A 57,671-nucleotide genomic window follows, 5' to 3' on the forward strand; every position below is an offset into this window, starting at 1 on the left:
AGGTCTTCAATGCAGCCCGAGGTTGAAATTCTGTCCGGCTTGGAGCGCCGAGTCGATGTGGTCGTTTCGGTGGCCGACGTAGAAAAACAAGTCCAGGCCCAGCTCAAGCGTGTGGCTCGTACGGCCAAGGTACAGGGCTTCCGTCCCGGTAAAGCGCCTTTGTCCGTCGTCGAACGCAGCCACGGCCCTGGAATTCGTTATGACGCCATCAACGAAGAAATCGGCAAATCCCTGGATAAAGTCATCCAGGACTCCAATTTGCGTGTAGCCGGTACCCCTAATCTGGAAGCCAAAGAAGGCGAGTCCGCTGAAGGCACCATGGCCTTTACCGCTACCTTCGAAGTCTACCCAGAAGTGGCCGTGCCTGATCTGTCCAAACTGGAAATCAAGCGTGCTACGACACCCGTTACCGACGAAGATATCCAGCGCACCGTAGACGTGCTGCGCAAGCAACGCGCCAACTACGAATCCAGCGCTGACCGTGAAGCCCAGGAAGATGACCGCATCACTCTGGACTTTGTGGGCACTATCGATGGCGTCGCTTTTGAAGGCGGTAGCGCTGAAGGCTTCCAGTACCTGCAAGGTCGTGGCCGCATGCTGCCCGAGTTCGAAACGGCCGTTGCTGGCATGAAAGCTGGCGAAACCAAAACATTCCCCCTGGAATTCCCTGCTGACTACAACGGCAAGGAAGTGGCTGGCAAGACAGCCGAATTCAAGATCACCGTGACAGACGTGGCCCAGCCCGTTCTGCCCGAAATGGATGCTGAATTCGCCAAGTCCCTGGGTCAGGCTGAAGGTGATGTAGCCGCTTTGCTGGCTGACATCCGTGCCAACATCGAGCGCGAAATCAAGGCTCGTGTGCACGCTCGCAACAAATCCGCCGTGATGGACGCTTTGCTGTCCGCCAGCGAATTTGAAGTGCCCAAGGCTTTGGTCGACAACGACGTGCAAGGTCGCATCGCTTCGGCTCGCGCTGAACTGAAAGACCGTGGCGTGCCTGATGCAGACAAGATGCCTATCCCTGCCGAAGCATTCCAGGAAGAGTCCACCCGCCGCGTGCGTCTGGGTCTGCTGGTCTCCGAGCTGGTCAAGGCTGCTGAACTGCAAGCCAAGCCCGAGCAGGTTCGTGCCCGCATCGAAGAATTTGCCCAGAACTACGAACAGCCCGCCCAAGTGGTGGCCTACTACTTGTCCGATCGCCAGCGTCGCGCCGAGATTGAGGCAGTTGTACTCGAAGACAACGTCGTCGAGCATGTACTGTCCCAGGCCAAGGTGTCCGACGAGGAGGTGGCGTTCGACCAAATCATGGGAACCAACTAATGTCGTCAACCTTTGTCGACTTCTACGCCTCAATGCATGGGGGGCAATCCGTTGCCCCTACGGGTTTGGGCTACGTGCCTATCGTGATCGAGCAGTCCGGTCGTGGAGAGCGGTCTTACGACATCTACTCCCGCCTGCTGCGCGAGCGCATTATCTTTCTGGTGGGCCCGGTTCATGACAACTCGGCCAACCTGATCGTGGCCCAACTGCTGTTCCTGGAGTCGGAAAATCCTGAAAAGGATATTTCGCTCTACATCAACTCGCCCGGTGGTTCGGTCTATGCAGGCCTGGCCATCTACGACACGATGCAGTTCGTCAAGCCGGAAGTCTCGACATTGTGTACCGGCATGGCTGCCAGCATGGGTGCTTTCTTGTTGTCTTCGGGCGTCAAGGGCAAGCGCCTTGCCTTGCCTAACTCGCGCATCATGATTCATCAGCCTTCGGGCGGTGCGCGTGGACAGGCTTCCGATATCCAGATTCAGGCCAAGGAAATCCTTAGCCTGCGTGAGCGCCTGAACAAGATCCTGGCCGAAAATTGCGGCCAGTCTATCGAGCGTATCGAGCTGGATACCGAGCGTGACAACTTCATGGCAGCGGAAGATGCTGTGGCCTATGGCCTGATCGACAAGGTGATGAACACTCGTGACGAGTAATCATCTGTCCCCACAGGGATCGATCTGAAGCAGTAATATGGCTGTTCGGGGGCGGGACTTGTTCCCGTCCTTTTACCATCCTGAAGTGAAATTTAAATTTATGTCCGAAAAGAAATCGGCCGACGAGAAAGTTCTGCATTGCTCGTTTTGCAATAAAAGCCAGCATGAGGTCAAAAAACTGATCGCTGGACCTTCGTCCGTGTTTATCTGCGACGAATGTATTGATCTGTGTACCGATATCATTCGTGACGAAGCGGCGGGCGCCACTCCTGATGGTGAACGTAAAGATTTGCCCACCCCCCAGGAAATCAAAGAGTTTCTGGACGGGTATGTTATTGGCCAGGAGACGCCCAAGCGCACCTTGGCCGTAGCGGTGTACAACCACTACAAACGAATTCGTAGCGGCAAAGCAGGCCGTGACGATGTGGAACTGTCCAAAAGTAATATTTTGCTGATCGGGCCTACGGGTTCGGGCAAAACGCTGCTGGCTCAAACCTTGGCCCGCATGCTGGATGTACCTTTTGTGATGGCCGATGCCACCACCCTGACCGAAGCCGGTTATGTGGGTGAAGACGTCGAGAACATCGTTCAAAAACTGCTGCAAAACTGCGATTACGATGTGGAAAAAGCGCAGCGCGCCATTATCTACATCGACGAAATCGACAAGATTTCCCGCAAGTCCGACAACCCTTCCATTACCCGTGACGTGTCGGGCGAGGGCGTGCAACAGGCACTGCTCAAGTTGATCGAAGGTACTGTTGCCTCTGTGCCTCCGCAAGGCGGTCGTAAACACCCCAATCAGGACTTTGTGCAGGTGGATACCACCAATGTGCTGTTCATCGTGGGTGGTGCTTTTGATGGCCTGGAAAAGGTCATCCGCGACCGTACTGAAAAATCCGGTATTGGTTTTTCCGCTTCGGTTAAAGCCAAGTCCGAACGCGGTGTGGGCGAGTTGTTCGCTGAAGCTGAACCCGAGGATCTGATCAAATTTGGTCTGATCCCCGAGCTGGTCGGCCGTCTGCCTGTGGTCGCCACCCTGGAAGAGCTGCGCGAAGACGCACTGGTTCGCATTTTGACCGAGCCGCGCAATGCCTTGGTCAAGCAGTTCCAGAAGCTGCTGAGCATGGAAGGCGTAGAGCTGGAAGTTCAGCCCGAAGCCCTGCGTGCCGTGGCCCAGCGCGCCATCAAGCGTCGTACAGGTGCTCGTGGTCTGCGTAGTATTGTCGAGCAAGCCTTGCTGGATACCATGTACGAGCTGCCCTCGCGCAAGGACGTCAGTAAAGTTGTGTTGACCGAGGACGCTATCGTTGGAAAGAGTAAACCCGAATTGATTTTGGGTCGCCCTTTGTCCGATAGTGAAGCCAGTGACACTGAGTCGCCCTTGAAGAACGCAGTAGCTTAGAGATATCTCCTTGTTTGTGCTCTGTCTGGCCCTGGCTGGAAGAGCGCAGGCAAGACAGGGCGACAGGCGAAGGCAAAGAGAAAGGAGTGGGTATCCATGATCACCACTAAGCATAGAAGCTTGTCTCTCTTTAACTCGGCAAAGTTCTGTTTTAATGTTCGTTCGGCCTACTTGAAATATCAAAATTCGCCACAATCTGAGCTACAACAGGTTAAACCGTGAAAGGGAAGCCCAGGCTTCCCTTTTGCGTCTAAGGACATTTATAGGAAATGACTATGTCTGCGAGCCAGATTCTTTCTACGGAACCTATTGAGCTGCCGCTGCTTCCTTTGCGCGATGTAGTGGTGTTCCCTCACATGGTGATTCCGCTTTTTGTTGGTCGGCCTCGCTCGATTAAAGCCCTTGAGTTGGCTATGGAGTCCGGCAACAACATTATGCTGGTGGCGCAAAAGTCCGCAGGCAAGGACGATCCTGCCCCTGAGGATCTCTACGAAATTGCGTGTGCGGCCAGTATTTTGCAGATGCTCAAACTGCCGGACGGCACCGTTAAAGTGCTGGTCGAAGGTTTGCAGCGTGCGCGGATTACGCAAGTTCAGGACGCCGAAACCCACTTTATGGCTTCGGTCGTTGAAGTGCCTGGCGATGCCGGTGATGCCGCTGAAACAGAAGCCCTGCGCCGTGCGGTGCTGGGTCAGTTCGAGCAGTACGTCAAACTGAATAAAAAAATCCCTCAGGAAATTCTGACTTCCCTGACCGGGATTGATGATGCTGGCCGTCTGGCCGACACCATTGCAGCCCACTTGCCCCTGAAGCTGGAGCAAAAGCAGGGCATGCTGGAAACGCCCAAGGCTCTGGAGCGTCTGGAAAGCCTGCTGTCGCAACTGGAAGGCGAAATTGACATCTTGCAGGTCGAGAAGCGCATTCGCGGCCGTGTGAAAAAGCAGATGGAAAAAAGCCAGCGCGACTACTACCTGAACGAGCAGGTCAAGGCGATTCAGAAAGAGCTGGGCGAAGGTGAAGACGGTGCGGATGTTGAAGAACTGGAAAAACGCATCGAACAGGCCCAGTTGAGCAAGGAAGCGCTCAAGAAAGCCGAGTCGGAGATGAAGAAGCTCAAGCTGATGTCGCCGATGTCAGCCGAAGCAACCGTGGTGCGCAACTATATCGAAACGCTGGTTGGCCTGCCTTGGCGCAAAAAGAGCCGTATCAATAATTCCTTGAGCAATGCCGAGGAAGTATTGGATGCGGATCACTTTGGTCTGGAAAAGGTCAAAGAGCGCATTGTGGAATACCTGGCTGTTCAGCAACGTGTCGACAAACTGAAGGCTCCAATTCTGTGTCTGGTTGGCCCTCCCGGCGTGGGTAAAACCTCGTTGGGTCAGTCCATCGCCAAGGCAACGAACCGCAAGTTCATTCGCATGGCTTTGGGTGGCGTGCGTGACGAGGCCGAGATTCGCGGTCACCGTCGTACCTACATCGGCTCCATGCCCGGCAAGGTTGTTCAGAACATGAGCAAGGTGGGTGTACGTAACCCGCTGTTCCTGCTGGACGAGATCGACAAGATGGGTGCGGATTTTCGTGGTGATCCTTCTTCGGCACTGCTGGAGGTTCTGGACCCCGAACAAAACCACACCTTCCAGGATCACTACCTGGAAGTGGACTACGACTTGTCCGACGTGATGTTCGTGGCAACCAGTAACACCTTGAACATTCCACCGGCCTTGCTGGACCGTATGGAAGTGATTCGTCTGTCTGGCTACACCGAAGACGAGAAGGTACGCATTGCTTTCGATTACCTCTTGCCCAAGTTGATGAAGAACAACGGCGTGCGCGACGGTGAACTGGAAGTGACGGAAGATGCCGTACGCGACATCGTGCGTTACTACACACGTGAAGCGGGTGTGCGTTCCCTGGAGCGTGAAATCAGCAAGATCTGCCGCAAGGTTGTTCGCAAGCTGCTGGTGGCCAATCCACAAGCCGGTACGCGCGCGGCTCGCAACAAGACGCTGACTCAGGAAACCCTGGTCGTGAACGCTGCGAATCTGAACGATTACCTGGGCGTGCGTCGTTTCTCCTTCGGCTTGGCTGAAAAAGAGAACAAGGTTGGCCTGGTTACCGGTCTGGCCTGGACTGAGGTGGGCGGTGAACTGCTGACCATCGAAGTAGCCGACATGCCCGGTAAAGGCAATGTGCTGCGCACGGGCTCGATCGGCGACGTGATGAAAGAGTCGGTCGAGGCTGCTCGCACGGTAGTACGTTCGCGTGCTCAGAAGTGGGGCATTGCCAATAGTGTGTTTGAAAAGCGCGACCTGCACGTGCACTTTCCTGAAGGCGCTACGCCCAAGGATGGTCCATCGGCCGGTATCGCCATCACCACGGCTATAGTGTCCAGCTTGACCGGTATTCCGGTTCGTGCGGATGTGGCCATGACGGGTGAAATCACCTTGCGCGGCGAAGTTCTGCCTATCGGTGGCTTGAAAGAGAAGCTGTTGGCAGCGCAACGCGGTGGTATCAAAACCGTGATGATTCCAGAGGAAAACGTCAAAGACCTGGCCGATATTCCAGATAACGTGAAGAACACGCTGGAGATCATTCCGGTGCGTTGGATTGATCGCGTATTGGAGGTGGCTCTGCAAGACGCTGTAACGCCTCTGAGCGACGAAGAAGTAGCTCGCCTGGCTGCTGAAGCCTTGGCAGCCACTCGTGCCGCTGGTACGGGTTCTGAGTCCTTCAAGCACTAAGCATCTAGCAGTAGCAGTCAAGATGTGAAGCAGGCTACCTTGGGTTCAAGGTAGCCTGTTTGCATTTGGGGCGGATTGATAATCTGTTGGCAGGCAGTCATATCGACTGCAATGAGAGAGCCAGTTTTTTGCCGGGCTGAAGGTGCTCGTAGTGGTGGGTGGCGAGCTCAAGCCTGTTCAGCTTTTGCCATATCGGGACAGGCACGGGCCATAAACTACAACCACGCTCTAGCTGAGACCGACACCATAGATTTGGTGGCAATCATAATCATCGTGGCTGTGGCTGTTGTTGGTGCGATGGTGCTGCTGCCGTGAGTCTGTGTCGGTCTGTAGGGGAGCGTGTCCTTCGAGCAATAAAAAACCCCATGCACCAAACGGTATATGGGGTTTTTCTCCTATCAGGTGTACCACACCTGTAAAACAGGCCTGGCAGCCCAGAGAGGCAAGACTTAATGCAGCGGGCTGGTACGAATCAGACCAACTGCAATGCCTTCCAGCGACAAGGAATCCGGGTCGGTAACGACGATAGGTTCAAAGTCAGGGTTCTCGGGCAAGAGGACCACTTGATTGCTGGAGCGCGACAGGCGTTTGACGGTGACATCGTCGCCAATGCGTACCACTACAATTTGGCCGTTACGAGCTTCAGTGGCTTTCTTGACGGCCAGCAGATCGCCATCAAAAATACCGGCATCTTTCATGCTCAGGCCGCGCACGCGCAGCAGGTAGTCGGGGGTTTGGGAGAACAGGGTAGGGGCTACGCCAATTTCGCGCTCGATATGCTCGGTAGCCAGAATAGGGCTACCGGCGGCGACGCGACCAATAATAGGCAACAAGAGGGCGTCAGCCAGATTAGCCAGCGCATTGCTGGGAGCCGCGTTTTCACGCGTATCTGTTCCCAGCAAGCGTATGCCACGTGAGGCACCGGCAGTCAGCTCGATAGCGCCTTTGCGGGCGAGCGCTTTCAAATGATCTTCGGCTGCATTGGCGGATTTAAAGCCCAGGACCTGAGCAATTTCTGCTCGTGTGGGCGGAAATCCCGTCCGCTCGATCTCGGAGCGGATGATGTCCAGCACTTGTTGCTGGCGTGCAGTGAGCTTGACGGTCATAGTATTGTCTGCTGAATATATATACAGTAAAGATTGTGCGTTACAGTTTGCGTTTTGGCAAGCAGCACAGGCCGTAAAGGCTTAATTTTTGGCTATCTGGGCCTGACTTGGGCTGCTTGTGGCCAATCCTGGCGGTCTTGTGTGTACAGCACATGGGGGACCAGTTTGTGGCCCTCAGGTACACCAGGATGGTCAAAGGTGCCGGGCTGGAGTGTCATGCCCAAACGCTGCATGACGGTTTGTGAAGGCAGATTGAGCTGGGCGGTATAGGCCACAATCTGTTCCAGGCCCAAGGTCTCAAATCCAAAGTCCAGGCAGGCTCGGGCCGCTTCAGTGGCATAGCCTTTGCCCCAGTACTCGGGTAGCAGGCGCCAGAGGACTTCGACGCAGGGTTGAAAGTACAGCTCTGTGGTTGGGCGGTTCAAGCCCACCATGCCAATGAAGGCAGCGTTTTCTTTCAGCTCTACGGCCCAAGGGCCCCAACCATGTTCTTCGATCAGGCTTTGGCTGCGATGAGCGATGGCGTCGCTTTGAGCCCGGTCCAGGGTGGCCGGGTAAAAGCGCAACGCTTCCGGGTCGCCATTCAAGCGGGCAAAGGGTTCCAGATCGGTGGCTTTCCAGGGGCGCAAAATCAGGCGCTCGGTGCTTAGGGAAACAGGGTGGTTCATAGGGGGCTTTAAAGGGCTGGAACGACAACGCCCTTCCGAAGAAGGGCGTTAGAGGCTTGAATCAACGGTTCGTTTACTTCAAGACTTGGGCGATGGCCTTGACGACAAAGTCGATATTTTGGCTGTTCAGTGCAGCGACGCAGATGCGGCCACTGCTGACAGCGTAAATACCATGCTCTGCACGCAGGCGCTCTACTTGCTCGGCAGTCAGGCCGGAGTAGGAGAACATGCCACGCTGCTGCAGCACGAAGTCAAAGTTCTGGGCCACGCCTTGCTCTTTCAGCTTGGCAACCAGTTGGGCACGCATTTCGCGGATGCGATCACGCATGCTGGCCAACTCGGTAGCCCAGGTCTGGAACAGCTCGGGCGAGTTCAGGACGGTTGCCACTACCTTGCCACCGTGTGTGGGTGGGTTGGAGTAGTTGGTGCGAATGACGCGCTTGACCTGGCTCAGTACACGGGAGGTTTCGTCTTTGCTGGATGTCACCAGGGTCAGAGCACCGACGCGCTCGCCGTACAGCGAGAAGGACTTGGAGAACGAGGAGCTGATGAACATGGACAGCCCCAGCTTGGCAAACAACCGCACCACGCTGGCATCTTCTTCCAGACCGGCACCAAAGCCTTGGTAGGCGATGTCCAGGAAAGGAACCAGTTGGCGTTCTTTGATCAGTTCAGCGATCTGTGTCCATTGTTCGGTGCTGGGATCAACGCCAGTGGGGTTGTGGCAGCAAGCATGCAGAACCACGATGGACTGGGCGGGCATGGCGCGCAGCGAAGCGATCATGCCGTCAAAGTTCAGGCCGTGAGTAGCGGCATCGTAGTAGGTGTAGGTATTGACCTTGAAGCCTGCGCGCTCGAACAGGGCGCGGTGGTTTTCCCAGCTAGGGTCGCTGATGTAGACCTCGGACTGGGGCAGCAGTTGCTGCAGGAAGTCGGCACCGATTTTCAGTGCGCCAGTACCACCCAGGGATTGCACGGTCAGGGCACGGCCTTCGGCAATAATGGGGGAGTCGGCACCCAAGAGCAGGGTTTGAGCACCCAGGTTGTAGGTATTGATCCCTTCAATAGGCAGGTAGCTGCGCGCAGCCGCTTTGCCCATCATGGCTTCTTCCGCTTTTTGAACGGCCTGCAAAATCGGGATACGCCCTTGATCGTCGTAGTAAACACCGACTCCCAGATTTACTTTGCCGCTGCGTTCATCGGCATTGTATTGTTCGTTCAAACCCAAGATGGGGTCGCGTGGAGCCAGTTCGACGGTTTCGAAGAGCGATGTCATGGTGATATGGGGGCGTTAGTGCAGAAAGGTAGAAAAACGAAGCATTAATGTGATAATACGGGCTTACCCTAAAGTGTGTCTAGCATGAAATTTGAGCCTGCCTTTCAAGAATTTCCGGGGAGTTCCTTCAAACTTTTCCAACCGTATTTGCCAGCGGGCGACCAGCCAGCGGCAATTGACCAGTTGGTTGAGGGGATTGATGACGGCTTGATGTACCAAACCCTGCTGGGGGTGACGGGCTCGGGCAAGACCTACACGATGGCGAACATTATTGCTCGCACCGGGCGTCCGGCGATTGTCCTGGCGCCCAATAAAACCCTGGCGGCGCAGTTGTATGCGGAGATGCGCGAGTTCTTCCCGCGCAATGCCGTGGAGTACTTCGTTTCCTACTACGACTACTACCAGCCAGAGGCCTATGTGCCTTCGCGTGATCTGTTTATTGAAAAGGATTCCTCCATCAATGAACACATCGAGCAGATGCGTCTGTCGGCCACTAAAAGCCTGCTGGAGCGTCCGGACACCATTATTGTGGGCACCGTGTCCTGCATCTACGGTATCGGTAATCCGGGTGACTACCATGCGATGGTACTGACTCTGCGCAAGGGCGACCGTATCGCCCGGCAGGAGCTGCTGGCGCGTCTAGTGGCCATGCAGTACGAACGTAATGACCTGGATTTCCAGCGCGGGATATTCCGTGCTCGTGGTGAAGTGGTCGATATCTTCCCGGCGGAAAACGCGGAGCTGGCTTTGCGGGTCAGCCTGTTTGATGACGAGATTGAAGAGCTGGAGTTGTTCGATCCGCTGACGGGCAAGGTTGTGCAGAAGCTGAACCGCTTTACCGTGTTCCCCAGCTCGCATTATGTGACGCCACGCGAAACCGTGTTGCGGGCGATTGAAACGATCAAGCTGGAACTGCGTGAGCGCCTGGAGTTTCTGACCCGGGAAGGGCACTTGGTCGAGGCACAACGCCTGGAGCAGCGCACCCGTTTTGATCTGGAAATGCTGCAAGAGCTGGGTTTTTGCAAAGGCATTGAGAACTACTCCCGACATCTGTCTGGTGCGGCACCGGGCGATCCACCCCCCACATTGATTGATTACCTGCCACGTAACTCCCTGATGTTTATTGACGAAAGCCACGTCACCATCGGGCAGTTAGGAGCCATGTATCGTGGTGACCGCTCACGAAAAGAAACCCTGGTGCAGTTTGGTTTCCGCTTGCCCTCGGCGATGGATAACCGGCCTTTGAAGCTGGAAGAGTTCGAGCGCCGTATGCCTCAAACCGTTTTCGTGTCGGCCACCCCCGCCGCGTACGAACAAGAGCATGCGGACAATGTGGTCGAGCAGGTGGTGCGACCTACTGGTCTGGTTGACCCGGAAATTGAGGTTCGTCCCGCTACGACACAGGTGGACGATTTGCTGGGTGAAATCAAGCTGCGTACGGCTCAGCAAGATCGTGTGCTGGTCACTACCTTGACCAAGCGCATGTCTGAAGACCTGACGGATTATTTATCAGAGAACGGCATTCGCGTGCGCTACCTGCACTCGGATATTGATACCGTAGAGCGAGCCGAAATTATTCGCGATCTACGCTTGGGCGTATTTGATGTGCTGGTCGGTATTAACTTGCTGCGCGAAGGGTTGGACTTGCCAGAAGTTTCACTGGTGGCGATTCTGGATGCTGATAAGGAAGGCTTTTTGCGCTCCGAGCGCAGTCTGATTCAAACCATAGGCCGGGCGGCCCGTAACCTGAACGGTAAAGCAATTCTGTATGCGGACAGGATGACGGATTCCATGCATCGCGCGATTGAGGAGACCGAGCGTCGTCGAGCCAAGCAGATGGCCTTCAACGAGGAGCATGGCATTACACCGCGTGGCGTGAACAAGGCGGTTCGTGAGTTGATTGATGGTGTTGTCGCCTCGGACCCAACTGCCAGCTTGCGCGAAGATGTGCCGGAGGAGTTGATCCGGGACGAGAAGGCGGCGGCACGCGAGATCAAGCGTCTGGAAAAAGAGATGATGGACCACGCTCGCAACCTGGAGTTCGAGCAAGCCGCTGCCGCGCGCGACAAGCTGCAAAGGCTCAAGGCCAAACTGCTGATGGCTTGATGACTCTTGGTTCTTGGTTGTTGCTTATATGCAACTATGTCTGGACGAAAGCATGGAAAAAACACGGTTCCGCTACCGGCTTTCATCACTCGGGTGTATTGCTTGATTTATCTCATCACGAGAATGCGGTCTATCCGCTAAGCAAAGGGTGCTGCGCCTTTGGTTTATTCCAGACTTCAAATAGCTGCGTACTGTTCTTATTTGCAGCCCCCAAACGATACGGATTTGCTGTTTTCAAGGCCGTTTTCGGGGCCTGTTTTGACCCCTGTTCTGTCTTGCCTTATTTGGGGTTTTCCCGCAGACTTTGTCGCATTATGAGTAAGGTTCTGTTTGTCTGTACAGGGAATATTTGCCGCTCCCCCAGCGCCGAAGGTGTCTTGCGCCAACTGGTCGACCAAGCCAGTTTGTCCGAGGCTATTTTGGTGGATTCAGCCGCCACACATGGCTTTCATGTGGGCGAGCATCCTGACACACGCGCACAGATAGCCGCTCGTAAACGCGGTTATGACATCTCTACCTATCAGGCCCGACAGGTCCAGCGCGAAGACTTTCGCAACTTCGACCTTATCTTGAGCATGGACTGGGAAAACCACGCTGCCTTGCAGCAAATGTGTCCTCCCATGTACCGCCACAAGCTCATGCTACTGATGCGCTTTGCCACTGATTATGAAGCGGCTACCGTGCCCGATCCGTATTACGGTGGGCAGGATGGCTTTAACAAGGTGATGGACTATATCGAGGATGCCTGCCAGGGCGTGTTCGAGCTGGTTCGCAAGCGCGTGCCTAATTATCGCGCTGCCTGAGTGGCTAAATAGCACTTCAGTATAAGTGTAAATTCACGCATTCAAGCACGGTAGTTTCCCCTGTATTTGCTATACTGGACCAAATTGGTCGGATTTGCTTTTGGCAATCCGGCCGCTTTCGCCTTTGGCAAGGAAACTATCATGCGTTTGACGACAAAAGGGCGTTTCGCCGTAACCGCGATGATCGATCTTGCGCTGCGCCAGCAAAGTGGACCGGTGACGCTCGCAGGCATCAGCCAGCGACAGGGTATCTCGCTCTCCTATCTTGAACAGTTATTTGGCAAGTTGCGTCGCCATGAACTGGTCGATAGCGTGCGTGGCCCAGGGGGTGGCTATACGCTTGCGCGTCTGGCCCGCCACATCACCGTTGCTGACATTGTGTTTGCGGTCGATGAGCCCGTTGATGCCACCCAGTGCGGTGGCAAGGGTAATTGCAAGCAGGGCACAAATGGGCAGAAGGGCGAGTGCATGACTCACGAGCTTTGGGCAACGCTTAGTCGTAAAATGGTCGATTATCTGGATTCTGTCTCCTTGCAGGACTTGGTTGACCAGCAGCGTCTGCGACAGCTCAAGTTGGCCGCTCAAGAAGCCGGTCAACCAGAAGAATGTACTTTGTAGTTGGCTCGCGCCACGACTGACCCGGAGTTTTGTATGAAGCGCGCTCAGCGTATCTATATGGATTATGCCGCCACCACGCCGGTTGACCCGCGTGTGGCCGACAGCATGATTCCCTGGTTGACGGAACGATTTGGTAATCCGGCCTCCAGCAGTCACCCCTATGGGTGGGATGCTGAAGAAGCGGTGGATCAGGCGCGTCGTCAGGTTGCCTCGCTGATTGGTGCAGAACCGCGCGAAATCGTCTGGACCTCGGGGGCAACGGAAGCCATCAATCTGGCTTTGAAAGGCGCTGCGCAGTTTTATCAGTCCAAGGGCCGCCATATTATTACCGTCCGTACGGAACACAAGGCAGTGCTGGATACCTGTCTGGCCTTGCAGGACGAGGGGTTTGAAGTCACCTTTCTGGATGTCCTGCCCAGTGGTCTGGTCGACCCCAAGGCCTTTGAACAAGCTATTCGTCCCGACACCATCCTGGCCTCGGTCATGCTGGTCAATAACGAAATTGGCGTAGTTCAGGACGTGCAGGCCTTGGGTGCCATTTGCCGTGAGCACAAGGTGCTGTTCCATGTGGACGCTGCACAGGCGACTGGCAAGGTCGCGATCAACTTGCAGGAATGGCCGGTGGATTTGATGTCCATGTCGGCGCACAAGACGTATGGTCCCAAGGGGATCGGTGCCTTGTATATCCGTCGTAAACCGGCCGTCCGCCTGAAAGCGCAGATCCACGGTGGTGGTCACGAGCGTGGTTTTCGTTCCGGTACGCTGGCAACGCATCAGATCGTGGGCATGGGTTGTGCCTTCGAGTTGGCAGCTCAGGAAATGGACCAAGACAATCAGCGCATCACCGCGCTGCGTGATCGTCTCTGGGCGGGTTTGCAGTCCATTCCTGATCTGTTCCTGAATGGCACGCTGGATCAGCGCGTTCCTCATAACCTGAATATCAGCGTGGACCACATTGAAGGTGAAGCCTTGATGATGGCGCTGACGGATCTGGCGGTGTCCAGTGGTTCGGCCTGTACCTCGGCCAGCCTGGAGCCTTCCTATGTACTGACTGCACTGGGTCGTAGCGATCAGTTGGCTCACAGCTCCCTGCGTTTGAGTCTGGGCCGTTTCACGACGGAACAAGATATTGATGACACGGTTGCCGCCATCCGTCGTGTGGTTGAACAATTGCGGGCTATTTCTCCTTTGTGGAGCGAGTCCGCTTCGGAGCCGTTCGCGCAATGATATATAGTGACGCTGTCATGGAGCATTTCCTGCACCCGCGTCATGTGGGTGTCATGAACAGCAGTGATGCTGACGTAGGCACAGGCGAAGCCGGTAGCCATGAAACCGGTGCTTTGATTCGCATCCAGCTTAAAGTATCCCCACAAGGCCAGATTCAGGAAAGCTGTTTCAAGGCCTATGGCTGTGGCTGTACAATCGCCGCCGCCTCCTTTGCGACACAGTGGTTGCAAGATCGCAATCTGGAGCAAGCGGCCCAGTTCTCGTCTGTGGATGTGCAACAAGCGCTGGAATTGCCGCCGGTCAAAGTGCATTGTGCCTTGTTGGCCCAGGAAGCGGTCCAGGCCGCGCTTGCCTCGGCACAGAACAAAGGCGCATTTTAGTTGTCCAAACCTGAAGGCTGTGAGTCTTCTTCAGGTTTATAGAAAGGAAAGGATTATGTCTATTTCTCTTACTCAGCCCGCCGCAGAACATATCCAGCGTCATTTGAAAAAACGCGGGGGTGGTTTGGGGCTACGTTTGGGCGTACGCCTGACGGGGTGCTCGGGTCTGGCCTACAAGCTGGATTTTGTTGATGAGCCAGTGGAGGGCGATCAACTGTTTGAAGAGCACGGCGTTAAACTGTTTGTGGATCCAAAAAGCCTGCCCTTTATTGATGGCACGCGTCTGGATTATGGCCGCGATGGCCTCAATGAAGGTTTCAAGTTCATCAATCCAAACGAGAAAGCCTCCTGCGGGTGTGGCGAATCGTTTACCGTGTAGGAACTCATGTCATTACGTTTCGGTTTGGCGGCCAATCAATTGCACCATGATTCGGCAGATGCGGCTTTGTTTCAGTGGTTGCGGCGCTCGGCCAGCGGTATTCGCGAATTGGAAATTGAGCTCTATACGGTAGGTCGTACCTGTAACGCGATCGAGCGTTCCGGCCTGCTGGAAGGCTACGGTGGCCTGGTCCGCTATCCGTATGGCCGTGACGGCGGTTTGATGAAGCTGGTTGCGCGGGTTACGCAAAACCCGGACGGTACACCGCCATTTGACGGCGCCATTTACCTGATTGACCCGGTGGACCCTTCCTCCATTTTTCCTGAAGCACTGGCGCTCAAGCGTCAATGCATCACTCATGGACGTCCTTTCATTTCGACCCTGATGGGTGCGATCGAATGGATTGAGGTGGAGCGTGTCAGCCGTGGCTTGTGGCCTGACTCTAGCTGCAAACGTATTTTTGACTTCCCTAATCAAACCTTGGCCATGATTGCGCACGATGCGCTCAAGGACAAGATGATTGAATTTGCCGACAAGCATTTTGATTTGCTGTCGCGTTTTGGTCAGCGAGTAGGGACGGGCACGACCAGTCGTTTGCTAAATGAGCTGGCCTGGTCCAAAGGCTGGCCTAGAGATACGCCCTGGATTCAGTCTTATCTAAGCGGTCCTTTGGGTGGTGATGCGCAAATTGCCGAGCTGGTGCTGGAAAACCGTTGCCAGCGTGTGATCTTCTTTGAGGACCCGCACGTTGCACGTCAGCACGAGGCCGATATCCAATTGCTGGAGCGTGCCGTGCGTGTGGTGGCAGACAAGGCTTCGTGCTTCTCCTCGCCTGAAGTGGCTCATAAATGGGCGCAGGCGGTGATGCGCTTGCCGGTGGATTGATTCACGGGATTGATCCAGCAGGCATACAGACACTGGCGGGATTGAATCAAGAAGACCGTTGGCGCAGGCGCAAGATCAAGCCAGTAGAGTCGAATCATCCGTACCGCTACTGCAAAGTGACATTGGCTCTCTGTAATGGCAATAAAAAAGGACGCTCAAGAGCGTCCTTTTTTTGTCCCTACCACGTGTGATTAGTCCTCGCGACGCAGGTGCGGGAACAGGATCACGTCACGGATAGCAGGGCTATCGGTCAGCAACATGACCAGACGGTCGATACCGATACCGCAGCCGCCTGTAGGAGGCATACCGTATTCCAGAGCACGGATGTAGTCCGCATCGTAGAACATGGCTTCTTCATCACCAGCATCCTTGGCCTGAACCTGTGCCTGGAAGCGAGCGGCCTGGTCTTCGGGGTCGTTCAACTCCGAGAAACCGTTGGCAATTTCGCGACCGGTAATGAACAGTTCAAAGCGCTCGGTAATGCCTTCTTGCGTGTCCGAAGCGCGTGCCAGAGGCGACACTTCTACGGGGTAGTCCACGATGAAGGTGGGGTGCCAGAGTTTGGATTCGGCAGTTTCTTCAAACAAGGCCAGTTGCAAGGCGCCACGGCCTGCATCACGCAATGGGGGCGAATTGACGTCTACCTTCAGGCGGGCCAGTTCGGTGCGCAGGAACTGGATATCATCCAGTTGCTCCTGGGTGTAGGACGGGGCGTACTTCATGATGGCGCCGGTAATGGTCAGGCGATCAAAAGGCAGGCTCAGATCCAGCTCACGTTCCTGGTATTGAAGGGTAGCGGTGCCACGGGCACTGATTGCTGCTTCGCGAATCAGGTTTTCGGTGAAGTCCATCAGCCACTGGTAATCCGTGTAGGCCGCGTAGAACTCCATCATGGTGAATTCGGGGTTGTGACGAGGGCTGACGCCTTCGTTACGGAAGTTGCGGTTGATCTCGAACACGCGCTCGAAACCACCAACGACCAAGCGCTTCAGGTATAGCTCAGGCGCAATACGCAGGTACATTTCCATGTCCAGCGCATTGTGGTGAGTGACGAAGGGTTTGGCCGATGCGCCGCCCGGAATCGGGTGCAGCATGGGGGTTTCCACTTCCAGGAAGTCGGCCTGGGCCATGTGCTGACGCAGGCTGCTCATGACCTTGCTGCGTGCCAGGAAAGTCTGGCGGGTGTCTTCACCCATGATCAGGTCGACATAGCGCTGGCGGTACTTCAATTCCTGGTCAGCCAGACCATGGAACTTGTCAGGCAAGGGACGCAGAGACTTGGCCAGCAGACGCACGCTGGTGGCGTGTACGGACAGCTCGCCCTTATTGGTTTTGAAGACAGTGCCTTCCACGGCCAGGATATCGCCGATATCCCAGCCCTTGAATTCCGCATAGTTCTCTTCGCCCAGCGCGGCTTTGTCCAGGTAGATCTGGATGCGGCCCGAGGTGTCTTGCAGCGTGGCAAAACTGGCTTTGCCCATGACACGCTTGAGCATCATGCGGCCAGCCACTTTCACGACCTTGCTGGTCGCGGCCAGGGCTTCTTTGTCCTGCTCGCCGTATTGGCTGTGCAGCTCGGCGGCGTGGGCATCAGGACGGAAATCGTTCGGGTAGGCGATGCCGTTTTCGCGCAGGCGATCCAGTTTGGAACGACGCTCGGCGATCAGGCGGTTTTCGTCTACGACGGGTGCGGAAGTGTCTAGCGGTTCAGTCATTGTGTCAGTACTTATTCGTAGTGGCGGATGTCATCCAGGACGTGCTGGCCAAAAGCGGGGCTGTCGAGGTGGCGCAAAATTCGCTGGGCGGTGTCGTCCGGGCTGCTTAGCTGACCTTGCTGATGCAGGTCGATAAAGCGGTTCAGGTTCGGGAACTGGTCGCGGGACTGGCTACGGATATGGCCTTGCATATCGGTATCCACCACGCCAGGGGCCAGAGAGCAAACGGCCAGCTCGGGGTTTTCCAGCTTCAGGGTTTGCGTATAGAAGTCCAGCGCTGCTTTGCTGGTGCCATACACAGACCAGCCCGAGACGGGCTTGCGGCCTGCACCTGAGGAGATATTGAGCACCTGTCGCCGTGCATCCTGGGGGGCGCCTTGTAAAAAGGCGGCGGTCAGGCTCATGACACTGGCGACATTCAATTGCAGTGCCTGTGTAATGGCCTGGGCATCGAGCAGGTGGCTGGCCTGCCCAACGGGATCAACAGTGCCTGCATTATTAATGAGGACGTAGCGTTGAGCCTGTGTCTGGCTGATCAAGGCTTGCAGAGCCCTGGCAGCCTCTTGTGCGCCTTCCGCGCTGGCCAGATCCACTTGCAGATGATGATGAGCCCCTTGGGGCGCATCCAGTTGCAGTTCGCTGCGGGCCAGAGTGATCAACTGATGGCCAGCGGCCAGTGCCTGACGGGCCAGGGACAAGCCCAGGCCGCGCGAGGCACCGCTTAGAACAGTCAGCGTGGAAGTGTGCATATTAAATACCTTGTTTCAGGCTGGCCTGAATGAAGGGGTCCAGATCGCCATCCAGAATTTTCTGGGTATTGGAGCTTTCGTAGTTGGTACGCAAGTCCTTGATGCGGCTTTGGTCCAGCACGTAGGAACGGATCTGGTGACCCCAACCCACATCGCTCTTGGAATCTTCCAGCTTCTGCTGTTCGGCCATGCGGTTACGCATTTCCAGCTCGTACAGACGCGATTTCAGCATTTGCATGGCTTCGGCACGGTTGCGGTGCTGGGAACGATCATTCTGACACTGCACCACAATGCCGCTGGGTTCGTGCGTAATACGAACGGCCGAGTCGGTTTTGTTAATGTGCTGACCACCGGCACCACTGGCGCGGTAGGTGTCGATACGCAAGTCGGCCGGATTGATTTCCACTTCAAAGGAATCATCAATTTCCGGGTAGACGAACACGCTGGTGAACGAGGTGTGACGGCCGTTGGACGAGTCGAAAGGGCTTTTGCGAACCAGACGATGCACGCCGGTTTCAGTGCGCAAAAAGCCGTAGGCGTAATCGCCTTCAATCTTGATGGTGGCCGATTTGATACCGGCAACGTCGCCGTCGGACTGTTCCAGGATTTCAGCCTTGAAGCCTTTGTGTTCGGCATAGCGCACATACATGCGCAGCAGCATGGAGGCCCAGTCCTGGGCTTCGGTACCACCCGCACCAGCCTGAATATCCATAAAGCAATTCAGGGGATCGGCCGGGTTGGAGAACATGCGGCGGAATTCCAGCTCTTCGATGCGGCTGGCCATGGCGGCACAATCTTCTTCGATGGCGGCGATGGTGTCATCGTCTTCGTCCATCGCGGCAAGCTCGAACAGGTCCTGCGAATCTTTCAGGCCCGTGTGCAAGGCGTCCAGCACATGCACCACGTTTTCCAGACTTTTCTTCTCGCGACCCAGATCCTGAGCGTGCTGGGGGTTGTCCCAGACGTTAGGGTCTTCCAGCTCGGCATTGACTACGTGTAAACGATGCGCTTTGTCATCGTAGTCAAAGATACCTCCGTAAGGCATTTTCCCGCTCCGAATAATCGGCAAGGCGGGCTTCCAGTTGATTAAGTCGTTCCGATTCCATGATTCAGCGGCTTTCCTATGTTTGGGGTGCCATCTGCGTCAACCAGTAAGGCAGCGCGCGGCAAACTTCCGATTTTACCCTTATCGGAGGTCTATGGCACGCATTGGCCGCTCAGGAACCGGACATTGTGCAGGCTTGTGTGCGATAGGCGGGCGCAGAACGGTAGGCAGGCCGGTTTGAGGTGGCCGCAAGGGCGGCGACGGGTTCCTCGGAAAGTTCGCTATCCAGGCTGAAATGGGCGACCACCTGAGCGAGCAGGGTGGTTTGTTCTAGCTGCTCCTGGGCGGTATGGGCGCTGTGTTCGACCAATTGACGGTTGGATTGACCTTGCTGGTCCAGTCGCGTCATGACCTGGTTCACGTATTCGATATGGCTTGCCTGGTCTTGGGAGGCCTGGGCAATGTCCGCCACAATGCCGCGCATTTCATTGACCTTGTGTTGTGTACTGGCCATGACTTGCGCCATGCTGCGGGCGGCAGCCGAGCTTTGCTCGGTTTGCTCGACCGAACTGGAAATAAGCGTGGCGATCTGGTGCAGGGCATCGGTAGAACGCAGGGCCAGATTGCGTACCTCGGCAGCGACCACGGCAAACCCATGGCCATGCACCCCGGCGCGGGCGGCTTCCACGGCGGCATTCAGGGCCAGGATATTGGTCTGGAAGGAAATGCTGCGGATCAACTTGGTGATCTCGCTCATTTTGTGTGAGCTGTCGGCAATCGCATTGATGGTGTCCAGCAGGCTGTGCACGGCCTGATTGCCTTGGGCCACTTGGCTGGACGTGTCCTGCGCCAGATGATCAGCCGTTTGAGCCTGCTCCGCGTTCTGACGCACGGTATCGGCCAGTTGATTCATGGCCTTGACGGTCTGATTCAGTTCGGTGGACTGGTCCAGAATCTGTTCGCTCAGGTTCTGGCTGCCCAGCACAATCGCGTGGGAACCATGCCGAATCAAGCCGGTTTGTTCCCGGATTTGATGCACCACCGTTTGCACGCCCTGGCCTATGCCGTTCAGGGCGGTTAACAAGGTGCCGAACTCGTCGTGACGGCGTACCGTCAGTTGCGCATTGAGCTTGCCTTGAGCCAGTTCCTTGGCCAGCTTGGCACCTTGGTCCAGTGGCTGCTTGATAGAGCGATACAGCAAACGTAGGGCCACGGTACTGGTCATGAAGAACAAGGCCAGGGCAGCCAGAGCCAGCCCAAAAGCACGATCGCTGCTGCGGCCAGCCTGCGCTAAAGAGCTGTCCAGGCGCTGGCTGAACTGATGCTCGAACTGATCCAGGGTCGTGGAAATCTGGGTTGAGGCTTGAATGTATTGCTGGCTGAATACCAGCACTTTCGCCATCAAGGCATTGGGCAAGGCAATGCGGATAGCGCCGTTGCTATCTTCAAACTGACCGCTGGCGGTTTGAATGGCTTCGGTCTGGACCAGGCTCAGTGCCAGGGTCTGTTCGTAGGCTGAACGCAACAAGTCCTGCTCAGCCGGTTCCAGCTCCAAATCCTTGAAGCGGTCCAGCATGGCTTGCGCAATGCCGTCTTGATCAGTCTGGGTGCCGGTGAAAACCGCCAGGAGATGGCGGAAACTATCCTGGAATTCGACTTGCTCGCTGGACACGAAGGCGATGGCCTGACGGCTGAGCAATTCGCTGATGCGCTTGAAGTCCTTGCTAAGCGCCGTGGTTTGATGGCGCTGCGCTTCCAGGTGTTTGCGTTGTTCGATGCTGCGGCTTAAGTGCTGCAAGGCAATAAGCATCAGGACTAAAAACAGGCTCAGGATCGCAAAATAGGCAATGAAGCCAGTTTTGAGCGTAAGTAGTTTTTTCAAGGCGACTCCCACAAAGTGCGGAGTGCGCCCGAGCGCTGATGGCTCTTGTCGCACCCCTGTCAGGCGCGCCTATCTTTGCATCTAATTGTGACAGGGGTGTGGCGATAGGTCTTAACGGCGCTGTGGGCTGCGACGAGGAGCAGGGTTTGGCGCGCCAACACGTTTGGGCAGGTGGCGGAAAATGATGCGGCCTTTGCTCAGATCGTAGGGCGACATTTCCAGGGTGACGCTGTCGCCAGCCAGAATGCGGATATGGTGCTTGCGCATTTTGCCGCCGGTGTAGGCGATAACGGCGTGACCGTTGTCCAGCGTGACACGAAAGCGTGAGTCAGGCAGGATTTCGGTAACGGAACCTTGCATTTCAAGCAGCTCTTCTTTGGCCATAGATCGGGACTCCTTTAAAAATAATAATTCCCGTCTGGCCCAGCAGGGCGGGACGGGGACAGGCTTGGCAACAGGGCAGATCGACAAACCGGACAAGCGGCGTCAGGAATCCAGCCTTGCATTAGGCCCATAAAAATCGAGATGAAACTGGGTCTGTCAGGCGCGGATGCATCCAGACAGGGTCGGGTTGATCAAGTTGAAAACACGCCCGCCGTTCGTAAGGGGATCTAGCCGGGGCAGATAGGGACTGCCTACCTGAAAAACGGGCAAAAACACGAATACTTGTCGAGAACGTAGACTTGCATAACAGCGCGCGGGGCGAGCCCATGCGGTTAAGAGTGCTGGTTGTGGTGCCAAGTAATGCACTTGGGGCGCTTGAGCGGGTCAAGCTTTATTCCCAAAAGTGGGGGTGTTTCAAGGTCGATTTACCCTGGATAGCTGCATCTGGTGTTGTCAAAGCCAGACGAGCGTGGATGGGATGGGCTAATAAATTCAATCAGCGCCATGACGTGACAATTGTATGATTATAAATAATATTTATGGATTGGTCAAAGATTGACCAGCCCAAGTGCTTGGAAGTGGTCTGGGAAAGCCATAGAGGGCAGGGCGTTCTTGGCTATATACTAGGCCAATCGTAACGGCGCAGTGTTGACCTGATGAAGGATCACATGCGCCGTTTCCGTTTTTTAGGACATGCTTGTGAGCACTCAGAAACTGACCCCCGGCACAACCGCTTTACTGGTGTTACCCACGATCCTGTGGGCAAGTAATGCGATTGTAGGGCGCCTGATTCATGATCAGGTTCCGCCTATTACCCTGAACTTTTTCCGTTGGCTGGTGGCCTTTACCATCTTGCTGTTTGTGGGGCGGCAGGTTCTACGGCGCGGCAGCAATCTGTGGCCGCAGTGGAAGCGGTATTCGATTCTGGGTTTGCTGGGCATAGGGATCTATAACGCGCTGCAGTATCTGGCCTTGCAAAGTTCATCCCCTATTAACGTGACGCTGGTCAACGCCAGCCTGCCGTTCTGGATGCTGGTGATCGGGCGCTTGTTCTTCAAATCCACCGTTAACGGGCGTCAGTTGATAGGTGGTCTGATGTCTTTGCTGGGTGTGATTCTGGTGCTGACCCGTGCGGATTGGCACGAGCTGATCGCTTTCCGGTTTGTGGCGGGCGACGTCTATATGGTGATCGCCACTATTGCCTGGGCGGTGTATAGCTGGATGCTGAGCACGCGCCGTCACGAAGGCGCCATTGCCGAAACCTGGGCCACCGTGGTGATGGCACAGGTCTTTTTCGGCTTGATCTGGTCGGGTGCCTTTGCCGCGATGGAATGGAAATTCACCGATTGGCATATTGACTGGTCCTGGGCTTTGCTGCTGGCCATTTTGTATGTCGGTACAGGCCCGGCCCTGGTCGCCTTGCGTTGCTGGGGCGTGGCTGTCCAGCGAGTGGGCGCGGCAACAGCGGGTTTTTTTGTGAATCTGATGCCGGTATTCGCCGCCTTGATGTCTGTCTTTATTTTGGGCGATACCCCAAAACCCTATCACGCGGCTGCTTTCTTGCTGATTGTGGGCGGGATTTACGTGTCGTCGCGTAAAAGCTGAATGCCAAGAAGCTGTGGGTGTCTTGCGACACCCCGGATGCAAATTAGTCGATAGACCGCTGGGTTTGTTCAGTAGGGCGCTAAACTGCCGCTTATGGTCTGATTTGCATCTAAAAGAAACAAAATGAATTTATCCATTACGCGCTTTTTGTGGCCCCGACGTGGTCGTGGAACTGGTCGTTCGGCGGGCCCCCAGTCCGGGCCTTTTGCACAGTCCGTGTGGGGCACCATGTTAGCTGCCGAGTTCAGCTCACAAGGACAGATTCAGGCCTGCAGCCCGCTGTTAAGCCAGTTGTTGGGCAGGTCGGCGGACGAGGTAGTGGGCCAGGATTATGCCCAGGTCTTTCTGGGTGAAGAGGAATCCTCGCGTTTGTGGGGACAGTGGGCCAGTCAACAAGGCGGGAATGCGCGACTGTGCGTTCGCGCCCATGATGGTCGGGACCATTGGTTGCAAGCTACCTTTTCACCCCTGGTGAAACGCGCTGGACAGGACCGGATTCTGATGTTGGCAACGGATGTCAGCTCTCAGGCCGCCGTGGAAAGCAAACGGGCCAGTGTATTGACGGCCATTGAGCGTTCCACGGCTGTCATCGAGTTTGATTTGAGCGGCAAAGTGTTGAATGCCAATTCGAATTTTCTGACCGTGATGGGCTATGAGTTGGACGATGTCATCGGCCAGCACCATAGCCAGTTCTGCTTCCCGGAGCAGACCCGCTCCCCGGAGTATCAGCAATTGTGGCGCACCCTGAATCTGGGGCATTTTGTGTCGGACCAGTTTCGACGGCGTACCCGTGATGGACGTCAGGTCTGGCTGCGGGCCAGCTATAACCCCTTGTACGATGCTCAAGGCCATTTATACGGTGTGGTGAAATTTGCTACCGATGTGACGGCGCAAGTTGAACGCAATCATGCTGAGTCACGAGCTGCGCAGTTAGCGATGGATATTGCTCAGGATACTGACGCGGGGGCGCATGAAGGGGAAACCACCATGCAGCACACAGTAGGGGCGGTGCGGGGTATTGAACAGCACCTGGAGCAAGCCGGGCAGGAGATTGATGCCTTGAATGAGCAGTCTGCCAAGATTGGAGCCATGGTGCATTCAATTCAGGATATTGCGTTTCAAACCAATATTCTGGCACTGAATGCGGCGATTGAAGCGGCACGGGCGGGTTCGCAAGGTAAAGGCTTTGCTGTGGTCGCTTCCGAGGTCCGCAGTCTGGCCGGACGTACGCACCAGTTCACCGTGGATATTGCCGCTCTGATGCAGCAGAACCAGGAATTGGCTCAGCGGGCGGCCACGCAAATGCAGGGTAGCCTGGGTTATGTCAGCAATAGCCTGGAGTTGAGTGAAACGGCAGGCGGTTTGATGACCCGTATCCGGGAAGATGCGCGCCGTGTGGTCAAGGCGATCAGCCAGTTTCGCGATAGTGCCTCTGCGTGAGGCCTGCTTGTATCCATAGAAAAGGGGCGCCCGGTAGAGCGCCCCTTTCTGTATTGTCAGGCTTGTGTTCAAGCCTTCAAGCGTGGTAATCGATTATTGCTTGCCATCGCCCATGCGACGGAAAATCGTCGCCACCAAAGGACCGGAAATATTGTGCCAGACGCTGAAAATAGCGCTGGGCACAGCAGCCAGAGGGGAGAAGTGCGCGCTAGCCAGCGCCACACCCAGCCCGGAGTTTTGCATGCCGACTTCAATCGCCAGGGTTTTGCGTTGTGCCAAAGGCATGCCGCTTAAGCGGGCCAGAATATAGCCCAAGGCGTAGCCCAGCGTGTTGTGGATGACGACAACGGAGAAAACCAACAAGCCGCTGGTCGCAATCTTGGCCTGATTACCGGCAACGACGGCAGCCACAATTGCCACAATCGCTACTACGGAAACCAAGGGCAGAGCGGCCACACCGGCTTTGATCTTTTCGCCCAGCAGGGACTGCACGATAATGCCCAGGGCGATAGGCAGAATTACCACCTGAACAATGGACCAGAACATGGCCGAGGCACTGACCTCCAGCCATTGACTGGCCAGAAAGTAAATCAGGGCGGGGGTGACGATGGGGGCCAGCAAGGTCGTTACCGAGGTAATGGCAACGGACAGGGCCAGGTCGCCACGGGCCAGAAAGGTCATCACATTAGAGGAAGTGCCACCGGGGCAGCAACCGACCAGAATCACGCCAATAGCCAATTCGGGAGGCAGCGAGAAGGCGTAGGTCAGGAACCAGGCCAGACCCGGCATGATGATGAATTGTCCCAGCACACCAATGGCGACACGGCCAGGGCGTACAAACACTTCAGCAAAGTCCTGGCGCGACAAAGTCAGCCCCATACCGAACATGATGATGCCCAGAAGTGGAACAATATAAGCGCCTAACCAGCGATAGTGGTCAGGGAAGTAAAAAGCCAGAACGGCAAACAGTAGAACCCAGATGGCAAAGGTATTGCCAACAAAACGGCTCAGGCGGGCGATAGCCTGCATGATGAAATATCCTTCAAGGAGCACGGCTGGCCGGTAGGCCGGCGCGGTGCGGATTAGTCTGTTACGGGGAGCAGCATGTGTCGGGCCGGTTTGTCACGGCCGTCTATCGCAGACCTGCTTAAGGGCTGGCGACACGACTTTCCGAAGGGGTGGGATAAAGCGCTGGCAACACGGGGCCGTACGGGAAGATCTGGGTAAGGTCTGGTGTACAGGCTGGGGTGAGCGAAACGGACAACAGGGCAGCGCCTGTTTTTTATCCTGGAAGGCCGAGCTCGGGCGTATTGTAGACCTTGGTCGTCGTGGTATTTTGATTAGCTGCCTTGCAAATGTGTGTATTAGGAGATCGTGGGTGAATACAGCGGGATCACGTCTGGGGGCTTATGCCTGTTTGGCCTTGTCCATGACTTTAGTAGGAAGCTATATCGCGCTGACGCGGCCCTTGGTAACGGCATTGCCGGTGTTTTTATTGGCATGGCTGCGCTTTGGTATTGGTGGGGTGGCCATGTTGCGCTGGCTGCGCAAACCCGCCAACGAGCCTGCGCTGGATCTGCGTACCCGTGGTCTGATCTTTCTGGAGTCCTTCCTGGGCAACTTCATGTTCACCCTGTGCATGGTGACTGGGATCAGCATGACCAGTGCCGTGTCAGCCGGGGTGATTCTGTCTGCCATTCCCGGCATGGTGGCCTTGTTCAGTTGGTATTTTCTGAAAGAAAGCATAGGGCCACGCACCTGGGCGTCCCTGGCCCTGGGGGTGGGCGGGATTGCCTTGCTGGCTCTGGTGCAAGCGGACGATCACGGTGTGGAGCAATTGGACCCCGCCAAAATGTGGCTGGGTAATGCGCTGATTTTTTGTGCGGTCCTGTGCGAGTCTGCGTATGCAGTCATTGGCAAGCGTTTGACTGCCGTGTTGAGCCCCAAGCGCATCAGCGCGATTATCAATCTGTGCAGTCTGGCCCTGATTACGCCATTAGGTTTGTACGCGGCCTGGGATTTTGATTTCACGGCACCGGCTGGCTGGATCTGGCCTTTGCTGGTTTTTTATTCATTGGCAGCCAGTGTCTGGACGGTGTGGCTGTGGATGACCGGAGTGAGATTTGTGCCCGCCTCGCAGGCAGCCGTTTTTATGGTCTTGATGCCTTTAGGCACGGCGGCGGTGGGTGTGCTGGTATTAGGTGAAAGCTTTACCACCGTGCATGTGTATGCCTTCATCCTGGCTTTGGCAGGCTTGGTGCTGGCGACGTTGCCGACGCGGGTAAAGTCTTGAACGTCTTGCCCAAGGACACAAGCAAGGCGGTTTGCATCAAGAAACAGTCGCGGTCGTAAAAAAACCGCTGCATAAGCAGCGGTTCCGGAGGTGGGATGCCGGTGGCGGCGATAGGGCTTAATCCTGTCCCTGCGCAAACTCAATAATGAATTGCACGCTGACGTTCCCGTTCCACTCGTTCTGATCCAGGCGATAGGCCGCTTCGATATTTTCAGGCAGCAAGGTGTCGCGGTTGAACCAGATCGCGTCGAAGTATTCGCCGTTACGCTCCAGGCTTAATTTCAGGTGCTTGTTCTTGAGTAGTCGCTGCTGACGCACGAAGAAGTTGTCACGGAACACGGGGGCCGGGAAACCTGCTCCCCAGACCTGTTTTTGCAACAGTCCGGCCACATTGATGTTGATGTGCTCAGGCTCCAGCGACCCGTCAGTTTCGATGATGGGGTCAAAGTGATAGCGCCCCGTCAGCTCCTGAACGGCTTCTTCAAAAGCCTGTACAAAGACCTCGTAATTGTCCTCTTCGATGGTCAGGCCCGCTGCCATCGCGTGGCCACCAAATTTCAGAATCAGACCGGGATAGCGTTTGGACACCAAATCCAGCGCATCGCGCAGGTGTACATCGGGGATGGAGCGGCCCGAGCCTTTGATTTCACCCTCATCACCTTGGGCAAAGGCCAGGGTGGGGCGCCAGTATGTTTCTTTCAGGCGTGAGGCCACCAAACCGACCACGCCTTGGTGCCATTCCGGGTGATACACGCACACCGTGGCGCTGGTATCCGGTTCGGCCAGTTCGGCAGCACGCAGGGCTTCTTCGCGCATGGATTGCTCAATCGAGCGGCGATCCTGGTTCATGTCTTCCAGTTCGCGAGCCAAATTCGCGGCCTCGTCCTCGTCGTCCGTGATCAGGCAGCGTATGCCCAAAGCCATATCCGCCAGTCGACCCGCGGCGTTGATGCGTGGGCCCAAAGCAAAACCCAGATCAAAGGCACTGGCCTGACGGGGATCGCGGCCAGCAACCTGGAACAGAGCGCGCAGTCCGGCCTGCATCTGGCCTTTGCGCATGCGCTCCAGCCCTTGGGTGACGATCAGGCGATTATTGGCATCCAGGCTGACTACGTCGGCCACGGTACCCAGGGCCACCAGATCAGCCAACTCGTTCAAGCGTGGGCCTGCATTGGCTTCGTAAACACCACGTTGTCGCAGCTCGGCCCGCAAGGCCAGCATCAGGTAGAAAATAACGCCGACCCCGGCCAGGTTTTTGGAGGGGAATTCACAGCCGGGCTGGTTGGGATTCACAATGGCCAGGGCTTCAGGCAGCTCGTCGCCGGGCAAGTGGTGATCGGTCACCAGCACTTTCATGCCCGCCATATGGGCGGCTTCCACACCATCAATACTGGCAATACCGTTATCCACGGTAATCAACAGATCAGGCTTGCCGGATGGGTGCTGCTCGGCCAGTTCCACGACGGCCGGGGACAGGCCATAGCCGGTTTCAAAACGGTTCGGGACCAGAAAGTCCACGACTGCGCCCATACTGCGCAGTGCACGCAGACCTACGGCACAGGCGGTAGCGCCGTCACAGTCGTAGTCCGCAATGATCAGCATGCGATCGCGGCGGGCAATGGCATCGGCCAGCAATACAGCCGCTTCCCGTGCCTGGGTCAAGAGATTGGGGGGGATCATATTGCGCCAGGCCGGATCGATCTGGGCAACATCAGTCACACCGCGCGAGGCCAGCAAGCGGGCCATTAAATCGTGAATTCCGGCCTGCTTCAGGGCGTGGCTGGCGGCTTCTTGTTCGGGACGGTTTTTCAGGATAGGGGTGACCACCACTGACTCCAGTTAGAGGTTTGTTTGAGCAGAGACAGGGGCCAGATGCGGCGCGGAATGGGACCAACGTGAGCGTAGCGGTCCAGTCCGGTCAGTACCAAGTCTGGCATAGGCCCTGCGGCCAGGGGGGCGAGCACAGTACGATCCAGCTCGGCCAATTGTTGCAACCAAAGGCCCCAGTCTTGTCGTATCAGGCTGTCTTGCAAATCATCAATAATGCGTAGTTCGGCAGGCTCCGGGCCTAACTGATTACAGGCGGCTCCACCAAACAGCCATAAGCTGTTCACATTGGGCAGGCCAGCCTGTAGACGTTCCTGGTTATCAGGCAGCGCAAAGCTCAGCATTTGAAACTCATTAATCAGACGACGCCAGGGGCGGGTTTGCACATCCTGGGTCCACCAATTATTCAAATTGCTTTGGCTGACCAGTTCTGTGGAGGCCGCTTGCATCGTAAAATCAGCCGGTGGGGTGACGCGCCACAATTCTGGGCTGACATAGTCAAACTGAAAGCCCGTGTCATCCAGATAAGGACGAATGGCGTCCAGCAAGGCCAGGCTGTAGGACTCGGACAAGGCGAGCTGCTCGGCAGGTATCAGCATGGCACCCTCACGCGAGGGGGCAATATGCACCAGCTCTGCCAGCCAGACGGCTTCGTCCGGTGTCACCGAGTGGATTTGTTTCAACTGGCGTAGCCGCAAAGGGGCCAGACCTGCGCTAAGATGCTGGGCTTGGTGCGCCGTAAAGCGATGGGCGTGCAAAAGCCAGGATTGTGCTGGCGTACACAGGTCCTCGGACGGGTCACGTACCGACAGAGTGCCTTTGCCCTGAGTCAGCAAGCTAATCAGGTTTGGGGCCGTCTGGGGCAAGTGTTTAATGAGTTCGCGCGCGATGGCCGGTTCCGGCAGCGCACCGTTGATTACGATCTGCATGACAGCGATTGTAGTGTTTTCTTTGAGGCGATAGCAGCTCGCATGGGATACGAATTTTGGATAGGGGCGCGGTATGCCGGTCTGGCCAAGGGCCGCAAACGGCGCGGGGGACGAAAAGACCGTTTCGTCTCCTTTATTGCGGGCAGCTCCATGGCGGGGATTGCCCTGGGGGTTGCCGCGCTGATTGTGGTGTTGTCCGTCATGAACGGTTTTCAGACCCAGGTGCGTGATCGCATGCTGTCGGTCTTGCCGCATATTGAGCTGATTGTGCGTAATGCAGACCATCAGCAAGTTTTGAATGAATGGAAAACGCTGGCTCAAAAAGCGCAGACCAATCCGGCGGTGGTGGGCTCGGCTCCCTATGTGGCCGGGCAGGGCATGCTGGTGCGCAGTAACCAGTTGATGGGGGTACAGGTACGCGGCATTGAGCCCGACCAGGAAACCAAAGTGTCCGAGCTGGCCCAGCAAATGGTGATGGGTCGACTGGAAAACCTGCGTCCTGGCACCTTCGGCATTGTGTTGGGTGAGCAGTTGGCAAATCAACTGCGCGTCAGCACCGGCGATACGATCATGCTGATGGCTCCGCAAGGCTCGATCTCGCCCGCAGGCTTTTCGCCGCGCATGCGCCAGTTCACGGTAACGGGCGTGTTTTCCTCTGGGTATTACGAATACGATGCCAGCCTGGCTTTTGTAAACGTGGAAGATGCCTCCAAGATTTTCCGTGACAGCGGTAATAGTGGTGTGCGTCTGCGTATCAAAGATATGCAGCAAGCTCCCTTGGTAGGCCAAGAGCTGGCGAACAAGATGCCGCGTAATGTACTGGTGTCGGACTGGACCGCCAATAACCGCACCTGGTTTGCTGCTGTGCAAACTGAAAAGCGCATGATGTTCCTGATCCTGGCGCTGATTGTGGCGGTAGCCGCCTTCAACCTGCTGTCTTCCCTGGTAATGGCCGTGAAAGACAAGCAATCGGACATTGCGATTTTGCGTACCATCGGTGCCACCCCTAGCGAGATTGCCCGTATTTTCCTGGTGCAAGGCTCCTTGATCGGCGTGGTGGGCACCTTGTTGGGCGTGGGTTTAGGCACCTTGATTGCCTACAATATCGACGTCATCGTGCCCTTTATTGAGAACCTGATGGGCCGTAAATTCCTGCCTCAGCAGATTTACTTCATCAGCGATCTGCCTTCCAACCCGCAGGTTTACGACATTGTGTTGATCGCTATCGTTTCCCTGGTGCTGTCCTTCCTGGCCACGCTGTATCCAAGCTGGCGTGCTTCCAAGCTTCAACCCGCACAGGTGCTGCGTCATGACTGATCTTATCGCTCCCACTGTGTTGCGTGCGCGCGATGTCAGCGTGCAGTACGAGGAAGGCGGCAACACCATTCAGGTGCTCTCCGGGGTGAATCTGGAAGTGTGCCGTGGCGAAATGGTGACCATTATTGGTGCATCTGGTTCGGGTAAAAGTACCTTGCTGCATGCCTTGGGGCTGTTGGACAAACCCAATACGGGCAGCATCGAGGTCAATGGCACACAGACCGAGAGCCTGAATGAAGGCGAACGCAGTCAACTGCGCAATAAGGTTCTGGGCTTTGTGTACCAGTTTCACCATTTATTGCCTGAATTTGATGCGCTGGATAATGTGGCCATGCCCTTGATCGTGCGTCGCATGAAGCGTAACGAGGCGCGTGAACAGGCTCAGCAGATTCTGGAGCAAGTGGGCTTGTCGCAGCGTGTGCATCACTATCCGGGGCAGTTGTCGGGCGGCGAGCGTCAACGTGTTGCACTGGCCCGTGCCTTGGTCACTCGGCCAGCTTGCGTGCTGGCGGATGAGCCCACCGGTAATCTGGACCGCTACACAGCAGAAGGCATGTTTGAACTTCTGAGCCGGGTCAATGAAGAGTTCGGCACCGCTTTTGTGATCGTTACGCACGATCAGGCCTTGGCCGCCTTGGCGCATCGCCAATTGGTAATGGACAAGGGCTACCTGACTCAGGAAATCAAGGCGGATCGCCGGTCTTGATCGCTAGCAGGGACGTGGTCTTTCGCGCCGCGTCCCGTTCCTTGTCGGCTTGGCCTGGTTCCGGTGGAGAGTCTCGCTATGCTTATCGATACGCACTGTCATCTGGATGCTCCCGAATTTGCTCAAGACCGTGAGCACGTGATTGAGCGTGCCCGCTTGGCCGGTGTGTGCTCGATTGTGGTGCCGTCCGTGGGGGTATTCGACTTTCAGGCGGCGCGGGAGACAGCGCTGGCTGCGCCCGGCGGAGTCTATGCGCTGGGCATTCATCCTTTATTTACCCCCAAAGCAGGTGCTGAAGACCTGAAGGCTCTGGAACAAGAGATCCAGCTACGTCTGGATGATCCACGTTTTGTCGCTGTGGGCGAGATTGGTCTGGATTATTTCGTCCCTGAACTGAAAACCGAAGAAGCCAGCCGCCATCAGGAATGGCTGTACGAGGCTCAATTGGCCTTGGCGCAGCGCTATGGCTTGCCCGTGCTTTTGCATGTGCGCCGTTCGCAAGATCGGGTGCTGAAGTATTTGCGGCAGTTTCCGGGTGTGGGCGGAATCGCCCATGCTTTTAACGGTAGTGAACAGCAAGCGCAGATGTTCGTGCGCCAAGGCTGTGCGCTGGGTTTTGGTGGAGCCATGACGTTTGGCCGTGCCAAGCAGATTCGCCGTCTGGCACAGGATATGAGTCTGGCCGATATTGTGCTGGAAACCGATGCGCCGGATTTGGCACCGTCCTGGCTGGTAGAGCCGGGGACCCCGTTGGCGTCGGTTCGCAATGAACCGGCTGAAGTAAAAGGAATAGCAGCGAGCTTGGCGGAGTTGCGAGGGATGGAGGTGGCGCAGGTCATTGCCCAGACCGGTGCGACCGCTCGTCGGGTCTTGCCGCGTCTGGATGCGTTTCTGCTTGCTCAGGGGTTTTAGCTTCATTGTCAGGTTTTTTTGAGTCTGTTGAAGCTTGGCTCTTGTTGCCTCTACGAGTTCAGCATGCTTGCCCTTAGGTACAAGCCGAGGTGAGCAAAGCCAGCTTGGACTAGCTGCTTGAAATTGCCCGACCCCCTACGCTAGAGATTTGCGTGGAGGCTGCGATGGCAGGGCAGAGCCGATGATAGGGCGTGCATGTCTAGCCGCCTTTGTGGCTGCAGCAACATTGACCCATTTCCTGGCACCGTCTTATCTAAACCTGTCTATATGGTTTTGGCTGGGGGGCGTTTTGCTCTCCTTTCTGCTGGCGCTTCGTGTCCCTCTGAGCTATGTGCTGGTCTTTGCCTGCTTGGGGGCAAGTTATAGCGTCTGGCACATACAGGACAGGCTGAGCCAGGCGGTGCCCGCCGGTGATACCAATAAAGTCAGCCGCGTAGAGCTGGAGATTCAGTCCCTGGTGCAGATGGGTCCTGCCTACCGGCAGTTTCAGGCGCGAGTCTTAAGCTCGCAGCCGCCCGGCTTGCCCGAGCAAATTCTGGTGCGCTGGAATGCTAACCAGCGCCACTCCTTGTATCGTGAGCCTGCTGTGCAACGCTTTCCGGAGCTGATGCCCGGGCAGCGTTGGCGCATGTCCTTATTAGTCCGGCCCCCTCAAGGGGCCCGGAATCCCCATGGTTTTGACGCAGAGCGTCATGCCATCACACAGGGCTGGCGAGCCGTGGGGAGTGTGCGTGGTCAGCCCCAACAGTTGGACTTTGATCCGGCCCATTCCTGGGCCACCTGGACCGAGCGCCTGCGCCATTATTTGCGCAGTATCTTGATGCCTTACGTACAGGAACGGCGCTGGGGTGGGGTGATGCTGGCTTTGTCCTTGGGCGATCAAGCCAGTATCGCAGCGCCGGATTGGCTTGTTTTTAATCGCAGCGGCCTGACGCATCTGGTGTCCATCAGTGGGACTCACGTTACGTTTCTGGCGGTCTTGCTGGCCGGTTTAGTGTCATGGTGCTGGCGGCGTATTCGTTGGCGACGCTGGGTCTTAGCCGAGCAGATTCCAGCCCAGATCGCTGCTACCTGGGTGGGGATTGCCGGGGCGGGTGCTTATTGCGTGATTGCCGGGTGGGGCATTCCCGCTCAACGTACTTTTTTGATGTTGCTGGTGGTAGGGCTATGCCGCATCTGTGGTTTGCACTTGGGTGCCAGTCGGACTTTACTGATCGCAGCGCTGGTCGTGGTGTTGCATGACCCTTGGGCGGGGCTGACAACGGGTTTTTATCTGTCTTTTGCTGCCGTGTCCGTGTTGTTCGCCTTTACGCATTTGATGGGGCAGATACCGCAGGCAGGTTCCGTGTGGCAGCGCTGGGGGCGGCGGATTTGGTTTGCGACTCAGCTACAAGTGCTGATTACGCTGGCCTTGCTGCCCGCCTTGGCCCCGCTTTTCCACGAAATATCTCTGGCTTCATTGCCCGCCAATGCCTACGCCATCACCCTGATCGGCTCTGTGGTGACGCCATTAGTCCTGGTTCTGTTGATTTTGGCTGCACTCCAGGCTCCGTCAGAGTGGTGTGAACGTGTTGCCCAGTTCGCTCATGCGGTTCTGGATGCCACTATGCAGCCCACCGTCTGGCTGGCAGAGCGCAGTTTAGCCAGCGTGCCCGTGCTTGCTCAGCATTGGGCTTGGACCGTGCTGGCTTTGCTGGGCGTGTTGTTGATGCTTTTGCCCAAAGGCTTCGTGACTCGCCTAAGTGGCTTCTCACTGCTGATACCCGCACTGGCCCTGCGTCCCCCTTTGTTGCAGGAAGGGGACTGGGATTTGTATGCCCTGGATATCGGGCAGGGCAGTGCCGTGGTGTTGCGTACTCGCAGTCAGGTCTTGCTGTTTGATGTGGGTAATCGTTATGGCCCGGATTCGGATGAGGGCAAGCGCAGTATTGCTCCCTGGTTGAAAGCCAAGGGAATCGGGCATGTGGATACTTTGGTGCTGTCTCATGCCGATATGGACCATGTGGGCGGGACTCGCAGTGTCTTGCAGGCCGTCCCTGTGGGTCGCTCGTACAGCAGCTTTGATCTGGACGCGCATTTGAGCCGTGAAGAGCGTCTGTTAGGAGTCGCGTCTGGCTCCACTACGCGTCCGGATGAGGCGCTGCGTTGTGAGGAGGGGGTGAGTTGGGAGGTGGACGGCGTACGTTTTCGTTTTTGGTGGCCGCCAGCAGACGAGGCCCGATTCCAAGCCGCTTATGGCAGCGAGGAAGATAAAAACGCCATTAGCTGTGTGCTGGAGGTGCAGGGTGCGCGGCATAGCGCATTGCTTCTGGGGGATGCGGGTGTGGCGCAGGAGCAGGCCATTGTGGCCGCCGGTTTGAGGCCTGTCGATGTGGTCGTGGTGGGGCATCATGGCTCCCGCACGTCGTCCGGGGCTCATTTTGTGAAACACATTCAGGCCGGATTGGCGATTGCTCAATTGGGTTGGTGGAACCGTTTTGGCCATCCGCATGCTGTGGTTCAGGCACGGTGGGAGCGTGCTGGTGCTTTATTTCTACGCACAGACCAATGGGGCGCACTGACGCTTGAGTCGCGCCCCTGGGCTCTGTATTACTTTGGGGAGCGTGATCGTCATGCCCGCTATTGGCAGTCGCCAGCGCCACCCTGACAGCAGGACAGAAACGGCACAGTAAAGCCCCCCGGCTGGGCTACAATGCTCCTTTATTTGTCAAATTCTGGTCTGAGCGTTCATGACAACTGATCTTCAGGAACCGCGCCTTAATTGGGTTATGTGTGCCAGTGCTTCGGGCACGCACCGCATGGCGTACTGGGAGTGGGGCGATCCTAATAACGACCAGGTCTTGATGTGCGTGCATGGTTTGACGCGTACAGGTCGGGATTTTGATCCCTTGGCTCAGCGCTTGTCCAAACGCTACCGTGTTGTGGCCCCCGATATTGTCGGGCGCGGCCGCTCAGACTGGTTGATTGACCCTGCGGCTTACGCCATCCCCCAGTACGTTGCCGATATGCTGGTGCTGATTGCCCGCTTGAAACCTGCGCGCTTGGATTGGGTAGGAACGTCGATGGGCGGACTGATTGCTTTAGGGCTGCACGGCGCACAAGCAATGTCAGCCATATTGCGTCCCACGCGTCCCGGCCCGGGTTTGGCCCCAGCACCCATGCAGTTGCCTTTGGGTCGTGTCGTGCTGAACGACGTAGGCCCGGCTTTGGATATGACGGGTTTGCAGCGCATTAGCGAATACGTCGGCCAGTCCGTGTTGTTTGACACCTTCGAGCAGGCCGTAGAGTACGTACGTTCTGTATCCGCCTCGTTTGGAGAGCATTCCGATCAAGAGTGGGCTGATATGTCTCGCCATGTGTTTGTCGAGCATGAAGGCAAATGGCGTCGTCATTACGATTTGCGCTTGTCGCAGGCTTTTGCTCAGCAAGCAGATGTAGATCTGGAGGCGGCTCAGGCTTTGCTGTGGGGAGCTTACGAAGGCTTGCCAGACAAGGTCCTGATTGTGCGCGGGCAGGAGTCTGACCTCTTGCGGGCGGATATCGTCCAGGAAATGTTGCAGCGCAATCCCAATTCGCAGTTGGTGACCATTCCCAAGGTGGGCCATGCGCCCATGCTGCGCAATGCTGAACAAATCGACCACATCGACTATTTTCTAGCTGGATAGCCCCCTATGAGTGTTCAGGCCCGTTTGCCCGTTGATTTGCATTGCCACTCCATTTATTCAGATGGTGTGCTCAGCCCCGCGGAACTCGCCGCGCGTGCGCATGCTAACGGCGTGCAACTGTGGGCCCTGACAGATCATGACGAAATTGGCGGCTTGAAACTGGCCCGACAACATGCCCAGGACTTGGGCATGCGGTTTGTGGACGGGGTGGAAGTCTCGGTAACCTGGGCCAATAAAACGATTCATATTGTGGGCCTGGGTGTGGACCCGGATCATGCGGCTTTGCAGCAGGCTTTGCATGATGTGCGGGCAGGTCGTGAGCAACGTGCCCGTTTGATGGGCGAGCGCCTGGCCGAGTTGGGTTTCCCGGATGCCTACGAAGGGGCCGTTCCGTTTGCTGCCAACCCTGAACTGATCAGCCGAACCCACTTTGCGCGCTTTCTGGTGCAGAAAGGGTATTGCGCGGATATGAATGAAGCCTTTCGCCGTTATCTGGCAGATGGCAAGCCCGCCGCCGTGACTACTGTCTGGGCTAGCCTGGAAGAAGCGGTGGGCTGGATACGGCAGGCTGGCGGTAAAGCGATCATTGCTCACCCTGGCCGTTATGAACTGGATGACACCCGCAGCCATGCCCTCTACACCCAGTTTCTGGAATTGGGCGGTGTCGGTATTGAAGTGCTGACAGGCAGTCATTCCCCGCAGGAATACAGCGTGTATGCCCAAGTGGCGCGCAGCTATGGTTTTGAAGTGTCCTGTGGTTCGGATTTTCACGGTCCCAGCGAAGGGCGGGTGGATTTAGGCGGTTTGCCCCCTTTGCCCTCGGGATTGAAACCCGTTTGGCAGGAGTGGCTCTAGCAGGAGCCTTGAAATTATGAATAAAGCCTTTGTGAAAGAGTCCGATCAGGACGATGACGACGAGCTGGAGTCCCCCGACAGCGCTTTGCCCAGCGGCACCAAGAATTACATGACGGTGCTGGGCTACCGCCGTTTGCGTGGCGAGCTTAGCCATTTAATGAACAAAGAACGGCCCGAGGTCGTACAAATCGTCTCGTGGGCTGCCTCCAATGGCGACCGTTCCGAGAATGGTGATTATCTGTACGGTAAAAAGCGCCTGCGGGAAATTGACCGTCGTATCCGTTTTCTGACCAAGCGCCTGGAAATTGCCGAAGTGGTCGACCCGGGCTTGCAGCCCAATCCCGATCAGGTCTTTTTTGGCGCAACCGTTGTCTATAGCGACAGCCAGGGCGAGGAGTTCACCATCACCATCGTGGGTGTAGATGAGGCCGAGCCGTTGCAAGGCCGTATAAGCTGGATTTCCCCTGTGGCCCGAGCCCTGATCAAGGCGCGTGAGGGCGACACGGTAGTTCTGCGTACGCCAGCGGGCAAGGAAGAACTGGATATTCTGGAAGTTTCTTACCCTGAGCCTGCGCCCGCCCCAGATCTGGACGGAGACAGCCCGATTTGAACGCCATACCAGGTCCGTATTGGAGATTACGGGGCGCTAATCGCTCCGGCCCCTCAAGACGTCTTGCCGAACTTGCCGGTTTGAGTGCGTCTTCTGACCTGCTTGAGCTGTCTTTGTTTGAACTGAGTTTTCCCTTTTTGTGCACGCCATTTACCGATGTGACCTCTTGTGTCGCTTCCGGTTAAAATGGCGTGTTTTCTATTTCCCCCACCTTTTTTGCCCCTCCCGTATCGTGAGCCAAATCCTGTACTTCCCCGGTTCGTCCGTGCTCTCCGCATTTCGTCGTGAGCGTTTGCTAGAGCGTGTCGAGCAGCGTCAACTGCCTGTTGCCGACATTCTTGCCTTGCACGAATACTACGTCTGGACTGATGAGTCCGGCCTGGATGCCAGTGCGCGTCAGCACCTCAGCGATCTGCTGGACGATGGTCTGCCTGCGCTGGACCCTCAGCCGCCTAAAGGCGCCTTGGTTCTGCGTGTGGTGCCTCGTCTGGGTACCGTGTCCCCTTGGGCCAGTAAAGCAACTGATATCGCTCACAACTGTGGCTTGAATGCGGTCCGCCGTATCGAGCGCGGTGTGCGTTACATCATTACCCCCAAGCGTGGTCTGCTGGGTAACAAAGAGCTGGATCAGGCTCAGTTGGAGCAACTGGCTGCCTTGTTGCACGACCGCATGACAGAAACGGTAGTGGGCCTGGACTTTAATGGTCAGGACTTGTTTACGCAGTTGGACGGCAAGCCTATCCAGACCGTGGATATTCTGGGTGGTGGTGTCGCAACCTTGCAGCAGGCCAACGAAGAAATGGGTCTGGCGCTGTCCGAAGACGAAATTGAATACCTGATGGAGGCGTTCACCCGTCTGGGTCGTAACCCTCACGACGTAGAACTGATGATGTTCGCGCAAGCCAATAGCGAACATTGCCGTCACAAGATTTTTAATGCACAGTGGGTGATCGACGGCGAAAACCAGGGCAAAACACTGTTTGGCATGATTCGTGAAACTCACGCGGCTCAGCCTGAAAACACCGTGGTGGCGTATGCGGATAACGCCGCCATCATGACGGGTGGCCCTGCCACCTTGTTCCACGCCGGTATCAACGATCAGGCTAACGAGCCTGTATACCAGCGCCACGAAGCGCTGGTTCACACCTTGATGAAAGTGGAAACCCACAATCACCCCACGGCAATTGCGCCGTTCCCTGGTGCATCTACCGGTGCTGGTGGCGAGATTCGTGACGAAGGTGCAACTGGCCGTGGCTCCAAGCCCAAAGCAGGCTTGACCGGCTTTACCGTTTCCAACCTGTGCTTCCCCGAGCAGATGGAACCTTGGGAAAAAGATTCCCACGGTATCCCCGACCGTATCGCCAGCCCGCTGGACATCATGATTGAAGGCCCGATTGGTGGTGCGGCCTTCAATAACGAATTTGGTCGTCCCAATCTGCTGGGTTACTTCCGTACCTTTGAACAAACGGCTGGCGATCAGCGCTGGGGCTACCACAAGCCCATCATGATTGCCGGTGGTCTGGGTTCGATTGATGATCGCCTGACCCATAAAGATCCGCTGCCCGTCGGCGCCTTGCTGATTCAGTTGGGTGGTCCAGGCATGCGTATTGGTATGGGCGGTGGAGCTGCTTCCAGCATGGGCGTTGGTGCCAACCGTGCTGAACTGGACTTTGACTCCGTGCAGCGTGGCAACCCGGAGATGGAACGCCGTGCCCAAGAGGTTATTGACCGTTGCTGGCAGCAGGGCGAGAACAACCCTGTTATTGCTATCCACGACGTGGGGGCGGGTGGTTTGTCCAACGCTTTCCCGGAATTGGTGAACGATGCCGAGCGTGGCGCTATTTTTGAACTGACACGAGTTCCTCTGGAGGAGTCGGGTCTGTCGCCTGCTGAAATCTGGTCGAATGAATCCCAGGAGCGTTACGTCCTGGCTATTCTGCCCAAGGATTTGCCGCGTTTTGAGCGTATCGCTCAGCGCGAACGCTGCCCCTTTGCGGTTGTCGGTGTCGCTACTGAAGAACGTCAATTGCGCGTGACCTTCGGTGAAGGCCTGCCAGGCGTAGATGAAGTACATACCCCCAAGAGCATCGAGGAGCGTCCTGTCGACGTCCCTATGGATGTGATTCTGGGTAAAGCCCCACGCATGGAACGTGACGTCAAGCGCCTGGAAGGCGTTGCCGAGCCACTGGATCTGACCCTTATCCCTCTGGCCGAAGCCATGCACCGGGTGCTTCGTCACCCCACCGTGGCCAATAAAACCTTCTTGATCAGCATTGGCGATCGTAGCGTGGGTGGTCTGTGCAGCCGCGATCAGATGGTTGGTCCTTGGCAAGTCCCCGTGGCCGACTGCGCGGTGACCCTGGCCGATTTTGAAGGCGTACGTGGTGAAGCCATGTCCATGGGCGAGCGTAGCCCTAGCGCCATGATCGATGCCGCCGCCTCGGGCCGTATGGCTGTGGCCGAAGCGCTGACCAACCTGGTTGCCAGCGATGTGCGCGATCTGAAAGACGTCAAACTGTCCGCCAACTGGATGGCCGCTTGCGGCGTAGACGGCCAGGACGCCGCCTTGTTCGACACCGTTCAGGCTGTTAGCCAGTGGTGCCAGAGCCTGGGTCTGTCCATTCCCGTGGGCAAGGATTCCTTGTCCATGCGTACAAGCTGGGAACAGGACGGTGAATCCCGTCAGGTGATTTCCCCCGTTTCTCTGGTTGTGACTGCTTTTGCTCAAGTGGCTGACGTACGTCGCACCTTGACTCCCCAACTGAAGACCACTCAGGGCGACACGGCCTTGGTCTTGATCGATCTGGGGCAGGGCAAACAACGCATGGGCGCTTCGGTACTGGCTCATGCTTTCAATCAGGTCGGTCAGTCCGTCCCCGATATGCAAGATGCAGAAGCCATGTTGGCTTTTGTGAAAGTCATTCGCCAATTGGCCGATCAGGAACTGATCCTGGCCTACCACGACCGTTCCGACGGTGGCTTGGCCGCGACTGTGGCCGAAATGGCCTTCGCCGGTCACACAGGCGTGTCCGTGAATCTGGATATGTTGACCATTGATCCGCATGCAGCGGATTGGGGTGACTTCAAGATTCGTGCCGAACAAGTGTCTGTCCAACGTGACGAAATCACCTTGCGCGCCTTGTTTAACGAAGAAGCCGGTGCGGTTATTCAGGTGCCTCTGGCCAAGCGTGATCAGGTCATGCAAACCCTGCGTGAAGCAGGCCTGTCTGCTTACTCCCACGTTATTGGCAGCCTGAACAAGACCGATCAGGTTGAGTTCTACCGCGATGGTGCGTGCATCTACCAAGCTCCTCGTGTCGAATTGGCACAACAGTGGAGCGAAGTAAGTCGCCGTATCATGGAGCGCCGCGACAACCCCGCTTGCGCACAGGCAGAGTTTGATCGTTGGGAAGACGTACAGGACCCTGGCATTTCCCCTCGTGTCATCTTCAATCCACAAGAAGACATCGCCGCTCCGTTCATCGCCACTGGCAAACGCCCGCGCGTTGCTATCTTGCGCGAACAGGGTTGCAACAGCCAGGTTGAAATGGCCTGGGCTTTTGATACCGCCGGTTTCGAGGCCGTGGACGTACACATGACCGACTTGCTGTCTGGCCGCGCATCGCTGGAAGGCATGCAGGGCATGGTGGCTGTGGGTGGTTTCAGCTACGGTGACGTGCTGGGCGCGGGTGAAGGCTGGGCCAAGACCATCCGTTTCAACAGCCAGTTGTCGGATCAGTTTGCAGCCTTCTTTGGTCGCAGTGACACCTTCGGTCTGGGTATTTGTAATGGTTGTCAGATGATGGCGGCCCTGGCTCCCATGATTCCCGGTGCCGAATTCTGGCCACGCTTTACCCGTAACCAGTCGGAAAAATACGAGGCTCGCTTCTCCAGCGTGGAAATCGCCGCTTCGCCATCCTTGTTCTTCAAGGGCATGGAAGGCACGCGCCTGCCAGTGGCCGTGGCTCACGGTGAAGGCTTTGCCAACTTCCAGCGTCAGGGCGATGCGTCCAAGGTTGCTGCTGCGGTTCACTTTGTGGATCACCGTGGTCAGCGCACCGAGCAGTACCCGCTGAATCCCAACGGCAGCCCTTACGGTTTGACTGGTGTAACCACGGCAGATGGCCGCTTCACCATCATGATGCCTCACCCGGAACGTGTGACGCGCAACGTCATGATGTCCTGGACGCCCGAGCAGTGGGGCGCGGCTGATCAGGGAGCTGATCAGATGGCAAATGGTGGATTTACTCCCTGGATGCGGATGTTTCGCAACGCTCGGGTCTGGATTGCGTAATTGCTTACGCGTATAATCGATTTTTGGACGGAGTAATAAAAGCATGCGTCTCATCAAGAAAGCACTGACCTTCGACGATGTGTTGTTGGTTCCCGCTTACTCCGAGGTTCTGCCTCGTGATACATCCTTGCTCACCCGCTTCACGCGGGACATCACCCTGAATATCCCGCTGGTTTCGGCTGCCATGGACACCGTGACCGAAGCGCGCCTGGCCATTGCCATGGCGCAGGAAGGCGGTATCGGGATCATTCACAAAAACATGACGGCGGATGCCCAGGCACGTGAAGTTGCACGTGTGAAGCGCCACGAGTTCGGTATTGTGATTGACCCGGTCACGGTTACGCCCACCATGAAGGTGCGCGATGCCATCAATCTGCAGCGTCAGCACGGTATTTCCGGCTTGCCTGTGGTTGAAGCCGGCAAACTGGTGGGTATTGTCACCAACCGCGACTTGCGCTTTGAAGACCGCCTGGATCTGCCTTTGCGTGATGTGATGACGCCTCAAGAGCGTCTGATCACCATGAATGAAGGCGCCACGCTGGACGAAGCTCAGGCTCTGATGCACCGCCACCGCCTGGAGCGTGTGCTGATCGTTAACGATCAGTTCCAGTTGCGTGGTCTGGCAACGGTTAAAGATATTGTCAAAAACACCGAGCACCCGCTGGCCAGCAAGGACAGCCAGGGTCAGTTGCGCGTCGGCGCGGCGGTTGGTGTGGGTGACGGTACTGAAGAACGTGTCGAGAAACTGGCTGCGGCTGGTGTGGACGTGGTGGTGGTGGACACCGCTCACGGTCACTCTCGCGGCGTTATCGAACGCGTTCGTTGGGTCAAGAAAAACTTCCCGCGCATTCAGGTTATCGGTGGCAACATTGCTACTGCTGATGCTGCGCGTGCTCTGGTCGAGGCCGGTGCAGATTGTGTCAAGGTCGGTATTGGCCCTGGCTCTATTTGTACGACTCGTATCGTGGCCGGTGTGGGTGTTCCTCAGATCACGGCGATTGCTGATGTTGCCAAGGCTCTTGAAGGTACTGGCGTACCTTTGATCGCTGACGGTGGTATCCGCTTCTCCGGCGACGTCTCCAAAGCCTTGGCTGCGGGCGCTTCTGCTTGCATGATGGGCGGTATGTTTGCCGGTACGGAAGAGTCTCCTGGTGAAGTTGTGCTGTTCCAAGGTCGTTCGTACAAGTCCTACCGCGGTATGGGTAGCTTGGGCGCGATGGTGGATGGTTCGGCTGACCGCTACTTCCAGGACCCTTCGAACAATGCTGACAAGCTGGTTCCTGAAGGTATTGAAGGTCGTGTGCCTTACAAGGGCAGTGTTATTGCCATTATTTACCAACTGGTGGGTGGTGTTCGCGCTTCCATGGGTTACTGCGGTTGCAAGTCTATTGAGGAATTGCACGCCAATGCAGAGTTCGTGGAAATTACGTCCGCTGGTGTACGTGAGTCTCACGTGCATGATGTGCAGATCACCAAGGAAGCGCCTAATTATCGCGCTGACTGATCTTAGCTAGTCTCTTGCATGCCAGAAACCGCCAGCCTTTGGGTTGGCGGTTTTTTTTGTGCTCTTGTCTTTGTATTCGGGAAGGCTGTGTCTCAGAAGAGATGCCTCTTAGGGCCTGGGTTCAGGGCGCGGGGCGGACTACTTGCTGGTGCTGCGCACCGGTGCCCTGGTCGGTGTCTTGATCCGGGCGCGCTCTGAACTCACCCGGTGATTGGTCCCCCGGACCAATCACAAGCGTCGGGTTCAAACAGCAGAGCGCTTGCACCCCGGATCAAGACACCGCCTGCGGCAAGCAGTCTGACTCGCCCCGCGCCCCGAACCCAGGCCCTAAGAGGCTCAGATCGAGAAGGACATGACAGTGCTCCTTCCCTGTTCGACTTATTGAGGGGATGGCGTGAGAGGAGCATCAATTTCATCAAGGAAATGCTCGATGGCAATGATGGAGAAGGGGGGAGTGAAAGGAGTGGCGGGCGCGGGAGGGGTATTGTTGTTGTTGCGTGGTTATGCCTCATTGCAGGAGGGGTGGCTGTTAGCGGTAAATAGTCCGGGGAATGAGGTCGTAAGCGGTATCGAGCAATAAAAAGCGCCCTTTTTGGTAAAAGGGCGGCTTTACTTGCAGGAATGCGTGGTGCGCCTATCCTAGGATTGCAAGTCGGCAAGTCGGCAAGTCGGCAAGTCGGCAAGTCGGCAAGTCGGCAAGTCGGCCAATCAGCTAGCCATCTCGATAATTGCCTAGTTATTCAAACCGTTAGTTTGCTGCTGGTGACTTCCCAAGTAATTGACGTCTGGATGGGGAGTTAATACTCCTGATTTTTATTCTGCAACTGCAGGTTTGGTTTTGAACAACCATCGCTGTGGCGGCCATTGAGCCAGAATTACACCCGTCAGAGTCAGTAAGCCGCCGCTGACATGGTGTGCTCCCAGTGTTTCGCCCAGCAGAGGGATAGCTAGCATGGCCGTCATGAAGGGCAGGATGTTCAAGAACAGGCTGCATCGAGCAGGTCCCAGCCGTGTGATGCCTTGTATCCAGCAGTAGGGCAGCAAGACGGATGCCAGAATGCCTGCGTACAGAATCAAGGGAACAGTCTGTTCATTCAATTGGGTTTGTTCGGCGGGCAGCCAGAAAAACACAGGCAGTAAAGTGATTAGTGCTCCCCAAGCCTGAAGGTAGGTCGATTGCCAGGCGGGTACGGTGATGTGCCATTTTTTCAAGAAGACGCTGTAGAAGGCGTAGCTCAAAGCAGCCGTCAGCATCAATAAATCACCCGAGCGTACGCCTTGGCTTAGCAGTTGCAGGGGATGGCCGCCGCTAATTAACCAGACGGTGCCAAATAAGGCGATCAGTGCACCGGGCAACATGCCGCGAGCCCCCGTTTCGGGTAGTAGAAGGCGAGTCGTCATCAAGGTTAGCAAGGGTGTCAGAGCCGTAATCACCGCCATGTTTGTTGCGCTGGTGCTGGCTGCCGCCCAGTAGGACAGGCATTGATAAAACGCCATGCTCAGAAATCCCAGAAAAAGCAGTTTGGGCAGTTGAGGCCGAATTGAGTGCCAGTGACGCCAGACAGGGCGGGCTGCAAACAAGCTCATGATGGCTAGTGCCAGTACGACTCGGTAAAAACTCATGGCGGGGGCGGCGATCAGGCCGTGCGCCATTTTGGAAACAATCACGTTGCCGGACCATAAAAGCATGGTCACCAGTGGATAGGCATAGTTGCGCATAGGAAGCATCCGTTCAAAAGGAAGACGTATGCTCGCTGTAGACCGTTCTGCCTGTCTTTCGCTAAACTGACTTGCTTTAGCGCAAATGGGACAGCTTGTGGTCGACCCTCTTATTCATATGCCTGTCGAGCTGGCCAAAATGCCTATTAGTGGTTTGGCGGCAGACTATCCAGATGGCCATCTTATTGAAGAGCACCAGCACGTGCGCGCTCAGTTTTTGTATGCCGTGCAAGGTGTGATGGTGATTGATGCGCAAGAAGGGCGCTGGGTGGTTCCTCCCAGCCGGGGTGTCTGGCTGCAGCCCGGACGTTCTCATACGGTACGCATGCGCGGCCAGGTCAAAATGCGTACGATTTTTGTGGATGAGTATGCTGCTCCGGGTCTACCTACGCGTAATTGTGTACTGGATGTCAGCCCCTTGTTGCGGGAATTGATTCTGGAAGCCAGCCGGATTCCTTTGGTGTATTCGCTGGACAGCCGCGATGGCCGTTTGATGCGTCTATTGCTGGATGAACTGCGTGAATTGCCTGTGTTGCCGTTTCATCTTCCTTGGCCAGAGGAGCCACGTTTGCTCTTGGTATGCCGACAATTAGAAGCCTGCCCAGATGATGCTAGGGATGTGGATGCCTGGGCCAAACAACTGGCGATGAGCGTTAAAACTTTTCATCGACTGTTTCGTCGCCATACCGGCATCAGCTTCGGGCAATGGCGTCAGTTTGCGCGTTTACTGGGTTCTTTGGAGGGTTTGGCGGCGGGTGAGCCTGTTGTGCAAGTCGCGCTACAGCATGGTTATGCCAGCCAAAGCGCGTATGCCGCCGTATTCCGGCGGCATTTTGGGGTGACTCCCAGGGAGTTTTATCGCTCTAAAGACAGTGTGGCTCAAGCGGACTAGTCCGCCAGTTCCAGCAGCAATCGGGCCAGCATATCGGGGTGAGTCATCAAGGCACCATGTCCGCTTTCCAGCTCGCGGAACTCCCAGTCTTTTTGTTGCCGTGCCCACTCACGCGACGTATCCACCCCCCTGAAGGTCGGTTGCGTGCAGGAGATATAGGAGCAGGGGCGGCCATTACCGATGACGGGGTTTTGCAAGCGCAAAGAAGAACGGTAGACGCTAAGCGGCTGGGGCGTTAAGCGGTTGCCTACAAAGTGCAGGTCTTCCGTTGCATGCAAGCCCAGAGCGCTAAGAGGGGGAGGGGGGACGGCAGGGATTGTACTTTTCCCGGCGGAGGCCACCATGCTGTCGATGATCTTTTCAGGCAGGGTGTCAAATGTGCTGGTGCCGCTGGGCAGAATAAAGGCGTCCAGATAAATCAGTTGCCGAATGCAGCGCGGCAGTACATCGGCCACCCCGCTGATAACCAGCCCACCGAAGCTATGACCCACCAAAACCACGTTGGAAAGCTCCTCCCAACGTATCAAATTAGCGACATCATCCACAAAGGTATTCAGGGTGATGTCCGGGCTAAGCAAATGGCTGCGTTCGCCCAGGCCTGTCAGGGTGGGTGTATACACCTTATGACCTTTGGCTTGGAGTCGGGCCGCTAGCCGGGACCAGCACCAGCCACCGTGCCAGGCACCGTGAACCAGCACAAAAGTCAGGCTGTCAGATACCTCGTCGGTATCTTCCTGGCATTCATAGGCAAAACTGTGAGAGCGATCACCGGAAGGGCCGGAAGCAGGGATATAGCTGCTGCCGCCTTGCTGCTGACCGGCCTGTGCAGGTCGGGATTCATGGTGTTCATTGAGCTCGCTCTGACGAGGGGTACGACTCGAAGACATGCTGAAACTCCCAAAATGGCTGCATGTACTGTAGCTGCCTTGCCGCATGAATGCCAGTGATGCAGGACAATTTCAGCCTGGAGTATTTCAGCCACTCCCTAAGCGGCGCTACACAGCGTAAAATAGATCCTTTACCGCTTTATTATTGGCTCGATACTTTCATGCACCAGCGAATTCTGATTCTTGATTACGGCTCCCAGGTCACCCAGCTTATTGCGCGTCGCGTACGCGAAGCCGGTGCGTACTGTGAGATTCACCCCGGTGATGTTAGCGATGAATTCATCCGTTCCCAAGAAGGCCTGAAAGGGATCATTCTGTCGGGCAGCCACGCATCGGTCTACGCCGACGATGCTTTGCAAGTTCCCGCCGCTGCTTTTGACGCAGGCGTACCCGTTCTGGGCATTTGCTACGGCATGCAAGCCATGGCTCGCCAACTGGGCGGCGTTACCGAAGGCTCCGACAAGCGCGAATTTGGCTACGCTGAAGTGCGTGCCCACGGCCACACTAAATTGCTGGAAGGCATTCAAGATTTCGCCACGGCAGAAGGCCACGGCATGCTTAAAGTCTGGATGAGCCACGGCGACAAAGTCACCGCGCTGCCTCCCGGCTTCAAGCTGATGGCGTCCACGCCAACCTGCCCCATCGCCGGTATGGCCGACGAAGAACGTCGTTTCTACGCTGTTCAGTTCCACCCTGAAGTTACACATACCGTCCAAGGTGGTGCCTTGTTTGAACGCTTTGTGCGCGACATCTGTGGCTGCGTGGGCGACTGGAACATGCCTGACTACGTGGAAGAGGCTATCGCCAATATCCGCGACCAAGTCGGCGACGAAGAAGTCATCCTGGCTCTGTCTGGTGGTGTGGACTCTTCCGTTGCTGCCGCTCTGATCCATCAGGCCATCGGCGACAAGCTGACTTGCGTCTTCGTGGACCACGGCCTGCTGCGCTTGAACGAAGCCGAGCAAGTCATGAGCACCTTCGCTGACAATATGGGCCTGAAGATCATCCATATCGACGCATCCGACCGCTTCCTGGGCAAACTGGCCGGTGTGACCGACCCGGAAGCCAAGCGCAAGATCATCGGCCGTGAATTCGTGGAAATCTTCCAGGAAGAAGCCGCCAAACTCAGCAACGCCCGCTGGCTGGCACAAGGCACGATCTACCCGGACGTAATCGAATCCGCCGCCGCTAAATCCGGCAAAGCCACAGGCATCAAATCCCACCACAACGTGGGCGGCCTGCCAGACACGCTGAACCTGAAACTGCTGGAACCGCTGCGCGAACTGTTCAAAGACGAAGTGCGCAAACTGGGCGTAGCCCTGGGCTTGCCACCCGCAATGGTCTACCGTCACCCCTTCCCAGGCCCAGGCTTGGGCGTCCGTATCCTGGGTGAAATCAAGCGTGAATACGCAGACCTGCTGCGCCAGGCTGATGCCATCTTCATCGAAGAGCTGCGCAATACGGTTGACGAAGAAACCGGCAAGAATTGGTACGACCTGACTTCCCAGGCCTTCACCGTCTTCCTGCCTGTAAAGAGCGTAGGCGTGATGGGCGATGCTCGTACCTATGAGTACGTTGTTGCCATGCGCGCAGTGCAGACCACTGACTTCATGACTGCTGACTGGGCTGAACTGCCATACTCGCTGCTGAAACGGACTTCTGGCCGCATCATCAACGAAGTGCGTGGCATTAACCGTGTGACGTACGACGTAAGCAGCAAGCCGCCAGCGACGATTGAGTGGGAATGATTTTACGTCTGGCATGACCAGACATCTGATGGCATAGAAAGTCAAAAAGCCCGCAATTATGCGGGCTTTTTTGTTTTTGCGACTGAATTACGTTGACACTTCTTTCTATCGATAGAAAATCAGTTGAGACAAGGAGTCTGACGTAGCTAACGCGACTACAGTCTGGTTAAGCGAGCATGACCTTGCATGCCTCGCCCCCGTCCCCCGATCCGTCCAATCAACGATAGTACGATTCACCTCTCTCACCTTCTTTGACACAAGCGTCCGAAGGAAAATAATTACGCAATATCCCGAAACGCCTCCCGCAAAGCCCGCGCACCATTCGACAACACCCCGACATCAGACCCCACTGCGACAAACACGGCCCCTAGTTGCAAGTAAGTGCGAGCCATAGCCAAGTCACCGCTGAGAATACCCGCCGCTTTACCGGCTTTACGAATCTCGCCAATGGCTGTCGCTATTGCCTGCTGCACTTGAGGGTGTCCAGGATTGCCCAAATGACCCATCGACGCTGCCAGGTCAGCCGGGCCGATGAACACTCCATCTACGCCGCTGACCCGTGCAATCTCAGGCAGGGCTGCCAGACCCGCCATGCTTTCAACTTGCACCAGCGTACAAATCTGAGTGTCAGCTTTGGCCAGGTAATCGGGTACTTGTTGCCAGCGTGAGGCTCGCGCCAAGGCTGCTCCGACCCCGCGCACCCCAACTGGTGGGTAGCGTGTTGCGGCGACGATGCGTGTGGCCTGTTCGGCGCTTTCTACCATCGGAATGAGCAGGGTTTGGGCCCCCAGATCAAGTAAGCGTTTGATCTCTACAGTGTCATCACTAGAGGCACGGACAACCGCGTGTGCCGGTGTGCCCGCCAGGGCCTGCAGTTGCGCCAAGGTTGAGGGCACGGTATTGGGGGCATGTTCGTTGTCGATAACTAGCCAGTCGTATCCGGTACCTGCGAGTAGTTCGGCGGTGTAAGCGTTGGCCAGGCCCAGCCATAGGCCAATTACCGGATCGTTCTTGCCAAGCGCTTGTTTGAAGGTGTTATGCATAGCTAAATCTTGGTGAGTAAAGGATCAGACGAAGTGGCAGCCGACGCTGCCCAGTGGTCCGAAGTCAGCATGAAAGGTGTCGCCGCCGTTGGCATGCACTGGTCGAGTGAAAGAGCCGGAGAGCACGATGTGTCCCGGTTCGAGGCCACTGTCGAATGCAGCCAGGCGATGGCATAGCCATGCAACACCATTGGCAGGGTGGTTAAGAACACCTGCTGACAGGCCTGTCTCCTCGATGACGCCATTACGCATCAACAGGGCACCCACCCAGCGTAAGTCCAGATCATCTACACGCACTGGACGCCCACCGAGGATCACCCCGGCATTTGCCGCATTGTCGGCAATGGTGTCGACCACCCGACGTGGTCGCTTAGTTTCACGGTCTAGCTGTTCGGAGCGTGCATCGATGATCTCCAGTGCGGGTACCACATAACGGGTGGCGTCCAGCACATCTAATAGTGTCACTTGCTCACCCGCCAAGCGGCGGTTCAGGATGAAAGCCAGTTCCACTTCTACCCTGGGAAGGATTAGCTGCTCGCGTTTGATTTCACTGCCATCGCCCCAGAGCATGTCATCGAGCAGTACGCCGTAGTCTGGCTCATCAATCTGTGAAGCCATTTGCATCGCCCGCGAAGTCAGGCCGATTTTGTGGCCGATAATTCGCTGACCACGGGCAAGCTTCATCTGTACCCAAGCGTGCTGGATGGCATAAGCATCAGTGATGCTCATCTCGGGATGGCTCAGCGAAATCTGACGTATTTGCTCGCGAGAGCGCTCGGCCTTATCCAGGTATTCAGCGCTTTGGCGCACTTCATTTGCATTCAACATCTTGGCCTCTGGAATGTGTCGGGGCTGGGGCTTGCCAGTTCAACAACTGCTGCGCCTGTCCCTGATCCTTCAGGGCCTGCCATTGCTGGGGAGAGGGCGTGGAAAGCTGGAAATCGGCTGATACTTTGCAGTACCAGCCCGGACTGTGAAGACGCCCGATCAAGGCCATTGGCAATGGGTCGATGAACATCTTGCTGACGTCGGTAACGGCCTCGTCGCATAGGTGTACGCCGACGATGTCTGCGAGTACAAAGGTTCGTATACCGTCAATATCAATCAACTGGCGGACCTTGCACTCCATCGAGCATGGGCTCGATCCGATTCTTGGCACAGTCACCTGCTGGCTTGGGAGCATTTCAAGTCCCGCCTCTTGCGCTTCATTCAAGTCGGCATCGAAGTCTATAGAGGTGATAGTCATGCGTCCGGCCATATTTTCCGAGACCAGATTGACTACAAATTCGCCTTGGTCGACGATGTTGCGTGCTGTGTCTTTGGGCTCACCCGCGCGCGAACCGATGCAAAGGCACAGCAACGGTGGGTCCCCGGACATCACATTGAAAAACGAAAATGGTGCGACGTTGACCGCACCCGAAGCACTGCACGAACTCACCCATGCAATAGGCCGGGGAATTACCGTGGAGTGCACCAGCTTGCTACGTTGCGAGCTGCTTAAAGCTTTCATATCGAAATACATGTCTCACTCCTGCTAGCTATACATTTAGCGATTGGCGCTTGGGCCCGGTTGCTGCTCTTCTACTGCGACACCCGCGCTACGAGCCGTGGCCTGATGCAGCTCGATAAGGTTTCCTGCGGGATCGCGCAGGAACAACTGTTTCAGGTTGGGAGAGGCAACATTGTCGAGGGTGAAGTACTCGATGCCTTGCTCCACCAGCTCTTGTTCGGCGGCAAGTATGTCCTCGACGGCAAGGGCAAAGTGATTCGAGACCGGGTCCTGATCTGGTCCTTTGGCGTACTGGGAAACGCCTTCGCAACCAAGAATGTGCAGTTGGGTGCCATTGGGTAGGTTGAACCAAGAACCGTAAATGCCAGGAATCTTCCAGCGAGACGGGTCTTGTGGCAAAGCCAGCACGTTGCGATAGAAATCAAGCATGGCATCGGCCTGCGCATGATTGACGCCGAAACCAACGTGGTGCAATTCAATTACTTTCATGGTGTATAGGCTCCTTCGGGATTTTTAATTGAGGCTTGGCCTTTGATTGTTGTGAAGCAATAGAAATATAGTACGGCTATCGTATTATACGCAAGTGGTACTATTTCTTTGCGCTATGATTGCCAACCTTCCCTTTGGTATTGAGCTTGACCCATCATGCACCGGTCCAAAACATCCGCTTCTGCGCCATCTCTCACGGCTCTTAAGGCAGTACGCCCTCACTTGGAGCTGATGCGCGCTAGTGCCGCCGAAAACACCAACCCAAGCCGTGCAGGGTTAGGCTTGTTGATGCTGTGGCTGTGTGACGATATCGAGCAGTGTGCGAACAGCCGTCTCGCGCCGTTCGGCCTGTCAGAGAACAAATTCGATGTATTGATGTTTTTCAGTCTGGCAGAGCGGGGATTGGTGGAGAGTCAGGCGATCACGCCGTCCAACATCGCGGAGTATTTCGGCGTGACGCGCTCTACAGTGACATCCTTGCTGGACTGGCTGGAAAAACGAGATCTGTTGCGCCGCAAATTAAGTACCGAGGATCGACGCAGTTTTGCTTTGGAGTTAACGGATGAGGGCCGTAAGTTGGTGGACGAAGCCCTGCCTGCGTTCTGGCAGATGTGCGAATCGCTGACCAGCAGCCTTGATGAAGCGGAATGCCAAGTACTACAAAAGATGCTCGCCAAACTCTGGGCCCAACTTAAGTCCGGCGCTAAGACGGGCCGTCGCTAGGTAAGGCTTGGTCCTGTACTCGGCCCAGACCTCCGAGCCAGATCCATAAACGCCTGCAGATAATCAATCACGGCCTCCGTCTCCCTCATCCCCAAGAAAATCTGCTTGGCGATGCCATGCTTGCCCAACCTCACCGGCACCACATCCAGCTTTTCTGCATACTCCTCCACTAACCATCGGGGTAGGGCTGCGACCCCGCGCCCGCTGGCCACCATCTGCATCATGATGTCTGTTGTCTCAATCGCCTTGTGGCGTCGGGGGGCGATGCCTGCGGGCAGCAAAAACTGGTTGTAGATATCCAGCCTGTCTATGTCGACCGGATAGGAGATCAGCACTTCCCGGTCCAGGTCCTTGGGTTTGGCATAGTCCACCTTAGCCAGTGCATGAGCTTTATTGACCACCAGCACCTGTTCATAGTCGAACACAGGCTCGAACTTCAAACCCGGTTTATAGAGCGGGTCTGGTGTCACAAGCAGATCGATTTCAAAGCCAAACAGCGCGCCGATGCCGCCAAACTGGAATTTCTGCTTCACATCCACATCCACATCCGGCCAGGCACTGAGATACGGCGAGACGATCTTCAGCAGCCACTGATAGCAGGGGTGGCATTCCATGCCGATACGCAGCGAGCCTCGCTCTCCTTGAGCAAACTGCCCCAAGCGTTCTTCAGCCAGATCCAGTTGCGGCAGGACGCGATTCGCGACGGCCAGCAGGTACTGCCCAGCCTGGGTTAGCTGCAGGCTACGGCCTTCGCGTCGCCAGATTTCGGTGCCCAGTTGCTGCTCCAGTTTCCTCATGGTGTGACTAAGGGCGGATTGGGTAACGTGCAGCACGCCTGCGGCGGCGGTCAGGGACCCTTGCTTGTCAACTTGCTGTACGACGGCCAGATGGATGCGCTCTAACATGATTCGTGAAGGATATTCATGGATTGGTGAGATAAGACCATTTTACTTCATTGATATGGCTTCCTACAATGCAAGTCATTCTTTAATTCACTGGCCTATTGAGAGCAGCACATGACGACGATTCATAATCTTGGCTTTCCGCGCATCGGCGCCAAACGGGAACTGAAGTTCGCCTTGGAGTCTTACTGGAAGGGCGAATCTTCGCGTGACGAACTCAAGGCTCTGGGTGCTCAACTGCGCCAGCGTCATTGGGAGAACCAGACGGGTCTGGATCTGGTGCCCGTGGGCGACTTCTCTTTTTACGATCAGGTGCTGGATGCCAGCTTCTTGCTGGGCAACTTGCCCGAGCGAGTCCAGGGTTTCCATGGCGATGAGCTGGATAACTACTTCCGCGTAGCGCGCGGTCGTTCGGCCAAGGGCTTGGAAGATCACAGCGCCTGCTGCGGTGGTGGTGTGGCTGCTGGTGAAATGACCAAGTGGTTCGACACGAACTATCACTACATCGTCCCCGAATTTACGGCTGACACCCAATTCACGCTGGACGCCTCGCGTCTGCTGGAGCAGTTGGCTGAAGCCAAGGCCCAGGGCGTGAAAGCCAAGCCTGTGATCATTGGCCCCGTGACCTATCTGGCGTTGGGCAAGGCCAAGGATGAATCCAACAAGCTGGTCTTGCTGGATCGTCTGCTGCCTGTGTATGCCCAATTGCTGGACACGCTGGCGAAGGCGGGTGTGGAGTGGGTGCAGATTGACGAGCCTATTCTGGTTACCGAACTGGACGCCGAGTGGCAGCAAGCGTTCAAGACGGCCTATCAGCACCTGAAGTCCTCAGGCGTGAAACTGCTGGTGGCGACTTATTTTGGTGAGCTGCTGGAAAACGCCGCTTTGGCCGCCAGCCTGCCTGTGGCCGGTTTGCACGTCGATGCCATCAATGACCGTGATGGCGTGGAATCCCTGCTCAAACTGCTGGGAGAGGACAAAGTCTTGTCCCTGGGCGTGATCAATGGCCGCAATATCTGGAAGACAGATTTGACTGCTGTTCTGGATTGGGTCGAGCCTATCGCGAAGCAACTGGGCGAGCGCCTGTGGATTGCACCTTCGTGCTCTCTGTTGCATGTGCCGGTTGATCTGGACAGCGAACAAAAGCTGGATGCCGATGTGAAGTCCTGGCTGGCCTTTGCCTTGCAAAAATTAGACGAATTGCGCGTATTGGGCAAGGCCCTGCGTGAAGGTCGCGATGCTGTGAAGGCTGAGTTGGCCGAGAACCTGGCAGCCCTGACGGCTCGTCGCAACTCGTCTCGTGTGAATAATCCTGCTGTCAAAGCGGCGGTTGCTCGTATCAATGCTGAACTGGGCAAGCGCAAGAGTGTTTACGCACAGCGTGCTTCCAAGCAAGCTGAATTCCTGAAGCTGCCCGCATTCCCCACCACCACGATTGGTTCTTTCCCGCAGACGACTGAAATCCGTCGTGCGCGTAGTGAGTTCAAGGCTGGTCGCCTGGATGAAAGCAGCTATCAGAACGCCATGCGTGCCGAGATTGAGCGCAGCGTGCGCGAACAGGAAAAGCTGGGTCTGGACGTTTTGGTGCACGGTGAAGCCGAGCGCAACGACATGGTCGAGTACTTCGGTGAGCAACTGGACGGCTACGCATTTAGCCAGTTCGGCTGGGTGCAGTCCTACGGTTCGCGCTGCGTGAAACCACCTATTCTGTTTGGTGACATCAGCCGCCCTCAAGCCATGACGGTGGAGTGGATTACCTACGCTCAGTCCCTGACCCAAAAACCCATGAAGGGCATGTTGACGGGCCCCGTCACGATTTTGAACTGGTCCTTTGTGCGTGATGACCAGCCACGCTCGGCTTCTTGCCTGCAATTGGCGCTGGCCATTCGCGAGGAAGTGCTGGATCTGGAAAAGGCCGGTGTACACGTTATTCAGATCGACGAAGCAGCCTTGCGTGAAGGCTTGCCACTGCGCAAGTCGCAATGGAAGAGCTATCTGGATTGGGCCGTGGAAAGCTTCCGCATCACCGCTAACGGCGTGGGTGACGAGACGCAGATTCATACCCACATGTGCTACTCGGAGTTCAACGACATTATTGCGTCCATCGCCGATATGGATGCAGATGTGATCACCATCGAAACCAGCCGTTCGGATATGGAATTGCTGGAAGCCTTTGAGAACTTCCAGTACCCCAATGAAATCGGCCCTGGCGTGTATGACATTCACTCGCCCAACATCCCGACCGAGCAGCACATTGTGGATTTGATGAAGAAAGCCGCCGAGCGCGTGCCAGCAGAACGTTTGTGGGTGAATCCCGACTGCGGTCTGAAAACACGCCAATGGGCAGAGGTGATTCCCGCGCTGACCAATATGGTGGCGGCAGCGAAAGCTTTGCGAGCAAGTGCCTGATCGAATCAGGAGCAGTTTTGGCGGTGAGTCCCGGCCAACTGCCGGGACTTTTTTTGAGGGGCTGGGCGTAGTGCTTCATCACTGTGTTTCAGCTTCCCCAGAAAGTGCGGTGTGTGGGGCAGGGGTGAAACCGGCTCAGTCCTGAAACAGGCCAGGCAGCGAGCGCAGAGCAAGCATAAACAAGATGAATTTATTTTTCTAAATCAGTGATTTAGCTTGAAAGTAAATTCGAGATTGATAACAGAAATTAGGGCATACATAAAAATGAATAAAGAATTCGCGTTCAGCATCAAAAGCATCCGTTTTGATGAAAACTACCGTCCATCCGACAACACACGCATCACCACCAATTTCGCCAATCTGGCCCGTGGTGAAAGCCGCCAGGAAAACCTGCGCAATACCTTGAAGATGATAGATAACCGCTTCAATAGCCTGGCACACTGGGACAATCCGAATGGGGATCGTTACTCGGTCGAGCTGGATATTGTTTCGGTTGATATTGACGTTGAAGGCAATGGTTCTACGTTCCCTACCATTGAGATTCTGAAAACCAACATCATTGACTGTAAAGAAAACAAGCGCATTGAAGGTATTGTTGGAAACAACTTTTCTTCTTATGTGCGGGATTACGATTTCAGCGTTGTTTTGCTGGAGCACAACAAGAATAAAAACGGCTTCAGCGCGCCAGAAGGTTTTGGCGATTTGCACGGCAAGCTGTTTCAGTCTTTTGTGAACTCCACGCTGTATAAAGAGAACTTCAACAAATCCCCCGTTATCTGCCTGAGCGTGTCCAGCAGCAAGGTTTACCACCGGACCGGTAATCAGCATCCCGTATTGGGTGTTGAGTACCAGCAGAACGAGTTCTCTCCTACCGATGAATATTTCGCCAAAATGGGCTTGCAGGTTCGCTATTTCATGCCCCCAAATAGCGTTGCGCCTTTGGCCTTCTATTTCCGTGGTGATCTGCTTAGCGACTATACGAATCTGGAGTTGATCAGTACGATCAGCACGATGGAATCCTTCCAGAGAATTTACCGTCCCGAGATTTATAATGCCAACTCGGCGGCTGGAATGCGTTACCAACCCAGCCTGAAAAATGCAGATCACTCGGTCACGCAAATTGTCTATGATCGCGAAGAGCGTAGCCGACTGGCGGTTGAGCAGGGCCGGTTTACCGAAGAGAGTTTTATCAAGCCATACAAAGTTATTCTTGATCAATGGGCTGCTAGCTACGCGCTTTGATTAATCAAAAACAACAAGGTTATTTATTATGAAAAAATTGCTACCCACCTCCACCGCTGGCAGTTTGCCTAAACCCTCTTGGCTTGCTGAACCCGAGAAATTGTGGTCGCCCTGGAGACTGGAAGGTGAGGACCTGGTCGAAGGCAAGAATGACGCACTGCGTCTGTCCCTGCAAGAGCAACTGCACGCCGGTATCGACCTGATTAGCGATGGCGAGCAAACCCGCCAGCACTTTGTCACCACGTTTATTGAACACCTGGACGGGGTTGATTTTGAAAAGCGTGAGACCGTTCGTATTCGTGACCGTTACGACGCCAGCGTGCCAACCGTTGTGGGTGCAGTGACTCGTCCCAAGTCCGTGTTTGTGGACGATGCCAAGTTCCTGCGTCAGCAAACCACGCAGCCGATCAAATGGGCGCTGCCTGGTCCCATGACCATGATCGATACGCTGTATGACAACCACTACAAGAGCCGTGAAAAACTGGCTTGGGAATTCGCCAAGATCCTGAATCAGGAAGCCAGAGAGCTGGAAGCGGCTGGTGTGGATATCATCCAGTTTGATGAACCTGCTTTCAACGTGTTTTTTGATGAAGTGAACGACTGGGGTATCGCTACCTTGGAACGTGCCATTGAAGGTCTGAAGTGCGAAACTGCCGTGCACATTTGCTATGGCTACGGCATCAAGGCCAACACGGATTGGAAAAAAACCTTGGGTTCGGAATGGCGTCAGTACGAAGAGTCCTTCCCCAAGCTGCAGCAATCCAAGATCGATATCATCTCCCTGGAGTGCCAGAACTCCCTGGTGCCTATG

The 57,671-nt window shown here is 56.0% G+C and carries 47 protein-coding genes (1 of these 47 only partly in view); 29 read left to right on the forward strand and 18 right to left on the reverse strand.

The window, feature by feature from the left end; translation table 11 throughout:
- The first annotated feature begins 9 nt into the window (after positions 1–9).
- The 4 genes from tig (at position 10) to lon (ending at position 6,116) form a co-directional block, all read left to right on the forward strand.
- Complete coding sequence (tig, locus tag JYG33_RS02395; RefSeq protein ID WP_207874014.1) at positions 10–1,320, forward strand: trigger factor; 1,311 nt, start codon at positions 10–12, stop codon at positions 1,318–1,320.
- Positions 1,320–1,973, forward strand: coding sequence for an ATP-dependent Clp endopeptidase proteolytic subunit ClpP (gene clpP / locus JYG33_RS02400; protein ID WP_279382246.1), 654 nt, complete (start codon positions 1,320–1,322; stop codon positions 1,971–1,973). The genes tig and clpP overlap by 1 nt, the downstream gene beginning before the upstream one ends.
- 100 nt (positions 1,974–2,073) lie before the next feature.
- Complete coding sequence (gene clpX, locus JYG33_RS02405) at positions 2,074–3,375, forward strand: ATP-dependent Clp protease ATP-binding subunit ClpX (RefSeq protein ID WP_207874015.1); 1,302 nt, start codon at positions 2,074–2,076, stop codon at positions 3,373–3,375.
- Positions 3,376–3,650: 275 nt separating this feature from the next.
- Entirely contained in the window at positions 3,651–6,116 is a 2,466-nt protein-coding gene (gene lon / locus JYG33_RS02410) for an endopeptidase La (RefSeq protein ID WP_153229861.1), read from the forward strand.
- Between the two features lie 449 nt (positions 6,117–6,565).
- On the opposite strand, the gene lexA is transcribed toward lon, so the two are convergent.
- From lexA to JYG33_RS02425, 3 genes are all read right to left on the reverse strand, one after another.
- Positions 6,566–7,222 (reverse strand): transcriptional repressor LexA, encoded by a 657-nt coding sequence (gene lexA / locus JYG33_RS02415; RefSeq protein WP_207874016.1) that lies wholly within the window; start codon positions 7,220–7,222, stop codon positions 6,566–6,568.
- A gap of 92 nt (positions 7,223–7,314) precedes the next feature.
- Positions 7,315–7,890, reverse strand: a complete 576-nt coding sequence (locus JYG33_RS02420; RefSeq protein WP_207874017.1) for a GNAT family N-acetyltransferase — start codon at positions 7,888–7,890, stop codon at positions 7,315–7,317.
- Positions 7,891–7,963: 73 nt separating this feature from the next.
- Complete coding sequence (locus JYG33_RS02425; RefSeq protein ID WP_207874019.1) at positions 7,964–9,166, reverse strand: amino acid aminotransferase; 1,203 nt, start codon at positions 9,164–9,166, stop codon at positions 7,964–7,966.
- Between the two features lie 84 nt (positions 9,167–9,250).
- On the opposite strand from JYG33_RS02425, the gene uvrB reads away from it, so the two are divergent.
- From uvrB to JYG33_RS02460, 7 genes are all read left to right on the forward strand, one after another.
- On the forward strand, positions 9,251–11,272 hold the full coding sequence (uvrB, locus tag JYG33_RS02430) for an excinuclease ABC subunit UvrB (RefSeq protein WP_207874021.1): 2,022 nt from the start codon (positions 9,251–9,253) through the stop codon (positions 11,270–11,272).
- Positions 11,273–11,583: 311 nt separating this feature from the next.
- Positions 11,584–12,075, forward strand: coding sequence for a low molecular weight protein-tyrosine-phosphatase (locus tag JYG33_RS02435; protein WP_162988252.1), 492 nt, complete (start codon positions 11,584–11,586; stop codon positions 12,073–12,075).
- A gap of 141 nt (positions 12,076–12,216) precedes the next feature.
- Complete coding sequence (gene iscR / locus JYG33_RS02440) at positions 12,217–12,693, forward strand: Fe-S cluster assembly transcriptional regulator IscR (RefSeq protein WP_021446710.1); 477 nt, start codon at positions 12,217–12,219, stop codon at positions 12,691–12,693.
- A gap of 33 nt (positions 12,694–12,726) precedes the next feature.
- A complete protein-coding gene (locus JYG33_RS02445) occupies positions 12,727–13,920 on the forward strand; it encodes an IscS subfamily cysteine desulfurase (protein ID WP_207874023.1) in 1,194 nt (397 codons plus the stop codon).
- Positions 13,917–14,300, forward strand: coding sequence for an iron-sulfur cluster assembly scaffold protein (locus tag JYG33_RS02450; RefSeq protein WP_207874025.1), 384 nt, complete (start codon positions 13,917–13,919; stop codon positions 14,298–14,300). Before JYG33_RS02445 ends, JYG33_RS02450 begins: the two co-directional genes overlap by 4 nt.
- 55 nt (positions 14,301–14,355) lie before the next feature.
- Positions 14,356–14,679, forward strand: a complete 324-nt coding sequence (locus JYG33_RS02455) for an iron-sulfur cluster assembly accessory protein (RefSeq protein ID WP_003801383.1) — start codon at positions 14,356–14,358, stop codon at positions 14,677–14,679.
- A 6-nt stretch (positions 14,680–14,685) separates the two neighbouring features.
- Complete coding sequence (locus JYG33_RS02460; protein ID WP_207874027.1) at positions 14,686–15,564, forward strand: methylglyoxal synthase; 879 nt, start codon at positions 14,686–14,688, stop codon at positions 15,562–15,564.
- 191 nt (positions 15,565–15,755) lie between these two features.
- Here the strand turns inward: JYG33_RS02460 and lysS are convergent, their stop codons facing one another.
- From lysS to infA, 5 genes are all read right to left on the reverse strand, one after another.
- Entirely contained in the window at positions 15,756–17,279 is a 1,524-nt protein-coding gene (lysS, locus tag JYG33_RS02465) for a lysine--tRNA ligase (RefSeq protein ID WP_207874029.1), read from the reverse strand.
- An 11-nt stretch (positions 17,280–17,290) separates the two neighbouring features.
- A complete protein-coding gene (locus tag JYG33_RS02470; RefSeq protein WP_207874031.1) occupies positions 17,291–18,028 on the reverse strand; it encodes an SDR family NAD(P)-dependent oxidoreductase in 738 nt (245 codons plus the stop codon).
- 1 nt (position 18,029) lies between these two features.
- Positions 18,030–19,134 (reverse strand): peptide chain release factor 2 gene (gene prfB / locus JYG33_RS02475; RefSeq protein ID WP_207874033.1). Its coding sequence is split into 2 segments (ribosomal slippage): positions 18,030–19,052 and positions 19,054–19,134, totalling 1,104 coding nucleotides; the frame shifts between segments, so codons are not numbered across the junction.
- A gap of 111 nt (positions 19,135–19,245) precedes the next feature.
- Positions 19,246–20,955 carry a methyl-accepting chemotaxis protein gene (locus JYG33_RS02480; protein WP_207874035.1) on the reverse strand — a complete coding sequence of 570 codons (1,710 nt, stop codon included), beginning with the start codon at positions 20,953–20,955 and terminating at the stop codon, positions 19,246–19,248.
- A 111-nt stretch (positions 20,956–21,066) separates the two neighbouring features.
- Positions 21,067–21,339, reverse strand: a complete 273-nt coding sequence (gene infA / locus JYG33_RS02485) for a translation initiation factor IF-1 (RefSeq protein WP_207874037.1) — start codon at positions 21,337–21,339, stop codon at positions 21,067–21,069.
- A 693-nt stretch (positions 21,340–22,032) separates the two neighbouring features.
- Between infA and JYG33_RS02490 the strand changes: the two genes are divergently transcribed.
- Together JYG33_RS02490 and JYG33_RS02495 are read left to right on the forward strand one after the other, a co-directional pair.
- On the forward strand, positions 22,033–22,944 hold the full coding sequence (locus JYG33_RS02490) for a DMT family transporter (RefSeq protein WP_207874039.1): 912 nt from the start codon (positions 22,033–22,035) through the stop codon (positions 22,942–22,944).
- Positions 22,945–23,067: 123 nt separating this feature from the next.
- Positions 23,068–24,384: a PAS domain-containing methyl-accepting chemotaxis protein gene (locus tag JYG33_RS02495; RefSeq protein ID WP_207874041.1), complete on the forward strand. Its 1,317-nt coding sequence runs from the start codon at positions 23,068–23,070 to the stop codon at positions 24,382–24,384.
- Positions 24,385–24,477: 93 nt separating this feature from the next.
- Here JYG33_RS02495 and JYG33_RS02500 read toward each other — a convergent pair whose 3' ends face one another.
- Positions 24,478–25,413 (reverse strand): bile acid:sodium symporter family protein, encoded by a 936-nt coding sequence (locus JYG33_RS02500; protein WP_207874043.1) that lies wholly within the window; start codon positions 25,411–25,413, stop codon positions 24,478–24,480.
- A 349-nt stretch (positions 25,414–25,762) separates the two neighbouring features.
- On the opposite strand from JYG33_RS02500, the gene JYG33_RS02505 reads away from it, so the two are divergent.
- Positions 25,763–26,677 (forward strand): DMT family transporter, encoded by a 915-nt coding sequence (locus tag JYG33_RS02505; protein WP_207874045.1) that lies wholly within the window; start codon positions 25,763–25,765, stop codon positions 26,675–26,677.
- Positions 26,678–26,794: 117 nt separating this feature from the next.
- On the opposite strand, the gene recJ is transcribed toward JYG33_RS02505, so the two are convergent.
- Positions 26,795–28,504 (reverse strand): single-stranded-DNA-specific exonuclease RecJ, encoded by a 1,710-nt coding sequence (recJ, locus tag JYG33_RS02510; protein WP_207874047.1) that lies wholly within the window; start codon positions 28,502–28,504, stop codon positions 26,795–26,797.
- Positions 28,486–29,433 carry a hypothetical protein gene (locus JYG33_RS02515; protein WP_207874049.1) on the reverse strand — a complete coding sequence of 316 codons (948 nt, stop codon included), beginning with the start codon at positions 29,431–29,433 and terminating at the stop codon, positions 28,486–28,488. The genes recJ and JYG33_RS02515 overlap by 19 nt, the downstream gene beginning before the upstream one ends.
- A 42-nt stretch (positions 29,434–29,475) precedes the next feature.
- Here JYG33_RS02515 and JYG33_RS02520 point away from each other — a divergent pair, with 42 nt between their 5' ends.
- From JYG33_RS02520 to guaB, 9 genes are all read left to right on the forward strand, one after another.
- Positions 29,476–30,750 carry a lipoprotein-releasing ABC transporter permease subunit gene (locus JYG33_RS02520; protein WP_207874052.1) on the forward strand — a complete coding sequence of 425 codons (1,275 nt, stop codon included), beginning with the start codon at positions 29,476–29,478 and terminating at the stop codon, positions 30,748–30,750.
- Entirely contained in the window at positions 30,743–31,456 is a 714-nt protein-coding gene (locus JYG33_RS02525) for an ATP-binding cassette domain-containing protein (RefSeq protein WP_207874054.1), read from the forward strand. Before JYG33_RS02520 ends, JYG33_RS02525 begins: the two co-directional genes overlap by 8 nt.
- A 78-nt stretch (positions 31,457–31,534) precedes the next feature.
- Complete coding sequence (locus JYG33_RS02530) at positions 31,535–32,368, forward strand: TatD family hydrolase (protein WP_207874056.1); 834 nt, start codon at positions 31,535–31,537, stop codon at positions 32,366–32,368.
- Between the two features lie 289 nt (positions 32,369–32,657).
- A complete protein-coding gene (locus JYG33_RS02535) occupies positions 32,658–35,015 on the forward strand; it encodes a DNA internalization-related competence protein ComEC/Rec2 (protein ID WP_243430256.1) in 2,358 nt (785 codons plus the stop codon).
- Positions 35,016–35,136: 121 nt separating this feature from the next.
- Complete coding sequence (locus JYG33_RS02540) at positions 35,137–36,033, forward strand: alpha/beta hydrolase (RefSeq protein ID WP_207875711.1); 897 nt, start codon at positions 35,137–35,139, stop codon at positions 36,031–36,033.
- A gap of 6 nt (positions 36,034–36,039) precedes the next feature.
- Positions 36,040–36,888, forward strand: coding sequence for a 3',5'-nucleoside bisphosphate phosphatase (locus JYG33_RS02545; RefSeq protein WP_207874059.1), 849 nt, complete (start codon positions 36,040–36,042; stop codon positions 36,886–36,888).
- A 16-nt stretch (positions 36,889–36,904) separates the two neighbouring features.
- Positions 36,905–37,498 carry a transcription elongation factor GreB gene (greB, locus tag JYG33_RS02550; RefSeq protein ID WP_207874061.1) on the forward strand — a complete coding sequence of 198 codons (594 nt, stop codon included), beginning with the start codon at positions 36,905–36,907 and terminating at the stop codon, positions 37,496–37,498.
- A 232-nt stretch (positions 37,499–37,730) separates the two neighbouring features.
- Positions 37,731–41,792 (forward strand): phosphoribosylformylglycinamidine synthase, encoded by a 4,062-nt coding sequence (gene purL, locus JYG33_RS02555; protein ID WP_207874063.1) that lies wholly within the window; start codon positions 37,731–37,733, stop codon positions 41,790–41,792.
- Between the two features lie 43 nt (positions 41,793–41,835).
- Positions 41,836–43,296 (forward strand): IMP dehydrogenase, encoded by a 1,461-nt coding sequence (guaB, locus tag JYG33_RS02560; RefSeq protein ID WP_207874066.1) that lies wholly within the window; start codon positions 41,836–41,838, stop codon positions 43,294–43,296.
- A gap of 813 nt (positions 43,297–44,109) precedes the next feature.
- On the opposite strand, the gene JYG33_RS02565 is transcribed toward guaB, so the two are convergent.
- Positions 44,110–45,015: a DMT family transporter gene (locus tag JYG33_RS02565; protein WP_207874067.1), complete on the reverse strand. Its 906-nt coding sequence runs from the start codon at positions 45,013–45,015 to the stop codon at positions 44,110–44,112.
- Between the two features lie 85 nt (positions 45,016–45,100).
- Between JYG33_RS02565 and JYG33_RS02570 the strand changes: the two genes are divergently transcribed.
- Complete coding sequence (locus tag JYG33_RS02570; protein ID WP_207874069.1) at positions 45,101–45,907, forward strand: helix-turn-helix transcriptional regulator; 807 nt, start codon at positions 45,101–45,103, stop codon at positions 45,905–45,907.
- Here the strand turns inward: JYG33_RS02570 and JYG33_RS02575 are convergent.
- Entirely contained in the window at positions 45,904–46,794 is an 891-nt protein-coding gene (locus tag JYG33_RS02575) for an alpha/beta hydrolase family protein (protein ID WP_207874071.1), read from the reverse strand. The genes JYG33_RS02570 and JYG33_RS02575 overlap by 4 nt on opposite strands.
- A gap of 161 nt (positions 46,795–46,955) precedes the next feature.
- Here JYG33_RS02575 and guaA point away from each other — a divergent pair, with 161 nt between their 5' ends.
- On the forward strand, positions 46,956–48,542 hold the full coding sequence (guaA, locus tag JYG33_RS02580) for a glutamine-hydrolyzing GMP synthase (protein WP_207874073.1): 1,587 nt from the start codon (positions 46,956–46,958) through the stop codon (positions 48,540–48,542).
- A 278-nt stretch (positions 48,543–48,820) separates the two neighbouring features.
- Here guaA and hpaI read toward each other — a convergent pair whose 3' ends face one another.
- The 4 genes from hpaI to JYG33_RS02600 are packed head-to-tail and all read right to left on the reverse strand — an operon-like array spanning position 48,821 to position 51,584.
- Positions 48,821–49,585, reverse strand: coding sequence for a 4-hydroxy-2-oxoheptanedioate aldolase (gene hpaI, locus JYG33_RS02585; RefSeq protein ID WP_207874075.1), 765 nt, complete (start codon positions 49,583–49,585; stop codon positions 48,821–48,823).
- A 24-nt stretch (positions 49,586–49,609) separates the two neighbouring features.
- Positions 49,610–50,413: a 2-oxo-hept-4-ene-1,7-dioate hydratase gene (gene hpaH, locus JYG33_RS02590; protein ID WP_207874077.1), complete on the reverse strand. Its 804-nt coding sequence runs from the start codon at positions 50,411–50,413 to the stop codon at positions 49,610–49,612.
- A complete protein-coding gene (locus JYG33_RS02595; protein ID WP_207874079.1) occupies positions 50,397–51,107 on the reverse strand; it encodes a flavin reductase family protein in 711 nt (236 codons plus the stop codon). Before JYG33_RS02595 ends, hpaH begins: the two co-directional genes overlap by 17 nt.
- Before the next feature lie 24 nt (positions 51,108–51,131).
- Positions 51,132–51,584 carry a VOC family protein gene (locus tag JYG33_RS02600; protein ID WP_207874081.1) on the reverse strand — a complete coding sequence of 151 codons (453 nt, stop codon included), beginning with the start codon at positions 51,582–51,584 and terminating at the stop codon, positions 51,132–51,134.
- 156 nt (positions 51,585–51,740) lie between these two features.
- Here JYG33_RS02600 and JYG33_RS02605 point away from each other — a divergent pair, with 156 nt between their 5' ends.
- Positions 51,741–52,307 carry a MarR family transcriptional regulator gene (locus tag JYG33_RS02605; protein WP_207874083.1) on the forward strand — a complete coding sequence of 189 codons (567 nt, stop codon included), beginning with the start codon at positions 51,741–51,743 and terminating at the stop codon, positions 52,305–52,307.
- On the opposite strand, the gene JYG33_RS02610 is transcribed toward JYG33_RS02605, so the two are convergent.
- Positions 52,304–53,212 (reverse strand): LysR family transcriptional regulator, encoded by a 909-nt coding sequence (locus JYG33_RS02610; protein ID WP_207874085.1) that lies wholly within the window; start codon positions 53,210–53,212, stop codon positions 52,304–52,306. The two genes, JYG33_RS02605 and JYG33_RS02610, sit on opposite strands and share 4 nt — an antisense overlap.
- 111 nt (positions 53,213–53,323) lie before the next feature.
- On the opposite strand from JYG33_RS02610, the gene metE reads away from it, so the two are divergent.
- From metE to JYG33_RS02625, 3 genes are all read left to right on the forward strand, one after another.
- Complete coding sequence (metE, locus tag JYG33_RS02615; RefSeq protein WP_207874087.1) at positions 53,324–55,618, forward strand: 5-methyltetrahydropteroyltriglutamate--homocysteine S-methyltransferase; 2,295 nt, start codon at positions 53,324–53,326, stop codon at positions 55,616–55,618.
- Between the two features lie 264 nt (positions 55,619–55,882).
- Positions 55,883–56,860, forward strand: coding sequence for a DUF1852 domain-containing protein (locus JYG33_RS02620; protein WP_207874089.1), 978 nt, complete (start codon positions 55,883–55,885; stop codon positions 56,858–56,860).
- Between the two features lie 28 nt (positions 56,861–56,888).
- Positions 56,889–57,671: the 5' portion of a methionine synthase gene (locus tag JYG33_RS02625; protein WP_207874091.1), read on the forward strand. Its footprint extends 246 nt past the window's final position; the window shows 783 of its 1,029 coding nt (coding positions 1–783); its start codon is at positions 56,889–56,891; its stop codon lies beyond the right edge, outside the window.

The sequence above is a fragment of the Alcaligenes sp. SORT26 genome (genome assembly GCF_017377875.1).
GTDB lineage: Bacteria > Pseudomonadota > Gammaproteobacteria > Burkholderiales > Burkholderiaceae_B > Alcaligenes > Alcaligenes parafaecalis.

Coding starts and splice junctions, on each gene's coding strand:
- tig (WP_207874014.1), top strand. CDS start 10: ATGCAGCCCGAGGTTGAAATTCTGTCCGGCTTGGAGCGCCGAGTCGAT.
- clpP (WP_279382246.1), top strand. CDS start 1,320: ATGTCGTCAACCTTTGTCGACTTCTACGCCTCAATGCATGGGGGGCAA.
- clpX (WP_207874015.1), top strand. CDS start 2,074: ATGTCCGAAAAGAAATCGGCCGACGAGAAAGTTCTGCATTGCTCGTTT.
- lon (WP_153229861.1), top strand. CDS start 3,651: ATGTCTGCGAGCCAGATTCTTTCTACGGAACCTATTGAGCTGCCGCTG.
- lexA (WP_207874016.1), bottom strand. CDS start 7,222: ATGACCGTCAAGCTCACTGCACGCCAGCAACAAGTGCTGGACATCATC.
- JYG33_RS02420 (WP_207874017.1), bottom strand. CDS start 7,890: ATGAACCACCCTGTTTCCCTAAGCACCGAGCGCCTGATTTTGCGCCCC.
- JYG33_RS02425 (WP_207874019.1), bottom strand. CDS start 9,166: ATGACATCGCTCTTCGAAACCGTCGAACTGGCTCCACGCGACCCCATC.
- uvrB (WP_207874021.1), top strand. CDS start 9,251: ATGAAATTTGAGCCTGCCTTTCAAGAATTTCCGGGGAGTTCCTTCAAA.
- iscR (WP_021446710.1), top strand. CDS start 12,217: ATGCGTTTGACGACAAAAGGGCGTTTCGCCGTAACCGCGATGATCGAT.
- JYG33_RS02445 (WP_207874023.1), top strand. CDS start 12,727: ATGAAGCGCGCTCAGCGTATCTATATGGATTATGCCGCCACCACGCCG.
- JYG33_RS02450 (WP_207874025.1), top strand. CDS start 13,917: ATGATATATAGTGACGCTGTCATGGAGCATTTCCTGCACCCGCGTCAT.
- JYG33_RS02455 (WP_003801383.1), top strand. CDS start 14,356: ATGTCTATTTCTCTTACTCAGCCCGCCGCAGAACATATCCAGCGTCAT.
- JYG33_RS02460 (WP_207874027.1), top strand. CDS start 14,686: ATGTCATTACGTTTCGGTTTGGCGGCCAATCAATTGCACCATGATTCG.
- lysS (WP_207874029.1), bottom strand. CDS start 17,279: ATGACTGAACCGCTAGACACTTCCGCACCCGTCGTAGACGAAAACCGC.
- JYG33_RS02470 (WP_207874031.1), bottom strand. CDS start 18,028: ATGCACACTTCCACGCTGACTGTTCTAAGCGGTGCCTCGCGCGGCCTG.
- infA (WP_207874037.1), bottom strand. CDS start 21,339: ATGGCCAAAGAAGAGCTGCTTGAAATGCAAGGTTCCGTTACCGAAATC.
- JYG33_RS02490 (WP_207874039.1), top strand. CDS start 22,033: ATGCTTGTGAGCACTCAGAAACTGACCCCCGGCACAACCGCTTTACTG.
- JYG33_RS02495 (WP_207874041.1), top strand. CDS start 23,068: ATGAATTTATCCATTACGCGCTTTTTGTGGCCCCGACGTGGTCGTGGA.
- JYG33_RS02500 (WP_207874043.1), bottom strand. CDS start 25,413: ATGCAGGCTATCGCCCGCCTGAGCCGTTTTGTTGGCAATACCTTTGCC.
- JYG33_RS02515 (WP_207874049.1), bottom strand. CDS start 29,433: ATGCAGATCGTAATCAACGGTGCGCTGCCGGAACCGGCCATCGCGCGC.
- JYG33_RS02520 (WP_207874052.1), top strand. CDS start 29,476: ATGGGATACGAATTTTGGATAGGGGCGCGGTATGCCGGTCTGGCCAAG.
- JYG33_RS02525 (WP_207874054.1), top strand. CDS start 30,743: ATGACTGATCTTATCGCTCCCACTGTGTTGCGTGCGCGCGATGTCAGC.
- JYG33_RS02530 (WP_207874056.1), top strand. CDS start 31,535: ATGCTTATCGATACGCACTGTCATCTGGATGCTCCCGAATTTGCTCAA.
- JYG33_RS02540 (WP_207875711.1), top strand. CDS start 35,137: ATGTGTGCCAGTGCTTCGGGCACGCACCGCATGGCGTACTGGGAGTGG.
- JYG33_RS02545 (WP_207874059.1), top strand. CDS start 36,040: ATGAGTGTTCAGGCCCGTTTGCCCGTTGATTTGCATTGCCACTCCATT.
- greB (WP_207874061.1), top strand. CDS start 36,905: ATGAATAAAGCCTTTGTGAAAGAGTCCGATCAGGACGATGACGACGAG.
- guaB (WP_207874066.1), top strand. CDS start 41,836: ATGCGTCTCATCAAGAAAGCACTGACCTTCGACGATGTGTTGTTGGTT.
- JYG33_RS02565 (WP_207874067.1), bottom strand. CDS start 45,015: ATGCGCAACTATGCCTATCCACTGGTGACCATGCTTTTATGGTCCGGC.
- JYG33_RS02570 (WP_207874069.1), top strand. CDS start 45,101: ATGGGACAGCTTGTGGTCGACCCTCTTATTCATATGCCTGTCGAGCTG.
- JYG33_RS02575 (WP_207874071.1), bottom strand. CDS start 46,794: ATGTCTTCGAGTCGTACCCCTCGTCAGAGCGAGCTCAATGAACACCAT.
- guaA (WP_207874073.1), top strand. CDS start 46,956: ATGCACCAGCGAATTCTGATTCTTGATTACGGCTCCCAGGTCACCCAG.
- hpaI (WP_207874075.1), bottom strand. CDS start 49,585: ATGCATAACACCTTCAAACAAGCGCTTGGCAAGAACGATCCGGTAATT.
- hpaH (WP_207874077.1), bottom strand. CDS start 50,413: ATGTTGAATGCAAATGAAGTGCGCCAAAGCGCTGAATACCTGGATAAG.
- JYG33_RS02595 (WP_207874079.1), bottom strand. CDS start 51,107: ATGTATTTCGATATGAAAGCTTTAAGCAGCTCGCAACGTAGCAAGCTG.
- JYG33_RS02600 (WP_207874081.1), bottom strand. CDS start 51,584: ATGAAAGTAATTGAATTGCACCACGTTGGTTTCGGCGTCAATCATGCG.
- JYG33_RS02605 (WP_207874083.1), top strand. CDS start 51,741: ATGCACCGGTCCAAAACATCCGCTTCTGCGCCATCTCTCACGGCTCTT.
- JYG33_RS02610 (WP_207874085.1), bottom strand. CDS start 53,212: ATGTTAGAGCGCATCCATCTGGCCGTCGTACAGCAAGTTGACAAGCAA.
- metE (WP_207874087.1), top strand. CDS start 53,324: ATGACGACGATTCATAATCTTGGCTTTCCGCGCATCGGCGCCAAACGG.
- JYG33_RS02620 (WP_207874089.1), top strand. CDS start 55,883: ATGAATAAAGAATTCGCGTTCAGCATCAAAAGCATCCGTTTTGATGAA.